This is a genomic window from Ensifer sp. M14 (genome assembly GCF_003355565.1).
Taxonomy (GTDB): domain Bacteria; phylum Pseudomonadota; class Alphaproteobacteria; order Rhizobiales; family Rhizobiaceae; genus Ensifer.
This window is the reverse complement of record NZ_QJNR01000004.1, coordinates 3,281,316-3,334,387: the sequence shown is the minus strand read 5'-3', so window position 1 is coordinate 3,334,387 and position 53,072 is coordinate 3,281,316. Positions and strand designations below refer to the sequence as shown.

Below are 53,072 nucleotides of genomic sequence, written 5' to 3'. Positions count from 1 at the left end.
ATCGGCGTGAAGCCAAGCGGGCAGGCGAGGCGGACCGTTCCGGTCGGCTCGGCTTTGACCGCGGCGATCTCCGCTTCGGCCACGGCGACGCCATCGAGCAAACCCTGGCAATGTTCGTAGAAGACCTGCCCAATCTCGGTGACGCGCAGCTTGCGCGTCGAGCGCTCGAGCAGCCGGACGCCGAGCTGGTCTTCGAGGCGCGCCACGTGTTTGCTGAGCTTGGATTTCGGGATGTTCAGATCGCGCGCCGCAGCGCTGAAACCGTTGTTGCGCACGACGGCTGCAAAGAGGGCGAGGTCGTTCAGGTCTTGCATCTGTTATCGTCTCCCATCGCCGGATCGCCAGGCTCACTGTTTCCATCCGGAAACAGTATGTCAAATAACCACTGACTTATCGCGCGATTGTTTTCCAATCATATGTGATGCACCGCAACGCCAACACAAAGGTGCTTCACATGAACGTCCTTCACATCGATTCCGGTATCCTCGGTGATCACTCCGTTTCCCGTCGCCTGACCGCGGCGATCAGCGCACAGATCAAGGCTGACCGCCCGGACGCCAAGGTTACCTATCGTGACCTTGCAAGCAGCCAGATCCCGCATCTGACCGGTGCCCAGATCATGGCGCCGGCCGATCTCGCAGGTGTTGATGCCGGCCTGGCCGCCGAAGTCAAGATCGGCCGCGAGATGCTCGAGGAGTTCCTCGCTGCCGACACCATCGTCGTCGGCGCGCCGATGTACAACTTCTCCATTCCGAGCCAGCTCAAGGCCTGGATCGACCGTCTCGCCGTCAACGGCAAGACTTTCCGCTACACCGAATCTGGCCCGGAAGGCCTCGCCAAGGGCAAGAAGGTGATTGTCGCCTCAACCCGCGGCGGCCATTATTCCGCAGGCCCTGCCTCGGCCATGGACCACCAGGAAGCCTACCTGAAGACGGTCTTCGGTTTCTTCGGTATCACCGACGTTGAATTCGTGCGTGCGGAAGGCCTGAACCTCAGCGCCGACTCGAAGCAGTTCGCGATCGCCGAAGCCGAAAAGACCATTGCCGAGGGAACCGTCCTTCGTCTGGCAAGCTAAATCAAGAGTTCAGCGGATCACGTCAGTGGTCCGGTGAAGGGGCGTTGGCCCCCATTGCGGACGGTGCCGGTTGCCATGCAGCCGGCATTGTCCGTTTCCGCGTCGATAATTCTGTATTATAATGTGCTCATGAGAGACTGGCGGAGAAGGCCCTTGGCTGTCATCGCTGCGGTGGTCGCGCTTACGACCGCCGGTACGGCATATGCGTCTCCGCCCGATACTGACTGCACGTGTCGCAATCGCGACGGCTCCAAGTATGAACTCGGCCAGACAGCCTGTCTGCGTGTGGACGGGACTTCCTATCTCGCGCGCTGCGAGATGAACCTCAACGTCACCACCTGGAGAAAGCTGCGTGAGGGGTGCCCGACCGCGAGCAATCAGAGCCGATGGGCTTCGTACTGGTGAAGACGCAATGACGAAGACGCAGTGATGCGGTTTCGACGGCAGCAAGAAAGGCGCTGAGGCTGTGTATCGGCGCTTGATGTCGCCGCGTTGTGCACCCGGTCGAATCGATCGGTCGCGCCCATCAGAAATTATGCTCGGTGGGAAAATCCCCCGGCTCTTCGCTTCCGGAGGATTCTGCAAGCGTTTGGCGGCCTTCAAAGGCCGAATTGCTCACTTACTCAGGAACTGACGGGCCGCATACATGGCGATCGCCGCCGCATTCGAGACGTTCAGCGACTTGATTGCGCCGGGCATGTCGAGCCGGGCGAGCGCCTTGACGGTCGAGCGGGTCTTTTGCCTGAGACCCTTGCCCTCCGAACCGAGCACGAGCGCGACCTTGCCTCCGGCAAACGTGCCCTCGAGCGGCTCCGGTCCTTCCGAATCAAGGCCGATCGTGTGGAAGCCGAGGCGGTGCAGTTCCTCGATCGTGTCGGAAAGATTGGTGATCTGGATATAGGGGATCATTTCCAGGGCGCCGGACGCCGACTTTGCCAGAACGCCTGATTCGGTCGGGCTGTGGCGAATGGTGGTGATCAGGGCGCCGGCATCGAATGCGACGGCCGAGCGCATGATCGCACCGACATTGTGCGGATCGGTCACTTGGTCGAGCACGAGAATGAGTTGGCATTCGCTGAGCGCTTCGAGCTTGCGCAGCGGCAGCGGCTTGGTTTCGAGCATCACGCCCTGGTGGATGGCATCAGGACCGAGGATCTTGTCGAGATCCTGTGGCGCCACGGTCTCGACCGGGAAGGGGAGTTCTGACAATTCGCCGAGTTCCAGCCGTGCGGCTGCGTTCTGTGTCACGCACAGGCGAACGATCTTGCGCGACGGGTTGTCGAGTGCTGCACGCACCGTATGAAGGCCATAGAGCAGCACCTGTTCGGGTGCGAGCGCTGGCGGCTTCCAGTCGCCGGGCTGTTTGCGCCAGCGATCCTGCTTGGGTGTCGGGATTTCCCCGCGCTCGCGCTTGGCGTCGCGGTGGGCGCGCCTGAGAGTGGCGTAATGGGTGTTCTTGGCGCTCTTGTCGCCGATGTCATCTTTGCTCATGCCTGCCTTATAGAGCGCTTCGCCTGACCTGGGAACGGAATTCGATAGCGGTGGATAAAGCGGGGCTGTGGAGAATTTCACAAATTTTCCGTTTTGGCGTGTTGACAGGAGCAAGGCGGGCCGTCATATACCCCCCGCAGAACGAGAGGCGGCAACGACAAATCGCTGGATGTCTCACGATCTCAAATGCTTGGTCGACTTGATCCCGACAGAATAATGGAGGGATGCCCGAGTGGTTAAAGGGGACGGACTGTAAATCCGTTGGCTTCGCCTACGTTGGTTCAAATCCAACTCCCTCCACCATTCTGCTTCTGGATCGAAGACCCGCGGGTATAGCTCAATGGTAGAGCAGCAGCCTTCCAAGCTGAATACGCGGGTTCGATTCCCGCTACCCGCTCCAGCAGCGCTGACCTTTTCCATTTCCTTAAAGTGACGCTTCAGCTGCTCCTCATAAGCCGTTGTTTGTTCTTTGGCCGAGCCGCAAAGTGATTCCAAAATCGGTACAACTTGCGTCGTCGATGCGCCGTTCTTATATGATGGCAGGAGATGGCTGCCGTGGCCGGTCCGGGCGCACGCAATTAAGTCTTGCGCAAATCCCTTGAAACCCTTAAACGGCTCCACAAACCGGCCCAGCCGGCTGATCAATCATACTTGACCACAGGAAACGTACCCATGGCAAAGAGCAAATTTGAGCGCAACAAGCCGCACGTTAACATTGGCACGATTGGCCACGTTGACCATGGCAAGACGTCGCTGACCGCAGCGATCACGAAGTACTTCGGCGAGTACAAGGCGTACGACCAGATCGACGCTGCTCCGGAAGAAAAGGCCCGTGGTATCACGATTTCGACGGCTCACGTTGAGTATGAGACGCCGAACCGTCACTACGCGCACGTCGACTGCCCCGGCCACGCCGACTACGTCAAGAACATGATCACCGGTGCAGCGCAGATGGACGGCGCGATCCTGGTTTGCTCGGCCGCTGACGGCCCGATGCCGCAGACCCGCGAGCACATCCTGCTTGCTCGCCAGGTTGGCGTTCCGGCAATCGTCGTGTTCCTGAACAAGGTTGACCAGGTTGACGACGCCGAGCTTCTCGAGCTCGTCGAGCTTGAAGTTCGCGAACTTCTGTCGTCCTACGAATTCCCGGGCGACGACATTCCGATCATCAAGGGTTCGGCGCTTGCTGCTCTTGAAGATTCCGACAAGAAGATCGGCGAAGACGCGATCCGCGAGCTGATGGCGGCTGTTGACGCCTACATCCCGACGCCTGAGCGTCCGATCGACCTGCCGTTCCTGATGCCGATCGAAGACGTGTTCTCGATCTCGGGCCGTGGTACGGTTGTGACCGGTCGCGTTGAGCGTGGCATTGTCAAGGTTGGCGAAGAAGTTGAAATCGTCGGCATCCGCGACACGTCGAAGACGACGGTTACGGGCGTTGAAATGTTCCGCAAGCTGCTCGACCAGGGCCAGGCCGGCGACAACATCGGCGCGCTGATCCGTGGTGTTAACCGTGACGGCGTTGAGCGTGGTCAGATCCTGTGCAAGCCGGGTTCGGTCAAGCCGCACAAGAAGTTCATGGCAGAAGCCTACATCCTGACGAAGGAAGAAGGCGGCCGTCATACGCCGTTCTTCACGAACTACCGTCCGCAGTTCTACTTCCGCACGACGGACGTGACGGGCATCGTGACACTTCCGGAAGGCACGGAAATGGTTATGCCTGGCGACAACGTCACCGTTGCCGTTGAGCTGATCGTTCCGATCGCGATGGAAGAAAAGCTGCGCTTCGCTATCCGCGAAGGCGGCCGTACCGTCGGCGCCGGCATCGTCGCTTCGATCGTCGAGTAATCTCCGGATTATTTCGGTTCAGAAGGCCCCGCTGGAAACGGCGGGGCTTTCTTCGTTTTGATTAAGACGCTTGGGCGGTCCGCCTATCCTTGCGGGAATTCCGTGGAAGGGCAGGCGTAAGGAAGGCGTTCTGAGGCATCTGGCTGCGCGTTCCGGCCCCAAGCTCGTGCGACGCTTCCATCGCCATTGCGACCGGCGGCTCTGTCAATGCGTCGTAATGCAGCCGTTGAGCCGGCCGCGACTGCCGCTTCAATGGCGCGCGCATTGCGCGCAACGGACGGCGCGGCGCGGGGTGGAAAGGCACATCACGCGCTGTTGCAGTTTTTGCCACAAGAATTTGAATCTTTTCCGTCAAAGACGCTTGTCATCGTCCGATAAACTGAATAATAAGCCGCTGACTTGATGCGCTGACCGGTTCGAGAATGACCGGCCGGAGCGACTAGGGGTATAGCTCAGTTGGTAGAGCGGCGGTCTCCAAAACCGCAGGTCGTCGGTTCAAGCCCGGCTGCCCCTGCCATTGCCTTCGTCTTTGCAAACGGCTCAAAGCCGAGTAGGGCGGGAGGAGGTCGGATAGGCCGACCATCGAAATTCACAGAAAAGACCGAATGCCTCTTGTGATTTATGGAATCGGTCTTTATGTAGGGTCCAAACAGACACGCGGTGTGTGGGGCTGAATCATCGGCTTTACGCGCCGTAATGGCGTGAGCATTACATGGCATCCAAAACGAATCCGTTTACGTTTCTGCAGCAGGTTCGCTCAGAGGCGTCGAAAGTAACTTGGCCATCCAGGCGCGAGACGATGATCTCGACGCTGATGGTATTTGTGATGGTCTTTTTTGCCGCTGCCTTCTTCTTTGCTGCGGACCAGTTGATGGGTTGGCTGATTGGCCTAGTCCTCAACGCTGGCGCTTGATTGGGTGGAGGGTAGTATGGCTGCACGCTGGTATATTGTTCACGCCTATTCGAATTTCGAAAAGAAGGTGGCTGAATCGATCGAGGAAAAGGCCAAGCAAAAGGGCCTTTCGCACCTGTTCGAGAAGATCCTCGTTCCGACCGAAAAGGTTGTCGAGGTTCGTCGCGGTCGTAAGGTTGATGCCGAGCGCAAGTTTTTCCCGGGCTACGTCCTGGTGCGCGCCAACCTGACGGATGAGGCTTACCACCTCATCAAGAACACGCCGAAGGTCACCGGTTTCCTGGGTACCGACAGCAAGCCGGTTCCGATTCCGGACCATGAAGCCGATCGTATCCTTGGTCAGGTCCAGGATGGTGTCGAGCGTCCGAAGCCATCCGTCTCCTTCGAGATCGGCGAGCAGGTTCGCGTCTCGGATGGTCCGTTCGCCTCGTTCAACGGCATCGTTCAGGATGTCGACGAGGAGCGGTCGCGCCTGAAGGTCGAAGTGTCGATCTTCGGCCGTGCGACCCCGGTCGAACTGGAATACGGCCAGGTCGAGAAGGTCTGAGAAGATCAAGAGAGATTGGGCAAGTCGTTTAGGCCTGCCCTGGCGGAGAAATCCGCATGCGCGTGGAAGGACGTCGGCCTTAGCCGGGACGAAGGGTCCGCACCACGCAACCGCAGCCGCCGATCCCTGATCGGCAGAATGCCGGGAAACCGGCGTAACAGTTCCTCGTTTCGATCCGTCGCGACGAGGCAGTGAGAGGCAGAGAGAAATGGCTAAGAAAGTTGCAGGCCAACTCAAGCTGCAGGTGAAGGCAGGGTCGGCCAATCCGTCCCCGCCGATCGGTCCTGCACTTGGTCAGCGTGGCATTAACATCATGGAATTCTGCAAGGCGTTCAATGCCGCCACGCAGGAAATGGAAAAGGGTATGCCGATCCCGGTCGTCATCACCTACTACCAGGACAAGTCGTTCACCTTCGTCATGAAGCAGCCGCCGGTCAGCTACTTCCTGAAGAAGGAATCGAAGATCACGTCCGGTTCGAAGACCCCAGGTAAGGCCAAGGCTGGTTCGATCACCAAGGCTCAGATCCGCACGATCGCAGAGGCCAAGATGAAGGACCTCAACGCGGCCGATATCGAAGGCGCAATGGCAATGGTCGAGGGCTCTGCCCGCTCCATGGGCCTGGAAGTGGCGGGCTAAGACCATGGCGAAGATTGCAAAGCGTGTACAGAAGTCCCGCGAGGGCATCGACCCGACGAAGATCTACGGCCTCACTGAAGCCGTTTCGCTGGTCAAGGAACGTGCAACTGCCAAGTTCGACGAGACTGTTGAAGTCGCGATGAACCTCGGCGTTGACCCGCGCCACGCCGACCAGATGGTCCGCGGCGTCGTCAACCTGCCGAACGGCACGGGCCGCACGGTTCGCGTTGCCGTGTTCGCACGTGGTGCCAAGGCTGACGAAGCCAAGGCTGCGGGTGCAGACATCGTCGGTGCTGAAGAGCTCGTCGAAATCGTTCAGGGCGGCAAGATCGACTTCGATCGTTGCATCGCGACCCCGGACATGATGCCGCTCGTCGGCCGCCTCGGTAAGGTTCTCGGCCCGCGCGGCATGATGCCGAACCCGAAGGTCGGAACGGTCACCATGGACGTTGCCGGTGCCGTCAAGGCATCCAAGGGCGGCGCTGTCGAGTTCCGCGTCGAGAAGGCTGGTATCATCCACGCCGGTATCGGCAAGGCTTCGTTCGACGCCAAGGCTCTGGAAGAAAACATCCGCGCTTTCGCTGACGCAGTCGTCAAGGCGAAGCCGGCTGGCGCCAAGGGCAACTACGTCAAGCGCGTAGCGATTTCGTCGACCATGGGCCCGGGCCTGAAGATCGACCCGGCAACGCTCAGCGTCGCCTAAAGAATTTCGGGCTTTGGCCCGGGAAAGAATTTCCGGCTCTTCGGGGCCGGAAATCCGGATTTCGATCCGGAACTCCTGTCCGAGATTGCGGGTGGTTTTACCTTAATCACTTCGGCCTGCATGAGACGGGTAAGATCTGAATTTCGCAATGACGCCGGAGGCGTCGAAATTCGGTTCGAGCCTCGCTTGCCTTGTGTCAGACCCGGCTTTCCGGGAACGCCAAGGGACAGGATCCTCAAGCGTTACTTGGGATCTTCTTTTGATGATCCCTGGTGACAAAGGCAAACCCGGCAGGGGCTGCAGTTCATGCAACCCTGTCAACTGGAGACAGACAGTGGAAAGAGCGGAAAAACGCGAATTCGTCACGGAGCTGAACGAAGTCTTCAAGGCTTCCGGTTCGGTTGTCGTGGCCCACTATGCTGGTGTCACAGTTGCGCAGATGAACGACTTCCGTTCGAAGATGCGCGCTGCTGGCGGCACCGTCAAAGTCGCGAAAAACCGCCTGGCCAAGATCGCTCTTCAGGGCACCGAGTCGGAAGGGATCACAGATCTCTTCAAGGGTCAGACGCTGATCGCATTCAGCCAAGACCCGATCACGGCTCCTAAGGTCGTCATGGATTTCGCCAAGACCAACGACAAGCTCGTTGTTCTCGGTGGCTCCATGGGAACAACCACGCTTACCGCCGAAGCAGTCAAGTCGCTTGCGACCCTGCCTTCGCTGGACGAGCTGCGCGCGAAGCTGCTGGGCCTTCTCAATGCCCCGGCAACCCGCATCGCTACGGTTGTTGCAGCACCGGCAAGCCAGCTTGCCCGCGTGTTCGCCGCCTATGCCAAGAAGGACGAAGCCGCCTAAGGCGGATTTTCGCTGTTGTATTTAAAACCAGTTCGAACCGAACAAAAGGAAAAGTAAAATGGCTGATCTCGCAAAGATCGTTGAAGACCTCTCCTCGCTGACCGTCCTGGAAGCTGCTGAGCTTTCCAAGCTGCTCGAAGAGAAGTGGGGCGTTTCTGCAGCTGCTCCCGTAGCTGTTGCTGCTGCTGGCGGCGGTGCTGCTGCTCCGGTCGAAGAAGAAAAGACCGAGTTTGACGTTATCCTCGTTGACGCTGGCGCCAACAAGATCAACGTCATCAAGGAAGTCCGCGCCATCACCGGTCTCGGCCTCAAGGAAGCCAAGGACCTGGTCGAAGGCGCTCCGAAGGCAGTCAAGGAAGCCGTTTCGAAGGCTGAAGCTGCTGACCTCAAGAAGAAGCTCGAAGACGCTGGCGCCAAGGTTGACGTCAAGTAATTCGGCCTTTTGCAAGGGGAGGTGGCCATTTCGGCCGCCTCTCTTTGACCGTTTTTAGAACATATTACCCAAAAGCCTGTCGCAAAACGGCTTTTGGGTAATGGGTTCTTCAAGAGGATGGTCTCGAACGGAAATCGGCACAGCAATCCGCGCTGGGTGTTTTCCGCAAGTTAGACGAGATTGAACTACTCATTGATTGACGGGGTCGACTGGCCATCGGTTCCCGTCCGTTGCAGGCCCGGATGCAAGATTGACAAGGAGCGACGATGGCTCAGACCCTTTCGTTTAACGGTCGCAGGCGCGTACGCAAGTTTTTTGGTAAAATTCCAGAAGTCGCGGAGATGCCGAACCTCATTGAGGTTCAGAAGGCATCCTACGACCAGTTTCTTATGGTTGAAGAGCCCAAGGGCGGACGCCCTGATGAGGGCCTTCAAGCCGTTTTCAAATCGGTTTTTCCAATCAAGGATTTCTCCGGCGCTTCGATGCTCGAGTTCGTTTCCTACGAATTCGAACAGCCGAAGTTTGACGTCGAAGAATGCCGTCAGCGCGATCTGACCTACGCGGCACCCCTCAAGGTGACCCTGCGCCTGATCGTGTTCGATATTGATGAGGATACCGGCGCGAAGTCGATCAAGGACATCAAGGAACAGAACGTCTACATGGGCGACATGCCGCTCATGACGGACAACGGTACCTTCATCGTCAATGGCACCGAGCGCGTTATCGTTTCGCAGATGCACCGCTCTCCGGGCGTGTTCTTCGACCACGACAAGGGCAAGAGCCATTCTTCCGGCAAGCTGCTCTTCGCTGCCCGCGTGATCCCGTATCGCGGTTCCTGGCTCGACATCGAGTTCGACGCCAAGGATATCGTCCACGCCCGTATCGACCGTCGCCGCAAGATCCCTGTGTCTTCGCTGCTGATGGCGCTTGGCATGGACGGCGAGGAAATCCTCGACACCTTCTACACGAAGTCGCTTTACCAGCGCGACGGCGCAGGCTGGCGCGTGCCGTTCCAGCCGGAAACGCTGAAGGGCCAGAAGGCGATCACCGAAATGGTCGACGCCGACACCGGCGAAGTGGTTGTCGAAGCCGGCAAGAAGCTGACGCCGCGCCTGCTCCGCCAGTTGCAGGACAAGGGCCTGAAGGCTCTCAAGGCGACCGATGACGATCTCTATGGCAACTACCTTGCCGAAGACATCGTCAACTTCGCGAACGGTGAAATCTACCTCGAAGCAGGCGACGAGATCGACGAGAAGACGCTTCCCGTCATCCTGTCGGCAGGGTTCGACGAAATCCCGGTTCTCGACATCGACCATATCAATGTCGGCGCCTACATCCGCAACACGCTGACCGTAGACAAGAACGAGAACCGTCAGGACGCTCTGTTCGATATCTACCGCGTGATGCGTCCGGGCGAACCGCCGACCATGGATTCCGCGGAAGCCATGTTCAACACGCTGTTCTTCGATGCTGAGCGCTACGATCTCTCGGCCGTTGGCCGCGTGAAGATGAACATGCGCCTCGACCTCGAAGTGGCCGACACCGTGCGCATCCTGCGCAAGGAAGACATCCTGGCTGTCGTCAAGATGCTGGTCGAACTGCGTGACGGCAAGGGCGAGATCGACGACATCGACAACCTCGGCAACCGCCGTGTTCGTTCTGTCGGCGAATTGATGGAAAACCAGTACCGCCTCGGTCTGCTCCGCATGGAGCGCGCGATCAAGGAACGCATGTCGTCGATCGAAATCGATACCGTCATGCCGCAGGACCTGATCAACGCCAAGCCGGCTGCCGCCGCCGTTCGCGAATTCTTCGGCTCCTCGCAGCTGTCGCAGTTCATGGACCAGGTGAACCCGCTTTCGGAAATCACCCACAAGCGCCGTCTTTCGGCACTTGGCCCGGGCGGTCTGACCCGCGAGCGCGCAGGCTTCGAAGTTCGCGACGTTCACCCGACGCACTACGGTCGTATCTGCCCGATTGAAACGCCGGAAGGCCCGAACATCGGTCTGATCAACTCGCTTGCAACCTTTGCCCGCGTCAACAAGTACGGCTTCATCGAAAGCCCGTACCGTAAGATCGTTGACGGCAAGGTGACGAACGACGTCGTCTATCTCTCGGCGATGGAAGAAGCGAAGTACCACGTCGCCCAGGCAAACTCGGTTCTCGAGAGCGATGGTTCGTTCTCCGAAGAATTCGTCGTTTGCCGCCATTCCGGCGAAGTTATGCTGGCACCGCGCGACAACATTAACCTGATGGACGTTTCGCCGAAGCAGCTCGTTTCGGTCGCAGCGGCGCTCATCCCGTTCCTCGAGAACGACGACGCCAACCGCGCACTGATGGGCTCGAACATGCAGCGTCAGGCTGTGCCTCTGCTGCGCGCCGAAGCTCCGTTCGTCGGTACCGGCATGGAACCGGTCGTTGCCCGCGACTCCGGCGCTGCTATTGCAGCCCGCCGTGGCGGTGTCGTCGACCAGGTCGATGCGACCCGTATCGTTATCCGCGCCACCGAAGACCTCGATCCGTCGAAGTCTGGCGTCGATATCTATCGCCTGCAGAAGTTCCAGCGTTCCAACCAGAACACCTGCGTCAACCAGCGCCCGCTGGTCACCGTCGGTGACGTCCTGAACAAGGGCGACATCATCGCTGACGGTCCGTCGACCGATCTCGGCGATCTGGCGCTCGGCCGCAACGCGCTCGTCGCGTTCATGCCTTGGAACGGCTACAACTACGAAGACTCGATCCTGCTCTCCGAGCGTATCGTGCGCGACGACGTGTTCACCTCCATCCACATCGAAGAATTCGAAGTGATGGCGCGTGACACCAAGCTCGGCCCGGAAGAAATTACCCGCGACATTCCGAACGTTTCGGAAGAAGCGCTGCGTAATCTCGACGAAGCCGGCATCGTCTACATCGGTGCTGAAGTTCAGCCGGGTGACATCTTGGTCGGCAAGATCACGCCGAAGGGCGAAAGCCCGATGACGCCGGAAGAAAAGCTTCTGCGTGCCATCTTCGGCGAAAAGGCTTCCGACGTCCGCGACACGTCCATGCGCATGCCCCCGGGCACGTTCGGCACCGTCGTCGAAGTTCGCGTCTTCAATCGCCACGGCGTTGAGAAGGACGAGCGCGCGATGGCGATCGAGCGCGAGGAAATCGAACGCCTGGCCAAGGACCGCGACGACGAACAGGCGATCCTCGATCGCAACGTCTACGCACGTCTCGTCGACATGCTGCGCGGTCACACCGCGGTTGCAGGTCCGAAGGGCTTCAAGAAGGGCACTGAGCTGTCCAACCTCGTCGTCAGCGAATATCCCCGCTCGCAGTGGTGGATGTTTGCCATCGAAGACGAAAAGGCTCAGGGCGAGATCGAAGCGCTTCGCGCCCAGTACGACGAATCCAAGTCGCGCCTTGAACAGCGCTTCATGGACAAGGTCGAAAAGGTCCAGCGCGGCGACGAAATGCCTCCGGGCGTCATGAAGATGGTCAAGGTCTTCGTCGCTGTTAAGCGCAAGATCCAGCCGGGCGACAAGATGGCCGGCCGTCACGGCAACAAGGGTGTCGTGTCGCGCATCGTGCCGATCGAAGACATGCCGTTCCTGGAAGACGGTACGCACGTCGACGTCGTTCTGAACCCGCTCGGCGTGCCTTCGCGCATGAACGTCGGCCAGATCCTCGAAACCCATCTCGGCTGGGCTTGCGCCGGCATGGGCAAGAAGATCGGTGCGATGCTCGACGCCTACAAGGCAGGTGCCGATATCCAGCCGCTGCGCGATACCATCGACAGCGTCATCGGGTCAGGCCCGAAGGGTGAGCCGATCAAACAGTACGACGACGCGTCGATCGTACGGCTTGCCGAGCAGACCCGTCGCGGCGTTTCGATCGCAACGCCGGTCTTCGACGGTGCTGTCGAAGCCGACGTCAACGAGATGCTGGAGCAGGCGGGCCTCAAGGTCAGCGGCCAGTCAACGCTGTATGATGGCCGTACCGGCGATCAGTTCGACCGCCAAGTGACCGTTGGCTACATCTACATGCTGAAGCTGAACCACCTTGTCGACGACAAGATCCACGCCCGTTCGATCGGTCCTTACTCGCTCGTTACCCAGCAGCCGCTGGGCGGCAAGGCGCAGTTCGGCGGTCAGCGCTTCGGGGAAATGGAAGTCTGGGCGCTCGAAGCCTACGGCGCCGCCTACACCCTGCAGGAAATGCTGACGGTGAAGTCGGACGACGTGGCCGGTCGTACGAAGGTCTACGAAGCGATCGTCCGTGGCGACGACACCTTCGAAGCGGGTATTCCTGAGAGCTTCAACGTTCTCGTCAAGGAAATGCGCTCGCTTGGCCTCTCGGTCGAACTCGAGAACACCAAGATCGACGAACTCGGTGCAGGTCAGCTGCCTGACGCAGCCGAATAAGAAACATCAAGGTGCGTGCCGCGTCGCGGCGCGCACCGCTTCCTCCGCAAGGCTTCATTGGCAAGCGAGAGGAACGGGGCCGCATCAGATGCGGTTTTAGCTGTTTATGGGGTAGGGGCCGGCGCCCGGGATTTGTCGGCACCCCGCCAAGCTCAGGGCGTTAAGCCCGTAAAGGAGACAGGCATGAACCAAGAGGTCATGAATCTTTTCAATCCGCAGGTGCCTGCACAGACTTTCGATTCCATCCGGATTTCGATCGCCTCGCCGGAGAAGATTCTTTCCTGGTCTTACGGTGAGATCAAGAAGCCGGAGACGATCAACTACCGCACGTTCAAGCCGGAACGCGATGGTCTCTTCTGCGCACGTATCTTCGGTCCGATCAAGGATTACGAATGCCTGTGCGGCAAGTACAAGCGCATGAAGTACAAGGGCATCATCTGCGAAAAGTGCGGCGTCGAAGTAACGCTGTCGCGCGTTCGCCGTGAGCGCATGGGTCACATCGAGCTCGCGGCTCCCGTTGCCCACATCTGGTTCCTGAAGTCGCTGCCGAGCCGTATTTCGACGCTGCTCGACATGACGTTGAAGGATGTTGAGCGCGTTCTGTACTTCGAAAACTACATCGTGACCGAGCCTGGTCTGACGTCGCTGAAGGAAAACCAGCTCCTCAGCGAAGAAGACTACATGCTCGCCGTCGATGAGTTCGGCGAAGATCAGTTCACCGCGATGATCGGTGCTGAAGCGATCTATGAGATGCTCGCTTCGATGAACCTCGAAAGGATCGCTGGCGATCTGCGTTCGGACTTGGCCGAGACCACCTCGGATCTGAAGCAGAAAAAGCTGATGAAGCGTCTGAAGATCGTTGAGAACTTCATGGATTCCGGCAACCGTCCGGAGTGGATGATCATGAAGGTCGTCCCGGTGATCCCGCCGGACCTGCGTCCGCTCGTGCCGCTCGATGGTGGCCGTTTCGCGACGTCGGATCTGAACGATCTCTATCGCCGCGTGATCAACCGTAACAACCGTCTGAAGCGTCTGATCGAGCTTCGCGCGCCGGGCATCATCATCCGCAACGAAAAGCGCATGCTGCAGGAATCTGTGGACGCGCTGTTCGACAACGGTCGCCGCGGTCGTGTCATCACCGGCGCCAACAAGCGTCCGCTGAAGTCGCTGTCCGACATGCTCAAGGGCAAGCAGGGCCGCTTCCGTCAGAACCTGCTCGGCAAGCGCGTCGACTATTCCGGCCGTTCGGTCATCGTGACCGGCCCGGAACTGAAGCTGCACCAGTGCGGTCTTCCGAAGAAGATGGCGCTCGAGCTGTTCAAGCCGTTCATCTATGCCCGCCTCGACGCCAAGGGTTACTCCTCGACCGTCAAGCAGGCCAAGAAGCTCGTTGAAAAAGAAAAGCCGGAAGTGTGGGATATCCTCGACGAGGTTATCCGCGAGCATCCGGTTCTCCTGAACCGCGCGCCGACGCTGCACCGCCTGGGCATCCAGGCCTTCGAACCGACCCTGGTCGAAGGCAAGGCGATCCAGCTGCACCCGCTCGTCTGCACGGCCTTCAACGCCGACTTCGACGGTGACCAGATGGCGGTTCACGTGCCGCTGTCGCTCGAAGCGCAGCTTGAAGCCCGCGTCCTGATGATGTCGACGAACAACATCCTGCACCCGGCCAACGGTGCTCCGATCATCGTTCCGTCGCAGGACATGGTTCTCGGTCTCTACTACCTGTCGATCCTGAACCAGAACGAGCCGGGCGAAGGCATGGCGTTCTCGGACATGGGCGAGTTGCATCACGCGCTCGAAACCAAGGCCGTGACGCTGCACGCCAAGATCCGTGGCCGCTTCAAGACCGTCGATGCCGAGGGCAACCCGGTTTCGAAGATCTACGAAACGACGCCTGGCCGCATGATCATCGGCGAACTGTTGCCGCGCAACGTCAACGTGCCGTTCGAGACCTGCAACCAGGAAATGACCAAGAAGAACATCTCCAAGATGATCGACACGGTCTACCGTCACTGCGGTCAGAAAGACACGGTCATCTTCTGCGACCGCATCATGCAGCTCGGCTTTGCCCATGCTTGCCGCGCCGGCATTTCGTTCGGCAAGGACGACATGGTCATTCCGGACACCAAGGTGAAGATCGTCGGCGATACTGAAGCGCTCGTGAAGGAATACGAGCAGCAGTACAATGACGGCCTCATCACCCAGGGCGAAAAGTACAACAAGGTTGTCGACGCCTGGGGCAAGGCGACCGAGAAGGTCGCCGACGAAATGATGGCCCGCATTAAGGCTGTCGAGTTCGACGATAACGGCCGTCAGAAGCCGATGAACTCGATCTACATGATGTCGCACTCCGGCGCCCGTGGTTCTCCGAACCAGATGCGTCAGCTGGGCGGCATGCGTGGCCTGATGGCCAAGCCGTCGGGTGAAATCATCGAGACGCCGATCATCTCGAACTTCAAGGAAGGCCTCACCGTTAACGAGTACTTCAACTCGACCCACGGTGCCCGTAAGGGTCTGGCCGACACCGCCTTGAAGACCGCGAACTCGGGGTACCTGACCCGTCGTCTCGTCGACGTGGCGCAGGATTGCATCGTCAACTCTGTCGATTGCGGCACCCAGAACGGCCTCACCATGACGGCGATCGTCGATGCCGGTCAGGTCGTGGCTTCGATTGGCGCTCGTATTCTCGGCCGTACGGCTCTTGACGACATCGATCACCCGGTCACGGGCGTTCGCATCGTCGACGCAGGCCGGATGATCCTTGAACCCGACGTCATCGAGATCGAAAAGGCTGGTATCCAGTCGATCCGCATCCGTTCGGCGCTGACCTGCGAAATCCAGACCGGCGTCTGCGGCGTCTGCTACGGCCGAGACCTGGCACGTGGTACGCCTGTCAACATGGGCGAAGCGGTTGGCGTTATCGCTGCACAGTCGATCGGTGAACCGGGCACCCAGCTCACCATGCGTACCTTCCACTTGGGCGGTACGGCGACCGTGGTCGACCAGTCGTTCCTGGAAGCGTCCTACGAAGGCACGGTTCAGATCAAGAACCGCAACATGCTGCGCAACTCTGACGGCATTCTGGTCGCCATGGGTCGTAACATGGCCGTGCAGATCCTCGACGAACGTGGTGTCGAACGCTCCTCGCAGCGCGTCGCCTACGGTTCGAAGATCTTCGTCGACGATGGTGACAAGGTGAAGCGCGGCCAGCGTCTCGCAGAGTGGGACCCCTACACCCGTCCGATGATGACGGAAGTGGAAGGTACCGTTCACTTCGAAGACGTTGTCGACGGCATCTCCGTACTTGAAGCGACCGACGAGTCCACCGGCATCACCAAGCGTCAGGTTATCGATTGGCGTTCGACGCCGCGCGGTATCGACCTGAAGCCGGCGATCGTCATCAAGGACAAGAACGGCGCCGTTCTGAAGCTGTCGCGTGGTGGTGACGCCCGCTTCATGCTTTCGGTCGATGCCATTCTTTCGGTCGAACCGGGTACGAAGGTTTCCCAGGGTGACGTGCTTGCTCGTTCGCCGCTGGAAAGCGCCAAGACCAAGGACATCACCGGCGGTCTGCCGCGCGTTGCCGAACTGTTCGAAGCTCGTCGTCCGAAGGATCACGCCGTCATCGCTGAGATCGATGGTACGATCCGGTTCGGCCGCGACTACAAGAACAAGCGTCGCGTGCTGATCGAGCCTGCTGAAGACGGTGTCGAGCCGGTCGAATACCTGATCCCGAAGGGCAAGCCCTTCCATCTTCAGGATGGCGACTACATCGAAAAGGGTGACTACATCCTCGACGGCAACCCGGCGCCGCACGACATCCTGGCGATCAAGGGCGTGGAAGCACTCGCTTCCTACCTGGTCAACGAAATCCAGGAAGTCTACCGACTGCAGGGCGTTGTGATCAACGACAAGCACATCGAAGTCATCGTTCGTCAGATGCTGCAGAAGGTGGAAATCACCGATGCAGGCGACTCGACCTACATCGTCGGTGACAATGTCGATCGCATCGAGCTCGAAGACGTCAACGACGGCCTGATCGAACAGGGCAAGAAGCCGGCCTACGGCGATCCGGTCCTGCTCGGCATCACCAAGGCCTCGCTGCAGACACCGTCGTTCATCTCGGCGGCGTCGTTCCAGGAAACCACCAAGGTCCTGACCGAAGCGGCGATCGCCGGCAAGGTCGACGGCCTGCAGGGTCTGAAGGAAAACGTCATCGTCGGTCGTCTGATCCCGGCCGGTACCGGCGGAACGATGACCCAGATCCGTCGCATCGCGACGGCGCGCGACGAGATGATCCTCGAAGAGCGTCGCAAGGGCACGGGCGCAGATGTTGCAACCCCGATGCTCGCCGATCTCGCGAAGGAGAACGCTGCGGCAGAATAAAGGCAGGAGGGCGGTCTCCGCCCTCGTGCTCCAAGATAAAAAAAGCCGCCCGGAGCGATCCGGGCGGCTTTTTCATTGGGGAAGGCTGGAAGGTGGCGACGCTCATGCGCCAGCGGCTTCAGGCGAAACGGATGATCGCAACTTCGCCTTCAAGGGCACCCTGGTAGGCCGAGGCATGCGGCTCCTCGTTCGGCACGTCGGTCAGGGTGCCGATCTGGTCGAGGTCGGCCTCCAGGAAGCCTTCCTCGGCGAGCGCGTTCAGCGCCTCGCGTACGGCCGTATCGTCGTCGGGTGCGCGCAACATCACGTGAATGTCGACGCCTTCTTCGTCTCCGTCGGTCTCGTAGGCCTTGCCGATGATGATGAAGACCATCGGCTCGTCCGGTGCATTGTCGTTGTCAGGCGTGACGCTCATTGAATATCCTTTCGAGTGCGTGGCTGACTTTAGCGCCCTTTTCAGTGCAGTGCGAAAGAAATAGATCGGAGGCCACAGGCTTTGCTGGCGCGGTAGAATCGTTGCGGTGGAAAACCGTCACAAACTGGTTGCCGATTCCTTAAGCCTGTCGGAAGCTGCCTTCGTTCAAGTGCATTCCGGGTCGCGGCGGCCTGTCCCGATCCGTGCCAAACCCTTGTTTTCCGGGCATGTCAGGCCTGTATGCCGGAGAATATTTGTTAATTGCCCTTGACTGTCGGCCTTGAAATCAGTACACCCCGCCGCATCGGAGCCCATGTGAGGCTGGCTGGTTCGGAACGTCGCGTTCTGGAGTTCGCCTCAAACAAGGTTCAAAACGCACGCTGACTACAAAAAATGCTGCACGCATGACGCGCGAAATTGTGTGTCCTCTGCTTTTTGTAGGGCCATCCGCGATAAAGCGGATCGGTCCTCGTTTGCGCATTTTACAGGCGTTCGTATCGCCGGCGACGGCAACGATCCGCCCGCAAGGGTAACGAGACAAGATTTTGCAAGGGATGGTTACATGCCTACCGTAAACCAGCTGATCCGCAAGCCGCGTCAGGCACAGGTAAAGCGCAACAAGGTTCCTGCTCTGCAGGAAAACCCGCAGAAGCGCGGCGTTTGCACGCGCGTCTACACGACGACCCCGAAGAAGCCGAACTCGGCTCTGCGTAAGGTTGCCAAGATTCGCCTGACCAACGGCTTCGAAGTCATCGGCTATATTCCGGGTGAAGGTCACAACCTTCAGGAACACTCGGTTGTCATGATCCGCGGCGGCCGCGTAAAGGACCTTCCGGGTGTCCGTTACCACATCATCCGTGGCGTTCTCGATACGCAGGGTGTCAAGAACCGCAAGCAGCGCCGCTCCAAGTACGGTGCGAAGCGTCCGAAGTAATTTCGGGTTTCACGAATTCGGCGCTGCGCGAGGTTCTCCGCGTGTTAAGGCGCCAGTCAACAGTTGAGAGACAAAACGTATGTCACGTCGTCACAGTGCAGAAAAGCGCGAGATCAATCCGGACCCGAAGTTCGGCGATCTGGTTGTCACCAAGTTCATGAACGCCATCATGCTTCATGGCAAGAAGTCGGTTGCTGAAAGCATCGTTTACGGTGCCTTTGATGCCGTTCAGGGCAAGCTGAAGCAGGAGCCGGTTGCCGTGTTCCATTCGGCGCTCGACAACATCGCTCCGCACGTCGAAGTCCGTTCGCGTCGCGTTGGTGGTGCAACGTACCAGGTTCCCGTCGACGTTCGTCCGGAACGCCGTCAGGCGCTCGCCATCCGCTGGCTGATTGCTGCTGCCCGCAAGCGCAACGAAACGACCATGGTTGATCGCCTCTGCGGCGAACTCATGGACGCTGCGAACAACCGCGGCAGCGCCGTCAAGAAGCGCGAAGACACGCACAAGATGGCCGACGCCAACCGTGCATTCTCGCACTACCGCTGGTAATCGACGACAAATTTCGAAAGGGAGTCCCTATGGCTCGCGAATACAAAATCGAAGACTACCGCAATTTCGGCATCATGGCGCACATCGACGCCGGCAAGACGACGACGACCGAACGTATTCTCTACTACACCGGCAAGTCCCATAAGATCGGCGAAGTCCACGACGGCGCCGCTACCATGGACTGGATGGAGCAGGAGCAGGAACGCGGCATCACCATCACGTCTGCTGCGACCACGACCTTCTGGAAGGGCCGTGACGGCAAGGCTCGCCGCTTCAACATCATCGACACCCCCGGCCACGTTGACTTCACCATCGAAGTCGAGCGTTCGCTGCGCGTTCTCGACGGTGCCATCGCTCTGCTCGACGCCAACGCCGGTGTTGAGCCGCAGACGGAAACCGTCTGGCGTCAGGCTGAGAAGTACAATGTCCCGCGGATGATCTTCTGCAACAAGATGGACAAGACCGGTGCTGACTTCTACCGCTCTGTCTCGATGATCAAGTCGCGCCTTGGCGCGATCCCGGTCGTCATGCAACTGCCGATCGGCGCTGAGACCGAGTTCAAGGGCGTCATCGACCTGATCGAGATGAACGCTCTCATCTGGCGCGACGAATCGCTCGGCGCTCAGTGGGACGTCGTCGAAATTCCGGATGACATGAAGGCAGAAGCGCAGAAGTACCGCGAACTTCTGATCGAGACTGTCGTCGATATCGACGAAGCCGCGACCGAAGCGTACCTGGAAGGCAACCTGCCTGACAACGACCAGATCCGCGCGCTCGTTCGCCGTGGCACGATCGACGTGAAGTTCCACCCGATGTTCTGCGGTACCGCGTTCAAGAACAAGGGCGTTCAGCCGCTGCTCGACGCCGTTGTCGATTACCTGCCGTCGCCGCTGGATATCCCGGCGATCAAGGGCATCGACGTCAAGACCGAAGCCGAGACCGAGCGTCACGCTGATGACAGCGAGCCGCTTTCGATGCTCGCTTTTAAGATCATGAACGACCCCTTCGTCGGTTCGCTCACCTTCGCCCGCATCTACTCCGGCAAGCTCGAAAAGGGCACGTCGGTCATGAACACGGTCAAGGAAAAGCGCGAGCGCGTCGGCCGCATGCTGCAGATGCATTCCAACAGCCGTGAAGACATCGAAGAAGCCTTCGCAGGCGACATCGTTGCTCTGGCTGGCCTCAAGGAAACCACCACTGGCGATACGCTTTGCGACCCGCTGAAGCCGGTTATCCTCGAGCGCATGGAATTCCCGGAGCCGGTCATCCAGATCGCGATCGAGCCGAAGACCAAGGGCGACCAGGAAAAGATGGGCCTCGCGCTCAACCGCCTGGCTGCAGAAGATCCGTCGTTCCGCGTCAAGACCGACGAAGAGTCCGGCCAGACGATCATCGCAGGCATGGGTGAACTTCACCTCGACATCCTGGTTGACCGCATGCGTCGCGAATTCAAGGTCGAAGCAACCGTCGGCGCGCCGCAGGTTGCCTACCGCGAAACCATCACGCGTCAGCACGAAGAAGACTACACGCACAAGAAGCAGTCCGGTGGTACCGGCCAGTTCGCGCGCGTCAAGATCGTCTTCGAACCGAACCCGGATGGCGAAGACTTCAAGTTCGAGTCCAAGATCGTTGGTGGTGCTGTTCCGAAGGAATACATCCCGGGCGTTCAGAAGGGCATCGAAAGCGTTCTGTCTTCGGGTCCGTTGGCTGGCTTCCCGATGCTGGGCGTCAAGGCGACGCTCATCGACGGTGCCTTCCACGATGTCGACTCGTCGGTTCTGGCGTTCGAAATCGCTTCGCGTGCTTGCTTCCGTGAAGCAGCCAAGAAGGCCGGCGCTCAGCTCCTCGAGCCGATGATGAAGGTCGAAGTCGTAACGCCGGAAGATTACGTCGGTGACGTTATCGGCGACCTCAACTCGCGTCGTGGCCAGATCCAGGGCCAGGAAGCGCGCGGTGTTGCCGTTGTCATCAACGCGAACGTCCCGCTGGCAAACATGTTCAAGTACGTGGACAACCTGCGCTCGATGTCTCAGGGCCGCGCCCAGTACACGATGACCTTCGATCACTATTCGCCGGTCCCGTCGAACGTCGCACAGGAAATCCAGGCAAAGTATTCCGGTCAGAAGTGACCGGAATACCCTTTCGCTGAAATAGATAGATAAGATTTCCCCGATAGGGGACAGGAAACGGAGAGCCGAAAATGGCAAAGAGCAAATTTGAGCGCAACAAGCCGCACGTTAACATTGGCACGATTGGCCACGTTGACCATGGCAAGACGTCGCTGACCGCAGCGATCACGAAGTACTTCGGCGAGTACAAGGCGTACGACCAGATCGACGCTGCTCCGGAAGAAAAGGCCCGTGGTATCACGATTTCGACGGCTCACGTTGAGTATGAGACGCCGAACCGTCACTACGCGCACGTCGACTGCCCCGGCCACGCCGACTACGTCAAGAACATGATCACCGGTGCAGCGCAGATGGACGGCGCGATCCTGGTTTGCTCGGCCGCTGACGGCCCGATGCCGCAGACCCGCGAGCACATCCTGCTTGCTCGCCAGGTTGGCGTTCCGGCAATCGTCGTGTTCCTGAACAAGGTTGACCAGGTTGACGACGCCGAGCTTCTCGAGCTCGTCGAGCTTGAAGTTCGCGAACTTCTGTCGTCCTACGAATTCCCGGGCGACGACATTCCGATCATCAAGGGTTCGGCGCTTGCTGCTCTTGAAGATTCCGACAAGAAGATCGGCGAAGACGCGATCCGCGAGCTGATGGCGGCTGTTGACGCCTACATCCCGACGCCTGAGCGTCCGATCGACCTGCCGTTCCTGATGCCGATCGAAGACGTGTTCTCGATCTCGGGCCGTGGTACGGTTGTGACCGGTCGCGTTGAGCGTGGCATTGTCAAGGTTGGCGAAGAAGTTGAAATCGTCGGCATCCGCGACACGTCGAAGACGACGGTTACGGGCGTTGAAATGTTCCGCAAGCTGCTCGACCAGGGCCAGGCCGGCGACAACATCGGCGCGCTGATCCGTGGTGTTAACCGTGACGGCGTTGAGCGTGGTCAGATCCTGTGCAAGCCGGGTTCGGTCAAGCCGCACAAGAAGTTCATGGCAGAAGCCTACATCCTGACGAAGGAAGAAGGCGGCCGTCATACGCCGTTCTTCACGAACTACCGTCCGCAGTTCTACTTCCGCACGACGGACGTGACGGGCATCGTGACACTTCCGGAAGGCACGGAAATGGTTATGCCTGGCGACAACGTCACCGTTGCCGTTGAGCTGATCGTTCCGATCGCGATGGAAGAAAAGCTGCGCTTCGCTATCCGCGAAGGCGGCCGTACCGTCGGCGCCGGCATCGTCGCTTCGATCGTCGAGTAATCGGCGAAAGGGCGGTAGTGGGCGAGGCGCATTGTTATGCGCCTCGGACATAGCCGCCCAGCATGATTTAATTGGTCGCACGGCTTGCCGACGACGCCGAAATAGTGCAAATGGCGCGCAAGCGTGATTTGCACGGTGCGTCGGCATAGTGCGATTACGAAAGTACAGGCCGGCCACGGCCGCTCAAATAGGAAGGGGCAGGGGAAACCTTGTCCCTCCGATCTTTGAAAAATTAGCGGACTGGCCGAACATTAAACGAAGTTCAATGCGCGTTTCTCCACGGAAACCGCAATTAACATGAACAAGGATAAGTCGTATGAACGGCCAGAACATCCGCATCCGCCTCAAGGCGTTTGATCACCGGATCCTCGATGCCTCGACGCGCGAAATCGTCTCGACGGCGAAGCGCACCGGTGCCAGCGTGCGCGGTCCAGTACCGCTGCCGACGCGCATCGAAAAATTTACGGTCAACCGTTCGCCGCACGTCGACAAGAAGAGCCGCGAACAGTTCGAAATGCGTACCCACAAGCGCCTTCTCGATATCGTAGATCCGACCCCGCAGACCGTTGACGCGCTGATGAAGCTCGACCTCGCTGCCGGTGTCGACGTGGAAATTAAGCTTTAATAACAAGGAAGGTACGTGGGCTTCGGTCCAACGGCTTCCAGAAACGGGCGACCCGACGTTCCGCAAGGAGCAGAGGGAGACCTTAAACAAGAGATGCGGAGGGGTTCGCCCCGACGTTAACTCTCAAGAGGAATGAACCGATGCGTTCAGGTGTGATTGCACAGAAAGTGGGAATGACGCGCGTCTACAACGACGCCGGCGAGCATATCCCGGTAACAGTACTGCGGCTGGAAAACTGCCAGGTGGTAGCCCAGCGCACGGACGACAAGAACGGCTATACCGCTGTCCAGTTGGGCGCCGGCACTGCCAAGGTTAAGAACACGCCGAAGGCGATGCGCGGCCACTTTGCTGCTGCCAACGTCGAACCGAAGGCGAAGCTCGTCGAATTCCGCGTTTCCGCGGACAATCTGATCGACATCGGCTCCGAACTGACCGCCAACCATTTCGTTGCGGGCCAGCTCGTTGACGTAACCGGTACCACGATCGGTAAGGGCTTTGCCGGCGCCATCAAGCGCCACAACTTCGGCGGCCTTCGTGCAACGCACGGCGTTTCCGTATCGCACCGCTCGCATGGTTCGACCGGCTCCAACCAGGATCCGGGTCGCGTCTGGAAGGGCAAGCGTATGGCTGGTCACATGGGCCAGACGCGCGTCACCACGCAGAACCTCGAAGTCGTATCGACCGACGAAGATCGTGGTCTGATCCTGGTCAAGGGCGCAGTCCCCGGCTCCAAGGGTGCCTGGATCGTCGTTCGTGACGCCATCAAGTCGGGCACCCCGGAAGGCGCACCGCGCCCCGCGGCCGTGCGCGCCGAAGCATCCAAGTAAGGGAGCCGAATAATGGATCTCACCGTCAAAACCCTCGAGGGCAAGGACGCGGGAAAGGTTTCCCTTTCGGACGCCATTTTCGGTCTCGAACCCCGTGAAGACATCATTGCCCGCGTCGTTCGCTGGCAGCTCGCCAAGAAGCAGCAGGGCACACACAAGGCCAAGGGCCGCGCGGAAGTTTCGCGCACCGGCGCCAAGATGTACAAGCAGAAGGGTACGGGCCGCGCCCGCCACCATTCCGCTCGCGCCCCGCAGTTCCGTGGTGGTGGTAAGGCTCATGGCCCGGTTGTTCGCAGCCACGCCCATGACCTGCCGAAGAAGGTCCGTGCGCTCGGTCTTCGCCACGCTCTGTCTGCCAAGCTGAAGGCTGAAAACATCATCGTTCTCGACGATCTCGTTGCCGCAGAAGCAAAGACCAAGACCCTGGCTGGCGTTTTCGCCTCGCTCGGTCTGACCAATGCTCTGATTATCGGCGGCGCCGAAATCGAGAACAACTTCAAGCTCGCCGCTCAGAACATTCCGAATGTGGACGTTCTGCCGGTTCAGGGCATCAACGTTTACGACATTCTGCGCCGTGGCAAGCTCGTGCTTTCCAAGGCTGCCGTGGAAGCTCTGGAGGAGCGGTTCAAATGACGGATCTTCGCCACTACGACGTGATCGTGTCTCCCTCGATCACTGAAAAGTCGACGCTGGTTTCCGAACAGAACCAGATCGTCTTCAACGTCGCCAAGGGTGCTTCGAAGCCTGAAATCAAGGCTGCTGTCGAAGCGCTGTTCGGCGTCAAGGTTACAGCCGTGAACACGCTCGTCCGCAAGGGCAAGACCAAGCGCTTCCGCGGCTTTACCGGGAAGCAGAAGGACGTGAAGAAGGCGATCATCACGCTCGCCGACGGTCAGTCCATCGACGTCTCCACCGGTCTCTAACGGATAGGCCCATTAGGGTAAAAACCCAAAAGGGAACAATAAAATGGCATTGAAAAGTTTCAATCCGACGACCCCGAGCCAGCGCCAGCTGGTCATCGTTGACCGGTCCGGCCTCTACAAGGGCAAGCCGGTAAAGGCGCTGACCGAAGGTCTGCACTCCAAGGGCGGTCGCAACAACCTCGGTCGTATCACCGTTCGCTTTCAGGGCGGCGGTCACAAGCGGACCTACCGTCTGGTCGACTTCAAGCGTCGCAAGTTCGACATTGAAGGCACCGTCGAGCGTCTGGAATATGACCCGAACCGCACCGCTTTCATCGCGCTGGTAACCTACGCCGATGGCGAACAGGCCTACATCCTCGCTCCGCAGCGTCTCGCTGCCGGCGACAAGGTCATCGCTTCGGCAAAGGCAGCTGTCGACGTAAAGCCCGGCAACACCATGCCGCTGCAGTTCATCCCGGTCGGCTCCATCATCCACAACGTGGAAATGAAGCCGGGCAAGGGTGGTCAGCTCGCTCGCTCTGCCGGTACCTACGCTCAGCTCGTTGGTCGTGACCAGGGCATGGCGATCCTTCGCCTGAACTCTGGCGAACAGCGCCTCGTGCACGGCTCTTGCCTTGCATCCATCGGTGCTGTATCGAACCCCGATCACGGCAACATCAATGACGGTAAGGCTGGTCGTTCGCGCTGGCGCGGTAAGAAGCCGCACGTTCGCGGCGTCGTCATGAACCCGGTTGACCACCCGCACGGCGGTGGTGAAGGCCGTACGTCCGGTGGTCGCCACCCGGTTACCCCTTGGGGCAAGCCGACGAAGGGCAAGCGGACGCGCTCCAACAAGTCGACCGACAAGTTCATCATGCGGTCGCGTCACCAGCGCAAGAAGTAAGAGAGGAAGTCTCAAGTGGCTCGTTCAGTATGGAAAGGTCCGTTTGTTGACGGCTATCTTCTCAAGAAGGCTGAGAAGGTTCGTGACGGCGGTCGTAACGAAGTGATCAAGATGTGGAGCCGTCGCTCCACGATCCTTCCGCAGTTCGTGGGTCTCACCTTCGGCGTCTACAACGGCAACAAGCATGTTCCCGTTTCGGTGTCAGAAGAAATGGTCGGACACAAGTTCGGTGAATTCTCTCCGACCCGGACCTATTACGGTCATGGTGCGGACAAGAAGGCAAAGAGGAAGTAACAATGGGCAAGGCAAAAGCCGAACGCCGGCTGAAGGATAATGAAGCGCAGGCAATTGCGCGCACGATCCGCGTCAGCCCCCAGAAGCTCAACCTGGTTGCCGCGATGATCCGCGGCAAGAAGGTCGAGCGCGCTCTGGCCGAACTCGAGTTCTCGCGCAAGCGGATCTCCGAGACGGTCAAGAAGACGCTTGAATCCGCGATCGCAAACGCTGAAAACAACCACGACCTCGACGTTGATTCGCTCATCGTTGCCGAGGCGTATGTTGGCAAGTCGATTGTGATGAAGCGCTTCCACGCTCGTGGTCGCGGCCGTGCATCGCGTGTTGAAAAGCCGTTCTCTCACTTGACGATCGTCGTTCGTGAAGTGGAAGCCAAAGGGGAGGCTGCATAATGGGCCAGAAGATTAATCCGATCGGTTTCCGTCTCGGCATCAACCGGACCTGGGATAGCCGTTGGTTCGCTGATAACGCGGAATACGGTCAGCTTCTTCATGAAGACCTGAAGATCCGCGCCTACCTGATGGAAGAGCTCAAGGCCGCTGGCATTGCCAAGGTCGTGATCGAGCGTCCGCACAAGAAGTGCCGCGTCACGATCCACTCGGCTCGTCCGGGTCTGATCATCGGCAAGAAGGGCGCAGACATCGAAAAGCTCCGCAAGAAGCTTTCCGAGATGACCAACTCCGAAACCCATCTCAACATCGTTGAAGTGCGTAAGCCGGAAGTTGACGCAACCCTCGTTGCTCAGTCGATCGCTCAGCAGCTCGAGCGCCGCGTGGCTTTCCGCCGTGCGATGAAGCGCGCTGTTCAGTCGGCCATGCGTCTTGGCGCCGAAGGCATCAAGATCACCTGCGCCGGTCGTCTTGGTGGTGCCGAAATCGCTCGTACGGAATGGTACCGCGAAGGTCGCGTTCCGCTGCACACCCTGCGTGCGGACATCGACTACGGTACGTCTGAAGCTCAAACCGCTTTCGGTATCTGCGGCATCAAGGTCTGGATCTTCAAGGGCGAAATCCTTGAGCACGATCCGATGGCTTCCGAGCGTCGCGCGATCGAGAGTGACAACCAGGGCGGCAGCAGCAGAGAGCGTCGTCGCGAAAACGCGTAACATGCGCGCGTGGCAGCCAATATCGGAGAATTAAAAAAATGTTGCAGCCAAAGCGTACGAAGTATCGCAAGCAATTCAAGGGCCGCATCAAGGGCGTAGCCAAGGGCGGATCTGATCTTTCCTTTGGTGAATTCGGCCTGAAGGCTCAAGAACCAAACCGCGTCAATGCGCGCGAGATCGAAGCGGCCCGCCGTGCGATCACCCGCCATATGAAGCGCGCCGGCCGCGTCTGGATCCGTGTGTTCCCTGACGTTCCGGTCACCGCCAAGCCTACCGAAGTCCGTATGGGTAAGGGTAAGGGCTCGGTTGAATACTGGGCGTGCAAGGTCAAGCCTGGTCGTATGATGTTCGAGATCGATGGTGTCAGCGAAGAACTCGCCCGTGAGGCACTTCGTCTTGGTGCTGCCAAGCTCTCTGTCAAGACGCGCTTCGTGCAGCGTATCGCAGAGTAAGGAGTGAATCTCATGAAAGCCGCAGATGTTCGCGCTCTGAGCGCCGATCAACTCAACGAAGAGCTTGCCAAGCTGAAGAAAGAGCAGTTCAATCTGCGTTTCCAGAAGGCAACCGGCCAGCTCGAAAAGTCGTCGCGTATCGACGAAGTCCGTAAGGACATCGCACGCGTCAAAACAATTGCCCGCCAGAAGGCGGCAGAAGCCAAGGCCTAAGGACCACAAAATATGCCGAAACGCATTCTGCAGGGCACAGTCGTCAGCGACAAGAACGACAAGACCGTCGTCGTCAGAGTCGAGCGCCGCTTTGCGCACCCGATTCTCCAGAAGACCGTTCGCCGTTCGAAGAAGTACAAGGCGCACGACGAAAGCAACCAGTACAAGGTTGGTGACGTTGTTTCCATCGAGGAATGCGCGCCGATCTCCAAGGATAAGCGCTGGACGGTGATTGCCGCCCAGGCTTGATTTCTGCGGGTTTTGACCGCGAGACCCTTGCGTCTTGGGCAAATACCTGTATGAAGCACGCAATTGAAGTAGAGGAACGCTCGAGTCCGGGCGTTCTTTTGCTTTGAGATAGGCACAATAAGCCGGGCGAGGGGGTCTAGACCCAACCGGCCCGGTAACAACAAGAAGGCGACCTGACATGATTCAGATGCAAACAAACCTCGACGTGGCGGATAATTCCGGCGCACGTCGTGTCATGTGCATCAAGGTGCTGGGCGGCTCCAAGCGTAAGTACGCGTCGATCGGCGACATCATCGTCGTTTCGATCAAGGAAGCCATTCCGCGCGGCCGCGTGAAGAAGGGTGATGTCATGAAGGCTGTTGTCGTTCGCACTGCGAAAGACATCCGCCGTGCGGATGGCAGCGTCATTCGTTTTGACACAAACGCAGCCGTTCTTATCGATAACAAGAAAGAGCCGATCGGCACCCGTATCTTCGGACCGGTTCCGCGCGAACTTCGCGCCAAGAACCACATGAAGATCATCTCGCTGGCTCCGGAAGTACTCTAAGGGAGCGTTGAGAGATGCAAAAGATTCGTAAAGGCGACAAGGTCGTCGTTCTCACCGGTAAGGACAAGGGTCGTACCGGCGAAGTCGTACAGGTAATGCCGAAGGAAGATCGGGCTGTAGTGCGTGGCGTAAACATGGTGAAGCGTCACCAGCGCCAGACCCAGAGCCAGGAAGCCGGCATTATCAACAAGGAAGCCTCGATCCATCTTTCGAACATCGCGATTGCCGATCCGAAGGACGGCAAGCCGACCCGCGTCGGCTTCAAGATCGATGGCGACAAGAAGGTCCGCGTGGCCAAGCGTTCGGGAGTAGTGATCGATGGCTAAGTCCGCTTACGAGCCCCGGCTCAAGAAGGAATATGTCGAGCGTATTCGTGCGGCTATGCAGGAGAAGTTCTCCTACGCCAACGAAATGCAGATCCCGCGCCTCGACAAGATCGTCATCAACATGGGTGTTGGCGAAGCGACCGGCGACAGCAAGAAGCCGACCGTTGCAGCTGCCGACCTTGCTGCGATTGCTGGTCAGAAGCCGGTAATCACCCGCGCTCGCAACTCCATCGCTGGCTTCAAGCTTCGCGAAGACATGCCGATTGGTGCCAAGGTTACCCTGCGCGGCGTTCGGATGTATGAGTTCCTGGATCGTCTCGTGAACATTGCTCTTCCGCGCGTTCGCGACTTCCGTGGCCTCAACCCGAAGTCCTTCGATGGCCGTGGCAACTTCGCCATGGGCGTCAAGGAGCACATTGTGTTCCCTGAGATCAACTACGACAAGGTTGATCAGATGTGGGGCATGGACATCATCGTTTGCACGACGGCTACTAACGACGACGAAGCACGCGCTCTGCTCACAGAGTTCAACTTCCCGTTCCGTCAGTAATCCGTAACGACAAGCGTAAAGAAGGATAACTGTTATGGCGAAAACGAGCGCAGTTGAAAAGAACAAGCGCCGCCGCAAACTGGTTGCCGGGCAAGCCTCTAAGCGCGCCACCCTGAAGGCAATCATCATGAACCAGTCTCTGCCGATCGAAGAGCGGTTCAAGGCAACCATCAAGCTGGCTGAACTGCCGCGTGATGGATCCAAGACCCGCATCCGCAACCGTTGTGAAGTTACGGGCCGTCCGCGCGCCTACTATCGTAAACTTCGCATGTCGCGTATTGCGCTTCGCGAACTGGGCAATTCCGGCCGCGTGCCGGGTATTGTCAAGTCGAGCTGGTAAGGAGACGGGCACATGGCAATGACTGATCCGCTGGGCGATATGCTCACCCGTATCCGTAACGGCGCGGCACGCCGCAAGTCGAGCGTCTCCACGCCGGCTTCGAAGCTCCGCGCACGTGTTCTGGATGTCCTTCAGGCTGAAGGCTACATCCGTGGATACTCTGAAGTCGTATTTGGCAACGGCAAGGCCGAGCTGAACATCGAACTGAAGTACTACGAAGGCGCTTCCGTAATCCGTGAGATCGGACGCGTTTCCAAGCCGGGCCGCCGAGTTTATGTCTCGGTTAAGTCCATTCCGCAGGTCGCGAACGGCCTCGGCATCACCATCCTTTCGACTCCGAAGGGCGTGATGGCCGATCATCAGGCACGCGAACAGAATGTTGGTGGCGAGATTCTTTGCTCCGTCTTCTAAGACGTAACATGATCTCCATAGCGAACAGACAGGTATAAAAATGTCTCGTATCGGTAAGAAGCCCGTTCAAGTTCCTGCAGGCGTCACGGCAAGCGTGGATGGCCAGAAGGTAACGGCGAAGGGCCCTAAGGGCGAACTGTTCTTTGTTGCAAACGACGAAGTATCGGTAGCTCTCGAAGAAAACGCGGTTGTTGTACAGCCGCTCAACCAGAGCAAGGATGCTCGTTCGAAGTGGGGCATGTCCCGCACGATGATCGAGAACATCCTGAAGGGTGTTAAGGACGGTTACGAGCGCAAGCTCGAAATCAACGGCGTTGGTTACCGCGCGTCGCTGCAGGGCAAGAACCTGCAGCTGGCACTCGGCTTTAGCCACGACGTTGTCTACCAGACACCGGAAGGCATCACGATCGCTGTACCGAAGCCGACGGAAATCATCGTCTCCGGCATCAACAAGCAGCAGGTCGGCCAGGTTGCAGCGGAAATCCGCGAATACCGCGGCCCCGAGCCCTACAAGGGCAAGGGCGTCAAGTATGCCGGCGAGCGGATTGTCCGCAAAGAAGGCAAGAAGAAGTAAGGATCACGCGAAATGGCTAGCAGGAAAGATACTCTTGTGCGTCGCGCCAACCGCGTGCGCCGTCAAATCAAGGCGGTCGCGAATGGCCGTCCGCGCCTGTCGGTTCATCGCTCGTCGAAGAACATCTACGTACAGGTTATCGACGACGTGGCCGGCAAGACGCTTGCGTCTGCCTCCACGCTCGACACCGATCTGCGTTCGTCTTTGAAGACGGGCGCTGACGCGGCAGCTGCTGCTGCCGTCGGCAAGCTCATCGCTGAGCGTGCCGTAAAGGCTGGCGTCAAGGACGTTGTCTTTGATCGTGGCGCCTTCATCTATCACGGCCGCATCAAGGCTTTGGCCGAAGCTGCACGTGAAGGTGGTTTGAACTTCTGATCGGCTGCCGGGCGGGCCCTGTGCCCGCCTGAAGCCCTCACAAGTTTCCGGTCGCTTCCGATCCATGTGACGGGGGCGACTTTTGTCAATCTGCCGATTGCACCCGGAAAAGAAAAAGGAAAAGGACAATGGCACAGGAAAGAAGGGGTTCTCGCGAAGATCGCCAGAACCGCGAAGAGCGCGACAGCGAATTTGTCGACAAGCTCGTAGCAATTAACCGCGTCGCCAAGGTGGTGAAGGGCGGTCGTCGTTTCGGTTTCGCAGCTCTCGTCGTCGTTGGCGACCAGAAGGGCCGCGTTGGCTTCGGTCATGGCAAGGCGCGCGAAGTGCCGGAAGCCATCCGCAAGGCAACGGAAGCCGCCAAGCGCGACCTGATCTTCGTCCCGCTGCGTGGTGGTCGTACCCTGCATCACGACGTTCACGGCCGTCATGGCGCCGGCAAGGTGCTGCTGCGTTCGGCCAAGGCTGGTACCGGTATCATCGCTGGTGGCCCGATGCGCGCCGTCTTCGAAACGCTCGGCGTTCATGACGTCGTCGCTAAGTCGACCGGTTCGTCGAACCCGTACAACATGGTTCGTGCAACGTTCGACGCCCTCAAGAACCAGATGCACCCGAAGGACATCGCAGCTCAGCGCGGCATGAAGTACGCCACGCTCCAGGCTCGTCGTGTTTCCTCCGGCGCTGCTTCCGAAGAATAAGGGAGCTGACAGATGGCTAAGAAAGAAAACGCTGCGAAGACGGTTACCGTCGAGCAGATCGGTAGCCCCATTCGCCGTCCGGCCGTACAGCGTCAGACGCTCATCGGCCTGGGCCTCAACAAGATGCACCGGGTTCGCACGCTGGAAGATACCCCAGCTGTTCGCGGCATGATCCGGTCGGTCCAGCACCTCGTTCGCGTCGTCGACGAGAAGTGAGGGGGATAAGCTCATGAAACTGAATGAAATCAAGGACAACGAAGGCTCGACCAAGAACCGTAAGCGTCTTGGCCGCGGCATCGGTTCCGGCTCCGGCAAGACTGCCGGTCGCGGTGTGAAGGGTCAGAAGGCTCGTTCGGGCGTTGCCATCAACGGCTTCGAAGGCGGCCAGATGCCAATCTACCGTCGTCTGCCGAAGCGCGGCTTCAACAACATCTTCGCTTCGGAGTTTGTTGTCGTGTCGCTCGGCCGCATCCAGACGGCAATCGACGCCAAGAAGCTTGACGCTTCGAAGTCGGTCGATGCCGCAGCTCTCAAGGCTGCCGGCGTGATCCGTCGCGAAAAGGACGGCGTACGCGTTCTCGCCGACGGAGAACTGAAGGCGAAGATCTCGCTCGAAGTTGCAGGCGCTTCCAAGTCGGCGATCGAAAAGATCGAAAAGGCCGGCGGTTCCATCAAGCTGCTTTCGGCTGCTGCCGAATAATATTACTGATCAACCGCCCGGGGTGCTTCACTCCGGGCGGTTTTGCTCCCATATGTGAGCCTCACGTCCGAGATGGCGAATCGCTCGCCTCGGCGGACATAGCGGAAACCACGGTGAGGCATCCGATTGCAGACACAATCGCCTCGCGTCCGGTTTTCAAGACGAAAAGTTAGTCCTTCCGGAACGGACAGGGTACTCCCGCTGATTCCGAGATTTGGTACGCGGAGAATTGCATGGCTTCTGCAGCGGAACAGCTCGCCTCGAACCTGAATTTCTCGACTTTCGCCAAGGCGGAAGATCTGAAGAAACGACTGTGGTTCACGCTTGGTGCGCTTTTGGTCTACCGTCTTGGCACCTATATCCCGCTGCCCGGCCTGAACCCGGACGCGTTTGCGCAGGCCTTCCAGGGCCAGAGCGGCGGTATTCTCGGTCTCTTCAACATGTTTTCGGGCGGTGCAGTGGAGCGCATGGCGATCTTCGCGCTCGGCATCATGCCCTATATCTCTGCCTCGATCATCGTTCAGCTGATGACCTCCGTCGTTCCGGCGCTGGAACAGCTGAAGAAGGAAGGCGAGCAGGGTCGCAAGATCATCAACCAGTACACGCGCTACGGCACGGTGCTTCTCGGCGTCATGCAGGCCTATGGCATTGCAGTCGGCCTTGAGAGCGGCAACGGTCTCGTGAACGATCCGGGCTGGTTCTTCCGCATTTCCACTGTCATCTCGCTGCTTGGCGGCACGATGTTCCTGATGTGGCTTGGCGAGCAGATCACGTCGCGCGGTATCGGCAACGGCATCTCGCTGATCATCTTCGCCGGCATTGTCGCTCACCTGCCCACGGCTCTTGCCGGAACGCTCGAACTCGGCCGCACCGGCGCGCTTTCGACCCCGCTGATCCTGGCGATCATCGTCATGATCGTTGCGGTCATCGCGCTCATTGTCTTCGTGGAGCGCGCTCAGCGCCGGCTTTTGATCCAGTATCCGAAGCGTCAGGTTGGCAACCGGATGTTCCAGGGCGACACCTCGCACCTGCCGCTGAAGCTCAACACCGCAGGTGTTATCCCGGCGATCTTCGCGTCGTCGCTGCTCTTGCTGCCGGCAACGCTTGCAGGCTTCGCCAACACCGCGACGCTGCCCGGCTGGGCGACATCGATCGTTAGCGCGCTCGGCCACGGCCAGCCGCTCTACATGGTGCTCTACGGCGGCATGATCGCGTTCTTCGCCTTCTTCTACACAGCCATCGTCTTCAATCCGAAGGACACGGCCGACAATCTGAAGAAGCATGGCGGCTTCATTCCGGGCATCCGTCCGGGCGAGCGTACCGCTGAATACATCGATTACGTCCTGACGCGCATCACCGTGCTTGGCGCGATCTACCTGATCTTCGTCTGCATTCTGCCTGAAATCCTTATCGCGCAGACTGGCGTGCCGTTCTACCTTGGTGGTACGTCGCTTTTGATTGTTGTCAGCGTTACCCTTGATACGGTAGCACAGATCCAGGGTCACCTCATTGCTCAGCAATATGAGGGGCTGATCAAGAAGTCGAAGCTGCGCGGAGGGAAGAGGGGACGATGAGACTGATTTTTTTGGGACCGCCCGGAGCTGGCAAGGGGACGCAAGCCAAGCTTCTGACGGAGAGGTACGGTATTCCGCAGCTTTCCACAGGTGACATGTTGCGCGCGGCCGTCGCCCAGGCGACAGACGTCGGCAAGCGGGCCAAGGCTGTCATGGACGCCGGCCAACTCGTCTCTGATGCGATCGTCAACGAGATCGTGTCGGACCGGATCGATGCTCCGGATTGTGCCAACGGCTTTATCCTCGACGGATATCCGCGCACGGTTCCGCAGGCGGTCGCTCTCGGCCAGATGCTCAAGGGCAAGGGCTTGAAGCTCGACGCCGTGATCGAGCTCAAGGTCGACGAGACGGCGCTTGTAAAGCGTATGGAGAATCGCGTAGCGGAAACCATCGCTGCGGGCGGCTCGGTCAGATCGGACGACAATCCGGAAGCCTTCAAGCGCCGGCTGACGGAATATCGCGAAAAGACCGCGCCTTTGTCGGAACACTATGCCGGCACCGGTGAGCTGAAGACTGTCGATGGTATGGCTGATGTGGACGCCGTGACAGCACAGATCGAGAAGATTCTGGCTTAGACCTAAGGTCTTTGCCGAAAAGGAACCGCCGGGGAGTTGACTTTTCCGGCTGATTCCGCCAAAGACAGCGCCAACTCGCGACATGGGAGCGATCGGCGCGGTCTTCAACGAAACGAAGTCCGGGTACGGTCGTTTTTGACGTGTCTCGAACCTCAATCAACGTGCGGCTCTTGAGGTCGCGTAACGAAGCACCTATTGCCGGATGGCAACTGGAACGCAAGGAGAATAGACGTGGCACGTATCGCTGGCGTCAACATCCCGACGGCAAAGCGCGTTGTTATCGCGCTGACCTACATTCACGGGATCGGACCGAAATTCGCACAGGAAATCGTCGAGAAGGTCGGTATTCCGGCTGATCGCCGCGTGCATCAGTTGACGGATGCTGAAGTTCTTCAGATCCGCGAAACGATCGACCGCGATTACCAGGTTGAAGGTGACCTGCGTCGCGACACGTCGATGAACATCAAGCGTCTGATGGACCTGGGCTGCTACCGCGGCCTGCGTCATCGTCGCAGCCTGCCGGTGCGCGGTCAGCGTACCCACACCAATGCTCGCACCCGCAAGGGTCCGGCAAAGGCGATCGCCGGTAAGAAGAAGTAATTTCCCGAATAGGGAGATTGGGAGGCTGGCGCACGCGCCGGCCTCCTTTTGCAGTTTGGGAAGGGCGGTGCCCGACCGTCGCGGAGCCGGACCGGTTGCGTGAAATGCCTGCAGGGCCGGTTCCTCCGGTCCTGGATGAAACTGAAGAAGCAGGGCAGGGGACGAAATTTCCTTTCCCGGTGGAGCCGCTGGAATTACGGCGGTGCAGAGATCTAAGAAAGGGATCCTATGGCCAAGGAAGCCACCCGCGTTCGCCGTCGCGAACGCAAGAACATCACGTCTGGCGTTGCGCACGTCAATTCGTCGTTCAACAACACCATGATCACCATCACCGACGCACAGGGCAACGCAATTGCCTGGTCGTCTGCCGGTGCCAAGGGTTTCAAGGGCTCGCGTAAGTCGACCCCGTTTGCCGCTCAGATCGCCGCTGAAGACTGCGCCAAGAAGGCCCAGGAACACGGCATGAAGTCGCTTGAAGTCGAAGTTTGCGGTCCGGGTTCCGGCCGTGAATCCGCTCTTCGCGCACTGCAGGCAGCGGGCTTCATGATCACCTCGATCCGCGATGTTACCCCGATCCCGCACAACGGTTGCCGCCCGCGCAAGAAGCGCCGCGTCTGAATCATTTGCGTTCAAAATGCCGGTGAGGGCGTTTCGGCGCGCTCCCGGGCTTCGGGGCTCGGTTGTCACGATTGGATGGTGACAACGAACGGAAGGCAGAAAATATGATCCAGAAAAATTGGCAGGAACTGATCAAGCCCAACAAGGTGGAGTTCATCTCCTCGGGCCGCACCAAGGCAACGTTGGTCGCGGAACCGCTTGAACGCGGCTTTGGTCTGACGCTCGGCAACGCGCTTCGCCGCGTGCTGCTGTCGTCGCTTCGCGGTGCTGCTGTCACTGCGGTGCAGATTGACGGCGTCCTGCACGAGTTCTCCTCTATCCCGGGCGTCCGGGAAGACGTGACGGACATCGTGCTCAACATCAAGGAAATCGCCATCAAGATGGATGGCGACGACGCAAAGCGCATGGTCGTGCGCAAGCAGGGTCCGGGCGTTGTAACCGCCGGTGACATCCAGACGGTTGGCGACATCGAAATCCTCAACCCGAACCATGTGATCTGCACCCTCGACGAGGGCGCTGAGATCCGCATGGAGTTCACCGTCAACAACGGCAAGGGCTACGTTCCGGCTGACCGCAACCGTTCGGAAGATGCTCCGATCGGCCTCATCCCGGTCGACAGCCTGTACTCGCCGGTCAAGAAGGTCTCGTACAAGGTGGAAAACACCCGCGAAGGCCAGGTTCTTGATTATGACAAGCTGACCATGTCCATCGAGACGGACGGCTCCGTCACCGGTGAAGATGCGATCGCGTTTGCGGCCCGCATCCTTCAGGACCAGCTGTCGGTTTTCGTCAACTTCGACGAGCCGCAGAAGGAAGCAGAGGAAGAAGCAGTCACCGAACTGGCTTTCAACCCGGCGCTTCTCAAGAAGGTCGACGAACTGGAACTTTCCGTCCGTTCGGCCAACTGCCTGAAGAACGACAACATCGTCTACATCGGCGACCTCATTCAGAAGACCGAAGCAGAAATGCTCCGCACGCCGAATTTTGGTCGCAAGTCGCTGAACGAAATCAAGGAGGTTCTCGCTTCCATGGGCCTGCACCTCGGCATGGAAGTGCCGTCCTGGCCGCCTGAGAACATCGAAGATCTCGCCAAGCGTTACGAAGACCAATACTAACCATTAGACTGCGGGCAGATGCCTGCAAGTGAAGGAGAATAGCAATGCGCCACGGTAAAGCCGGCCGCAAGCTGAATAGAACCGCCAGCCACCGCAAGGCGATGTTTGCCAACATGGCAGCTTCGCTAATCGAGCACGAGCAGATCGTTACGACCCTGCCGAAGGCTAAGGAAATCCGCCCGATCGTTGAAAAGCTCGTCACCCTCGGCAAGCGCGGCGACCTGCATGCTCGTCGTCAGGCGATCTCGCAGATCCGCGACGCTGTTGTCGTTGCCAAGCTGTTCGACACGATCGCTTCGCGTTACGCCACCCGCAACGGCGGCTACCTGCGCATCATGAAGGCTGGCTTCCGCCAGGGCGACAACGCCGCTCTCGCTGTCATCGAATTCGTTGACCGCGACACCGATGCAAAGGGTGCGAAGGATCGCGCTCGCGTGGCAGCTGAAGCTGACGCCGCAGAAGCAGCCTGATCCTTTCAGGTAAGCTGAGCTGAATTGAAAGCGGCCGGGTGTTCGTCACCCGGCCGCTTTCTTTTTGCCGTGCTGCTCGGATTGGCGGGCGCAATTGCATATTCCTCAAATCCGATCCGATTTAAGGCCCGAATTGCTCGGCGACTTAGAGCGCTCCATCTTTAAACGGAAGCAATTCTGTTGGCTGAAAGCGGCCGTTCCACACGAAGGATGGCGCAGGGCGATGCCCGATCCGTCGGGCAAGCCATCCGACACAGTGTGCGGCTGTTTTCAGCCAACCCGAAGGGCCGGATGAATTTCGGCCATTACCCGCGGCGGCCGTCTCGACCGCAGCTTCTGCTGCGCTCTTCGCCAGCCACCTTGGTCCTGGCCGAAATTCCTTCCGGCAGAATGCTTCTGTTTAAAGATGAAGCGCTCTAAAGTGCTACAGCATTCTTTGCGCGTCCCCGCGGCGCTGCCGCCTGGCGTTTGCGCTTCAGATAGGGCTTGCGCACGAGCCGCCAGGACAAAAGCAGGGTGACCAGGGCAAGATAGGTCATCTGCTCGAGGCCGATCACCTTGACCGACATGGCAAAATGCAACGCGCCCGCCGCGGCAATGATGTAAGCGAGCTTGTGCAATTGGTTCCAACGGCTGCCGAGACGGCGGATCGACCAGTTGTTCGATGTCAGTGCCAGCGGGATGAGCATCACCAGGCCGGCCATCCCGATGGTGATGAACGGGCGCCGGGCGATGTCGGCGATGATGGCGGGGATGTTCAAGACCTGATCGAGCAGGAAGTAGGCCAGGAAATGCATCGCGACATAGTAGAATGCGAGCAGTCCGAGGGCACGTCGATAGCGCAGCCAGTTGACGCCTAGGAGGTCGCGGATCGGGGTGATCGCCAGCGTGGCGACCAGAAAGCGCAGCGCCCAGATACCCAGCAGATGCTCGAATTCCTTGACGGGGTTGCCCGGAAGCTGCCCGGTGGCGCCGAGGTAGAAGGCGACAAGCGCCGGACAGAGACCGAGGCCGTAGAGTGCCCAGACGGACGCGGTGTGGAAGCGTTTCGGGAGGGCGGGCAGTTTGGCCATGCTCAGAAATTCGCTTTCAGGTCCATGCCGGCATAAAGCCCGGCGACCTCGTCCGCATAGCCGTTGAAGGGCAGGGTGTCGCGCCGGTTGGCGCCGAAGAAGCCGCCGCCGCCGATCCGGTTTTCTGTTGCCTGGCTCCAGCGCGGATGGTCGACGGCCGGGTTCACATTGGCATAGAAACCGTATTCGGTGGGTGCCGAGAGGTTCCACGTCGATGGCGGCGGTGTTTCCGTGAGCGAGATCCGCACGATCGACTTGATGCCTTTGAAGCCGTATTTCCAGGGCGTGACAAGCCGGATCGGTGCACCGTTCTGATTGGGCAGGGTCTTGCCGTAGACGCCAACCGAGAGAATAGTCAGCGGATGGCGCGCCTCGTCGAGGCGCAGGCCTTCGCGGTAGGGCCACGGCAAAGGTTGGAAGAAACCGGATTGCCCAGGCATCTGCTCCGGGCGAACCACGGTTTCAAACGAGACATATTTGGCATTGCCGAGTGGCTCGACCTTGTCGAGCAGGGCTGCGAGCGGAAACCCGGTCCAGGGAATGACCATCGACCAGGCTTCGACGCAGCGCATTCGATAGACTCGCTCCTCGAGTGGAAGTGTCAGAAGCTCTTCCAGGCCGAACGCCTTCGGCTTGGCGACAAGGCCGTCGACTTTCACGGTCCATGGCGTCGGTTTGAAGGCAGCCGAATTGGCCGCAGGGTCAGCCTTGCCGGTCCCGAACTCATAAAAGTTGTTGTAGCCCGTAACGTCCGCTTCCGGTGTCAGATCCTCGTCCACCGTGTATTTGCCCCTGGGTGCTGCAAGCGCCGCCGCCTGGACAGCACCGACGCCGGCGCCCGCGACCAGCAGACCTCCGGCCGTCGTCGCCAGAAATGCGCGGCGGGAGAGAAAGCAGCTCTCCAGCGTGATTTCGGACGGTGCGATTCTCGGTGGACGATAGGCCGGCATGATCTTTTCCGCTTTCAACGTGTGGGTCTTGTCTGCTCAAACTGACCAGAGTTTCGATCACTGAGAAAGAGGCGGATAACCACGTTTTCGTGCGTTGGACGTGATGCCACCTGATTTGCGTATGTCTTGGCGACGTTTGCCTTTTTTCCTGCGAAATCCTATCTGAACGTAGCCGCGACGAATAGGAGAATGCTTCATATGACCTTTGGTTCAAGAGCGCTTGCAACGCTCGTTCTTGCTGTCTCACTGTCTTGTCCGGCAATCGCCCAGGACACCAAAACCGTGCCGCAATCGCGCACGGAGATGCAGCTTTCCTTCTCGCCGCTCGTTAAGCAGACGGCGAATGCAGTGGTCAATGTCTATGCCGAGCGCGTGGTCGAGCGCCGATCGATCTTCTCTGGCGATCCCTTCTTCGAGGAGTTCTTCGGGCAGCGCATGCCGAACCGCAGCGAGAAGCAGTCGTCGCTCGGCTCCGGGGTGATCGTCGGCAAGAACGGCATCGTCGTCACCAACAATCACGTCATCGAAGGTGCCGACGACATCAAGGTGGCGCTGGCGGACGGCCGCGAATATCCGTGCAAGATCGTGCTCAAGGATGATCGCCTCGATCTCGCGGTGCTGAAGATCCAGTCCGATGGGCCGTTCGACGTCATTCCGATTGGCGATTCCGATGCGGTTGAGGTCGGCGACATCGTGCTGGCGATCGGCAATCCCTTCGGCGTCGGCCAGACCGTAACCAGCGGCATCGTTTCGGCGCTTGCCCGCAATCAGGTGTCGTCGGGCGACTTCGGTTTCTTCATCCAGACGGACGCCGCCATCAACCCCGGCAATTCCGGCGGCGGCCTGATCGACATGAACGGCGCGTTGATCGGCATCAATACCGCAATTTTCTCGAAGGGCGGCGGTTCGAACGGCGTCGGCTTTGCCATTCCGGCCAATCTGGTGAAGGTTTTCGTCGCATCCGCCGAGGGTGGCAACGGCTCGTTCGTGCGTCCGTTCATCGGCGCGTCTTTCGAGCCTGTGACATCGGAGGTCGCAGAAGCGCTCGGGCTCCATCGTGCGCGTGGTGCGCTCGTGACCGCCGTTGTCACTGGTGGACCGGCGGCCTCGGCCGGGATCAAGCCGGGGCAGGTGATCACCGCCGTCAATGGTATCGCCGTCGAACATCCCGATGCTCTTGGCTATCGCTTGACCACCGTCGGCATCGGCCATGAGGCGCGGGTCACGGTTTCGGAAAACGGCAAGCCGCACGATGTCAGCCTGAAGCTCGACCGCGCGCCCGAGACGTCGCCTCGCGATGAGCGTCTGATCGAAGGCCGCAATCCGTTTGCCGGTGCGGTCGTTGCCAATCTGTCGCCGCGACTGGCCGAGGAACTGCGCCTGTCGACCTCGTTGCAGGGTGTCGTCGTTACCGAGATCAACCGCGGCTCGCCCGCCGCACGCATCGGCCTGGCGCCGAAGGATATCATCCGGTCCGTCAACGGGGCTGCGATAGACAGTTCGAAGACGCTGGAAAGCGTGATGGCTGACGGTGCCTCCTTCTGGCGTGTTGAAATTGAGCGTGACGGCCAGATCATTCGTCAGTTCTTCCGATGAGTGACCTCTTCTCCTCCTCGGAACCGCCGGAAATGACCTCGGCAAGGCCGCTTGCCGATCGTCTGCGTCCACGCACGCTGTCCGAAGTCACCGGCCAGGAGCATCTGACGGGTGAGGACGGCGTGCTGACGCGCATGATCGCATCGGGTTCGCTCGGATCGATGATCTTCTGGGGGCCTCCCGGTACCGGCAAGACGACGGTCGCGCGATTGCTGTCAGGCGAGGCAGGTCTGGCTTTCGAACAGATCTCGGCAATCTTTTCCGGTGTCGCCGACCTCAAGAAGGTTTTCGAGTCGGCGCGGGCACGGCGGATGTCGGGCCGGCAGACCTTGCTTTTCGTCGACGAGATCCATCGTTTCAACCGTGCCCAGCAGGATAGCTTCCTGCCTGTCATGGAAGACGGCACGGTCATCCTGGTGGGAGCGACGACGGAAAATCCATCCTTCGAGCTCAACGCCGCTCTCCTGTCGCGCGCCCGCGTGCTGACCTTCAAGCCGCATGGTGAAGAGAGCCTGCAGGAGTTGCTGAAGCGCGCGGAGGAAACGGAAGGCAAGCCGCTTCCGCTCGACGCGGACGCCCGTGCAAGCCTGATCCGTATGGCTGATGGCGACGGTAGGGCATCGCTGACATTGGCCGAAGAAGTCTGGCGCGCCGCGCGCCGCGACGAAATCTTCGACGTCGAAGCGCTGCAGCGGATCGTGCAGCGGCGAGCGCCCGTCTACGACAAGGGCCAGGACGGCCACTACAATCTGATCTCGGCTCTGCACAAATCGGTGCGCGGCTCCGACCCGGACGCAGCACTCTATTATCTCTGCCGGATGTTCGATGCCGGCGAGGACCCGCTATATCTTGGAAGGCGCCTCGTTCGCATGGCGGTGGAGGATATCGGCCTTGCAGATCCCCAGGCGCTGGCGATCTGCAATGCCGCCAAGGACGCGTACGACTATCTTGGCTCGCCGGAAGGGGAGCTGGCGCTGGCTCAGGCCTGTGTCTATCTCGCGACAGCGCCGAAATCGAATGGCGTTTACATGGCCTATAAGGCCGCCATGCGGGCGGCCAAGGAAAACGGTTCTCTGCTGCCACCGAAGCATATTCTCAACGCGCCGACCAAGCTGATGAAGGGCGAGGGTTACGGCGACGGTTACCGCTACGACCACGACGAGCCGGATGCCTTCTCTGGGCAGGACTATTTCCCGGAAAAGATGGGGCGCAGGACCTTCTACGATCCGCCCGAGCGCGGCTTCGAGCGCGAGATCCGCAAACGATTGGAATGGTGGGCAAAGCTGCGTCGGGAGCGAAGCTAACAGACAACGGCGACCCGGTCTAAGACGGAATCCTGGAAGCGTTCCATCTCCGTTCCCAAGTATCTCTAGGCCGAAAACCGCTTCAACTTTGGAAATACCCAAGCATTGCCGGTCGTGCAGGGCTGGTTTGCCGCGGCATATCTTGCCGTCGGCCGCGAACCGTGAGATAGAAACCGCGTTGCAGACGGCTGCACGGTATTGGATACCGAACATCCGCGGGGACGGCCTCGCTCCACTCTCAAGGAGTTTGAAATGGCCTGGTTAATCCTCTTTCTTGCCGGCATCCTCGAAATCGGCTGGGCAATCGGTCTCAAATACACTGAAGGCTTTACGCGGTTGGTGCCGACGGTCCTGACCGCCGGTTCGATGGTCGTCAGCATCACCTTGCTTGGCCTTGCTGTCAGAACCCTGCCGCTCGGCACGGCCTATGCGGTCTGGACCGGTATCGGCACCGTCGGTACCGTCATCCTCGGCATCGTTCTTTTTGCCGAACCGGCAACGTTCGTCCGCCTCGGCTGCATCGCGCTGATCGTTACCGGTATTGCCGGCCTGAAGCTTGCCGCCTAACGCCTAACGCCTAACGCTACGTTAGGTATCTGTCGTAACCGCAACGATGCTTTTGTATTCCGACGCGCTGCTATCGCAGCGCGTCGAGAACGGCTGCCGCCGCCTGCATCTCCTGCCAGCGCAGTTCGCGGCGCTTGAACGCTTCCTCGTCCGTGCCCCAATGCTCGATCTGCCAATCCTCGTCGACATGGGCAGCCGTCCAGGCCTGTTCGGCCGTCAGACGGCCGGATGCGAACGCGACTGCGAGCAGGGCGGAGCCGGTCAATGTCGTGATCGTGTGCACGCAAGTCAGGCCCAGCGGCGTTGCAAAGGCACGCAGGCCCTCGGCATAGGCGGTGATCGCCTCTTCAGGCTGTTCCTGGTGGATGACACCCTCGGCCAGAATGAAGCGAGCGCCAAGCGACTGGGCGGCCCATTCGAGCACCGGATTCCAGACGACGTTCTGCCGTTCGACGAGCCCTTCCGGACTGGACGCGCGGTAGCAGATCAGGTCGGTTCCGGCAAACCGCAAGATGTCCTCGAAAACCGAGCGCTGGTCCTTCGCCACGCCGTCGAGCGCCGTGTTGGCGATCCGGGTAACCGGCATCTTGGCGGGGTCGATGACCTCGGCCTGTGCGTCCCATTCGGCCGCCAGCATTGCGGCAAGCTTCAGCGTCGGGACAGCAAGCGGATTCTTCGCAGGCGTGCGCACCGGCCGGCCGTCGAGCAGGACGCTGTGGCCGCCGTCTTCTGCTGCGCCGATGCTGACTTCCTTGTAGAAGCGCTTGGGCAGCGGCTTCAGCATCTGGATCTGCGCGCGCCGGACCGGGTCCTCGTGGCTGAGCGCACCGATGAGTTCATCGCGAATATCAGGCATGATAGTGTTCCATCCACTCAATGATGTCGGCCGGTGTACGGGCAATGTAGTCGGCTCCCGCCTCGACGAGGTCGGGCACGCTGGCATAGCCCCATGCAACGCCGATGGCGGCAGCGCCGGCGGCCTTTGCCATCTGCATATCATAAATAGCGTCGCCGATGACGACGGTATCGCGCGGATCGATCCCGGCTTCAGAGCAGCATTCCGTCACCATGGCCGGATGCGGCTTCGAAGGGCAGTCGTCAGCGGTGCGCGACACGAAGAACATCCTGTCGAAGCCGTGGGTCTCCGCAATATGTGTCAGGCCGCGGCGCGATTTGCCGGTGACCGCACCGATAATCAGCTCGTCACGACCGGAAAGCGTCTGCATCATCTGGGCGATGCCCGGAAACAGAAGCTCCTGAAAGCCGGTTTCGCCGCGCACGCCGGCAAAAATTGCCTTGTAGTGCGCCGTCATTGCCAGCGCCTGGTCGTCCACATGGCCGCGTCCGAGCAGGCGGGCAATGGCGATATCGAGCGTCAGGCCGATGATGCCCTTGGTCGCCGACAGTTCGGGTCGATCGAGACCGAAGGCTTCGAAGGTTCGTGCCATCACTTCATGGATGAGACCGCCGCTGTCGACCAGCGTGCCGTCGCAATCGAAAAGCGCCAGTTTCATCAGTCGTCCTCGCCAGGCTCGTTCTCTTCGAAGCCAAGCAGGTTCCAGCTCTGGACCATGTGCGGGGGCAGCGGCGCGGTCACCCGCAGGCGGCCGCCGTCCGGATGCGGAATGTCGATGTGGCGCGCGTGCAGATGCAGACGGTTCTGCATGCCGCCGGGCAGGCTCCAGTTGATATCGGCGTCGAAATACTTGGGATCGCCGAGGATCGGATGACCGATGTGGAGCGCATGCACGCGCAACTGATGGGTACGGCCGGTATAGGGCTCCATCTCGAGCCAGGCGAGGTTCTGTGCGGCCTGCTCGCGAATGCGGTAGTAGGAAATGGCGTGGTCGGCGCCGTCCTCGCCGTGCTTGGCGATGCGCATGCGGTCGCCATCCGGCGTCTGTTCCTTGACCAGCCAGGTCGAGATGCGGTCTTCCCGCTTGCGCGGCACGCCCTTGACCAGTGCCCAGTAGGTCTTCTTGGTGTCGCGCTCGCGGAAGGCAGCCGTCAGCTTCTGCGCCGCGCCACGTGTACGCGCAATAACGAGTACACCGGACGTGTCGCGGTCGAGGCGGTGCACCAGACGGGGCTTCTCGCCGCGCTGGTTGGTCCAGGCCTCGAGCATCTTGTCGATGTGGCGGTTGACGCCGGATCCACCCTGAACTGCCAGACCGGCCGGCTTGTTCAGCACGATGACCTTGGCGTCCTCATGCAGCACCATGCGCGACAGCAGCTCCCCGTCGGGCGAGTGGCGAAGGTCGCGCCCGGCAATCGGGCCCGTCTTCACTTCTTTCGCATCGACGTTAAGGGGAGGGATGCGGACCGTCTGGCCCGGCTGCAGGCGCGTGTCGGATTTGACGCGGCCGCCATCGACACGGATCTGGCCCGAGCGCAGCAGCTTCTGCAGCGGACCGAAACCCAGCCCGGGAAAATGTACCTTGAACCAGCGATCGAGGCGCATGCCTGCCTCGTCACCGTCCACCTGCTTGTGTTCTATGCCTGCCATCTCAGCGAACCTGCTTCCTGTTCTTTAGAGGCAGCCTTTAGACCATTGCGCGCATCAGGGCCAGCCCGGCAAAGACCGCCAGGATCGAAAGCACGACGCTTGCCGCGATATAGCTGACGGCAAGTGCGGCATCGCCACGTTCAAACAGCGTGATCGTATCCAGCGAGAAGGCGGAAAAGGTAGTGTAGCCGCCGAGCACGCCGGTGATCAGAAACAGCCGCATCTCCGCCGAAGCGCCGAACTTGCGCATGATCAGTTCGGCCAGCAGGCCGATGAGGAAGGAACCTGTGATGTTGACGCCGAGGGTTCCCCAGGGAAAGCCCGGCCCCCAACGGTGAAGCGTCCAGAGGCCAACGAGATAACGCGCCATCGATCCGATGGCGCCGCCGGCGCCGACAAGCAGAAGATTGGACATTGGATGCTCCCGCTGTTCTCTCGGGTTCAGGCCAGCCGCTCGGCGTGCCATTTCAGGTGATCGTCCATGAAGGTCGAGATGAAGTAATAGGAATGATCGTAGCGCTCGTGCATGCGCAGCGTCAGCTCTATACCAGTACCCTTGATCGCCTCTTCAAAAAGCCACGGCCGCAGGCCGTTATCGAGGAAGCTGTCGGCCTTGCCCTGGTCGATGAGGAACTGCGGGAAACGAGCGCCGTCCCTGGCGAGCGCGCAGGCATCGTATTGCCGCCAGGCGGCCTTGTCCTCGCCGAGATACTTTTCGAAGGCGCCAATGGACCAGTCGGCCGTCGACGGTTCGACGATCGGTGCAAATGCCGAGCAACTGCGGAAACGGTCCGGATTCTTGAGCGCAATGGTCATTGCGCCGTGACCGCCCATCGAATGGCCGAAAATGCCCTGCCGGCTCATGTCGATGCGGAAGTGCTGGCTGACGAAGGCCGGCAGTTCCTCGGTGATGTAGCTGTACATCTGATAGTGTTCGGCCCATGGCGTCTGCGTGGCATCGAGATAGAAACCGGCACCCTTGCCCATCTGCCAGTTTGTAAGTTCGTCCGGAACCTCCGTCCCACGCGGGCTGGTGTCGGGGCAAACGACGATCAGGCCCAGTTCGGCCGCCATGCGGCGGTATTCGCCCTTTTCCATAACGTTGGCATGAGTGCACGTAAGGCCGGAGAGATACCAGACCACCGGCCGCGGCTCCTTGATCGCCTGCGGCGGCACGAAGACGGCGAACGTCATCTCGCCCTTGCAGGCCTCGGACTCGTGCGAGAAGACGCCTTGCATGCCGCCAAACGCGGTGTTTTGGGAGAGAACTTTCATCAAATGCTCCTGGGATATCGTGAGGTCAGCTTGCGAGCTGCACGGCCGCGTTGACCGCGGCGGCAACAAGTACGGTGTTGAAGAAGAAGGAAACGATGGCGTGCATCAGGTTGATGCACCGCATCGCCGTGGTGGTGATGGCGACATCCGACGTCTGGGCGGTCATGCCGATCACGAAGGAAAAATATAGGAAATCATAACCGCCGGGTTCCGGCGTCTCGGGAAAATCGAGCCCGCGCTGCGGGGCAGGGGTTTGCCCGCTGTCGTCGGGGACCCAGTAGACATGGGCATAGTGCATCGCCGCCATCACGTGGATGGTTGCCCAGCCCAAAACGACGGAGGCAAAGGCCAGCCCCAATTCGAGCGTCGGCCCCGTGCCTTCTCCGTTGAGCGCGAAGAACAGGGCGGCAAGCGAGGTCGCGGCCGCCCCGAAGGTAACCATGAAAATCACCGCTTCAGGCTCGTCGGTGTTTCGCGCATGCGTCTTGAGATGTTTGCCCGTCATCATCCGCAGCCGTCGGGCGCTCATGATGAGGTAGACGCAGAAGAAGGTGACGGCTGAGACTTCGAGACTGTAGCGCGGCGCGGCGAACCACATGATCCCTAGGCTGACAAGGGCACATGGAAGCGCGGTGTAGAACGGCCAGTGCCTGAGCCTTGTCGTCGCTGTCATCGGAATGCCCCTGCGATCGGGCGCAAATTGGCGCCGCGCTTCACTTTTTCGTCTGGCGCGCGAGTCGGTCAAGTGTCTCGAGGAAGGTCGAACGGTCGCGTTGCGTGAAGGCCGCGTTGTAACCCTTGCTTTCGCCGGTCTCACGCAGGTGCTGACCGAGGTCGCGCATGGCGGAGGCCATGCCGATATTGCTCTTGTCGAAGACGCGTCCGGACGGGCCGGTGACAAAGGCGCCGGCGGCGACGCAACGAACGGCGAGCGGCACGTCGGCTGTCACGACGATATCGCCCTCATGCGCCCTTTCGGCGATCCAGTCGTCGGCAGCGTCGAAGCTCGCCGAAACGATGACGTTGTGGACCATCGGGTCGCGCGACGGACGCAGGCCCGAATTGGCGACGAAGGTCACCTCGAAGCCGTGGCGCTCGGCCACCTTCAGCACTTCCGCCTTCACCGGGCAGGCATCGGCATCGACATAGATCATCTTGAATCAACTTCTCAACGGGATTGAAAAAGCGCCGGAATACAATCGATTCCGGCGCCTTCCTGAATCGGATTACTAAGCAATTCCAGGAAAAGTGCGAAACGGTTTTCCGTCCGGAATTGCTCAGTTGGCGCTTAGTAGAGAACGACTGAGCGGATGCTTTCGCCGGAATGCATCAGCTCAAAACCCTTGTTGATGTCTTCGAGCGGCATGGTGTGGGTGATCATCGGATCGATCTCGATCTTGCCCTCCATGTACCAGTCGACGATCTTCGGCACATCGGTGCGGCCGCGTGCGCCACCAAAGGCGGTGCCCATCCAACTGCGGCCGGTGACGAGCTGGAACGGACGGGTGGAGATTTCCTGGCCGGCGCCGGCAACGCCGATGACGACCGACTTGCCCCAGCCGCGATGCGACGCCTCGAGCGCCTGACGCATCACCTTGGTGTTGCCCGTGCAATCGAACGTATAGTCGGCGCCGCCGATCTGGTCGGCACCACGCTTCGTCATGTTGACGAGGTAAGGCACGATGTCGTCGCCCACTTCCTTCGGGTTGACGAAATGGGTCATGCCGAAGCGCTCGCCCCAGGCCTTCTTGTCGTTGTTGAGATCGACGCCGATGATCATGTCGGCACCGGCAAGACGCAGGCCCTGGATGACGTTGAGGCCGATGCCTCCGAGACCGAAGACGATCGCGGTCGCGCCCATCTCGACCTTGGCGGTGTTGATCACGGCGCCGATGCCGGTGGTCACACCACAGCCGATGTAGCAGATCTTGTCGAACGGCGCGTCTGGGTTGACCTTGGCGACCGCGATCTCCGGCAGCACGGTGTAATTGGCGAAGGTGGAGCAGCCCATATAGTGATGGATCTTGTCCTTGCCGATCGAGAAGCGCGAGGTGCCATCCGGCATCAGGCCCTGGCCCTGGGTCGAACGGATCGCGGTGCAGAGGTTGGTCTTGCGCGACAGACACGACGGGCAGGAGCGGCATTCCGGCGTATAGAGCGGAATGACGTGATCGCCCTTCTTCACCGAAGTGACGCCCGGGCCGACATCGACGACGATGCCGGCACCCTCGTGGCCGAGGATTGCCGGGAACAGACCTTCGGGATCCGCGCCGGAAAGCGTGAAATCGTCGGTGTGGCAGATACCGGTGGCCTTGACTTCGATCAGCACTTCTCCGGCCCGCGGGCCTTCGAGTTGAACGGTCATCACTTCCAGCGGCTTGCCTGCCTGAACGGCGACGGCGGCGCGTACATCCATCTATTTTCTCCCTTGGATTAACAATGACTTCGGGCGGCATCGGCGCAGCGGCCAATGTCGCCCGTTGGAATCGGCAATGTACTAACGAACAGTCTGTTGGACGCGATTGAGTTCCATCTCAAGAGCGGCAATCGCCTTGCCGGTCTGTTCGTGCAATTTCTTGACGAGCGCAAGCTGCTCGCGAAGGCTTTCGCCAGAAGCGGTCTTCGTCTCGTCATCAGGCGCGCGACCCATGCCGGCGATCAGCCAGGCGGGCGTGACGCCAAGCACACCAGCCAGCATGAACAGACGGTTGGTGCGTGGCTCCGCGCGGTCGCGCTCCCAGGCGGCGACTGTTTCCACCCGGACGCCGAGCTGATCGGCGAGATCCTTGGTCGAAAGATTGGCTGCGTCACGTGCGCGCCAGATGCGTCCGCCCAGCGTATCTCCGTCGCCGGGGTCGCGCAGGCGGGCAATCATCGTTTCGGTGGACAAGCGCATGGATATCTCCTTTGCCACGGTCGCGTTCAAAGGTCCCGGTTTCTGATCGGAGAAGTGAGAGAGCTTCTCCTCCGGGGCGGAAGATGAAGTGAGGTTATAGGCATTCGGCCCGCAGGCGACCACCCCGGAGCGGCAAAAACACGGTCAAAAGCGGCTCGGGCGACGAAATACGCTCTTTCGTGTCGTACTCGCACGCGTTGAAAAGTGCAGCGAACGTTCTAAGGTGCCGCATCCATATTGGAACAAGCCCATGACCGCGCCTGCATCGACAACCACCATTCCTCAAAACACGGTGATGCAGGGCGTCGCCATCATGCTTTTTGCCATGGTGATCCTGCCGGGCATGGATGTGATCGCCAAGTACATGGCTGTCGTCGAAGGCATGTCACCGGCGCAGGTCACGTTCTATCGATTCTTCTTCCAGCTTGTCGCGACGCTGCCCTTGCTCATTGCGCTTCGCGGCGTGCGGGCGCTGCGTCCGAAGCGGCTCTGGCTCAATCTGTTGCGTGGCGTGCTGCTGGCGGCCGCTGCACTGTTCTTTTTCATCTCGGTGAAATACATGCCACTCGCGGACGTATTCGCGATCTATTTCGTCGAGCCCTTCATTCTGACCTGCCTGTCTGCGCTGATCCTGCGCGAAAAGGTCGACTGGCGCCGTTGGCTCGCGATCGCCATCGGTTTTGCCGGCGCGATGATCGTCATACAGCCGAGTTTCGCGGCCTTCGGCGCGACATCGCTGCTGCCGGTCGCCTGCGCCACAGTCTTTGCGTTCTATCTGCTTTTGAATCGCGCGGTGGGAACGGCCGACAGCCCGCTGACAATGCAGACGATCGCCGGCATCGGCGGAACGCTGTTCATGGTGGGCGTGATTGCTGTCGGTGACGGTTTGGGCGTGGCAGACTTCGAGCCGTCCCTGCCGAAGACATCGCTCGGCTGGGTGCTCGTCATTATCCTCGGCTCGCTCTCGGGCTATGGCCACCTTCTGGTGGTCAAAGCCTTCCAGGCTGCACCCGTTTCCCTGCTGGCGCCCTTTGCTTATTTCGAGATCGTCACCGCGACGGCGCTCGGCTATCTCATTTTCGGCGACTTCCCGTCGCTCTCGAAATGGCTGGGCATCGCGATCATCGTCGTATCAGGGCTGTTCATGATCTGGCGCGAGCGCCAGGCCGGCGGTCGATCCATCGAAGCGACGTGATACGAGCCGCCCTACAGCAAGGCTAGATTCAGGATTCGTCGTTGCGGGTCGGACCGAACACGGTCTCGAACGCCTCGCGCACACGCACGTCCACATCCGGCATCATCACCGGCAGGCCGAGGTCGACCAGGCTGGTCACGCCATAGCCGCGGATGCCGCAGGGCACGATGCCGCCGAAATGATCGAGATCCGGATCGACGTTGAGTGAAAAGCCGTGAAAGCTCACCCAGCGGCGCAGGCGAATGCCGATCGCCGCGATCTTGTCTTCGGCCATCGATCCGTCGGGAAGCGATGGCTTCTCCGGCCGGCGCACCCAGACGCCGACGCGATCTTCGCGGCGCTCGCCCCTCACGTTCATCGAATCGAGCGACGAGATGATGACGCTCTCGAGCGCGGCGACGAAGGCGCGCACGTCCTGCCTGCGGCGCTTGAGATCCAGCATCACGTAGACCACCCGCTGGCCCGGCCCGTGATAGGTGTACTCCCCCCCGCGGCCGGTCGCAAACACCGGGAAGCGGTCGGGCATGACAAGGTCGGCCGCATCGGCGCTGGTGCCTGCAGTATAAAGTGGCGGATGCTCCACCAGCCAGACGAGTTCGTCAGCGGCGCCGGCGGCAATTGCAGCCGCTTCGCGCTCCATTGTCTCGACTGCCTGTGGATAATCGACGAGGTGAGGGGCAATTCGCCAGCGAACCGGGGGTGATTCCGGGGGGGCGAACATGTCCTGGCTCAGATTTTCGCGCTGCATTTCCGTCTGCGTTCCTGTTTTTACGCCCTGTACATGGGACGGCACGCGACAAGAGTCCAGCGTTTGCAGGGTTTCGCGAGGAGGCTGTTGAAATAGTTTCTTTTCCCGTCAAATTTCTGTCGTCATGCCCTTGTGCACCCCAGGGGCTTTTGCTACATGCAGCCCCGCCGGAGCAATTCGGCGCCTACCACGATGCGGTCGTGGCGGAATTGGTAGACGCGCAGCGTTGAGGTCGCTGTGGGGCAACCCGTGGAAGTTCGAGTCTTCTCGACCGCACCAAAGAAAACCTGCTTCGGCAGGTTTTTTTGTTTTTATCCCTATGCTTAGCTTTGTCTGTGTGACGTATCAGTACCCCGTGTGGGATCGGATCTATCCGCTCCAGGGGGCCTTCCGGGGTCAATTCGTCGTGAGTACATGCGCCTGAACGGGTTGCTCCAGGCCTTTCAGTGAAAGCCGCCTGGTCTCGGACGCGCTCAGGAAATCCGGCACCTGCGCAGCCGTCTCGGCTGACACGAGGATCTCACCGGCGGCAGCGTGAGATTCGAGTCTTGCGGCGAGATTGACGGTGCCGCCGATCGCGGTGAAATCGCTGCGGAAGCTTGAAAACTCACCAATCTCGACATCGCCTGTATGTATGCCGACACCAACACCGAGCCGGTGGTCGCTTGATTCCTTCAGATCGGAATTCAGGCCGTAGAGTGCATCGGCGTAATGTCGCTGTATATCCGCCGCCGCCCTGACCGCAGCACGGGCGTGGTCCCTTATCGCGATCGGAAAATTGAAGATCGCCATCAGGCCGTCGCCCATCTGCTTGTTGACGATGCCATCATGCGCCCAGATCGCCTGCGCGCATCGATCATGAAACAGGCTGACAATCTGACTCAGCTCGATCGCCTCTGTTCGCTCGGAAAGGGAGGTGAACCCTCGCATATCGGCAAACAGGATAGTGGCGTGGGCGGTTATGTGGCGCTGCTTCTTGACGTAGCGAAAGGAGCGTTCGCAGATCGTGCAGATATTCGGATTCATCTTGCTTCGGGTGATGCCGAATGCCCGAAAGGGAAGGGCAAACGCCCCGCGGATCGGGATCGGCACGCGCATTTGATCCCAGCAACCCCGGCAGATGCTGCTGCTGTTACGGGTAGGTGGGAGGGAAGAGGCAGTCGTCATATCCTGCGATCTCGCCTGGCCGCGGAGACTTCGGGCGGCACGCGAACAAACATCTAGTATTCAGTCGCTTTTGGCAACTCGAGGTTTGTCTCGGCTGACGATACACGAAATGTCCCGCTATCCGACTGCCAATGCAATGGCTGGCTGACTGCAGCCGATGCCCGCCTTCGCCTTGTTGTTT

General features: G+C 59.8%; 62 protein-coding genes and 4 tRNA genes (1 of these 66 only partly in view). 50 read left to right on the top strand and 16 right to left on the bottom strand.

The features are described from left to right. Positions 1 to 314: the 5' end (the start) of a LysR family transcriptional regulator gene (locus BLJAPNOD_RS16220; protein WP_077498436.1), read on the bottom strand. The gene continues 628 nt to the left of window position 1, outside the view; only the first 314 of its 942 coding nucleotides appear in the window; its start codon is at positions 312 to 314; the stop codon falls past the left edge of the window. A 140-nt stretch (positions 315 to 454) separates the two neighbouring features. Here BLJAPNOD_RS16220 and BLJAPNOD_RS16215 point away from each other — a divergent pair, with 140 nt between their 5' ends. After that, on the top strand, positions 455 to 1,075 hold the full coding sequence (locus BLJAPNOD_RS16215; RefSeq protein ID WP_115421314.1) for an FMN-dependent NADH-azoreductase: 621 nt from the start codon (positions 455 to 457) through the stop codon (positions 1,073 to 1,075). Between the two features lie 129 nt (positions 1,076 to 1,204). After that, positions 1,205 to 1,480, top strand: a complete 276-nt coding sequence (locus tag BLJAPNOD_RS36005) for a hypothetical protein (protein WP_115421313.1) — start codon at positions 1,205 to 1,207, stop codon at positions 1,478 to 1,480. A 210-nt stretch (positions 1,481 to 1,690) separates the two neighbouring features. Here the strand turns inward: BLJAPNOD_RS36005 and BLJAPNOD_RS16205 are convergent, their stop codons facing one another. Further along, positions 1,691 to 2,566, bottom strand: a complete 876-nt coding sequence (locus tag BLJAPNOD_RS16205) for an RNA methyltransferase (RefSeq protein ID WP_115420482.1) — start codon at positions 2,564 to 2,566, stop codon at positions 1,691 to 1,693. A 218-nt stretch (positions 2,567 to 2,784) separates the two neighbouring features. Here BLJAPNOD_RS16205 and BLJAPNOD_RS16200 point away from each other — a divergent pair. The 12 genes from BLJAPNOD_RS16200 (at position 2,785) to rpoC (ending at position 17,295) form a co-directional block, all read left to right on the top strand. Then, a tRNA-Tyr gene (locus BLJAPNOD_RS16200) sits at positions 2,785 to 2,869 on the top strand. A gap of 23 nt (positions 2,870 to 2,892) precedes the next feature. Further along, positions 2,893 to 2,966: transfer RNA gene (locus tag BLJAPNOD_RS16195), tRNA-Gly, on the top strand. A 272-nt stretch (positions 2,967 to 3,238) separates the two neighbouring features. After that, the gene (gene tuf, locus BLJAPNOD_RS16190; protein WP_077498427.1) at positions 3,239 to 4,414 is read left to right on the top strand and encodes an elongation factor Tu; all 1,176 of its coding nucleotides are present in this window, start codon (positions 3,239 to 3,241) and stop codon (positions 4,412 to 4,414) included. 441 nt (positions 4,415 to 4,855) lie between these two features. Further along, positions 4,856 to 4,931: transfer RNA gene (locus BLJAPNOD_RS16185), tRNA-Trp, on the top strand. 195 nt (positions 4,932 to 5,126) lie between these two features. After that, positions 5,127 to 5,327, top strand: a complete 201-nt coding sequence (gene secE / locus BLJAPNOD_RS16180) for a preprotein translocase subunit SecE (RefSeq protein ID WP_025426653.1) — start codon at positions 5,127 to 5,129, stop codon at positions 5,325 to 5,327. A 16-nt stretch (positions 5,328 to 5,343) separates the two neighbouring features. Then, entirely contained in the window at positions 5,344 to 5,874 is a 531-nt protein-coding gene (gene nusG / locus BLJAPNOD_RS16175; protein WP_077498435.1) for a transcription termination/antitermination protein NusG, read from the top strand. A gap of 208 nt (positions 5,875 to 6,082) precedes the next feature. Next, positions 6,083 to 6,511, top strand: a complete 429-nt coding sequence (rplK, locus tag BLJAPNOD_RS16170; RefSeq protein ID WP_053247107.1) for a 50S ribosomal protein L11 — start codon at positions 6,083 to 6,085, stop codon at positions 6,509 to 6,511. Positions 6,512 to 6,515: 4 nt separating this feature from the next. Next, positions 6,516 to 7,214, top strand: coding sequence for a 50S ribosomal protein L1 (rplA, locus tag BLJAPNOD_RS16165; protein ID WP_025426656.1), 699 nt, complete (start codon positions 6,516 to 6,518; stop codon positions 7,212 to 7,214). Between the two features lie 334 nt (positions 7,215 to 7,548). Then, the gene (gene rplJ, locus BLJAPNOD_RS16160; protein WP_077498434.1) at positions 7,549 to 8,067 is read left to right on the top strand and encodes a 50S ribosomal protein L10; all 519 of its coding nucleotides are present in this window, start codon (positions 7,549 to 7,551) and stop codon (positions 8,065 to 8,067) included. Positions 8,068 to 8,125: 58 nt separating this feature from the next. After that, entirely contained in the window at positions 8,126 to 8,500 is a 375-nt protein-coding gene (gene rplL / locus BLJAPNOD_RS16155; RefSeq protein WP_077498433.1) for a 50S ribosomal protein L7/L12, read from the top strand. A gap of 266 nt (positions 8,501 to 8,766) precedes the next feature. After that, positions 8,767 to 12,906: a DNA-directed RNA polymerase subunit beta gene (gene rpoB / locus BLJAPNOD_RS16150; RefSeq protein WP_077498432.1), complete on the top strand. Its 4,140-nt coding sequence runs from the start codon at positions 8,767 to 8,769 to the stop codon at positions 12,904 to 12,906. A 183-nt stretch (positions 12,907 to 13,089) separates the two neighbouring features. Continuing rightward, positions 13,090 to 17,295, top strand: coding sequence for a DNA-directed RNA polymerase subunit beta' (gene rpoC / locus BLJAPNOD_RS16145; protein ID WP_077498431.1), 4,206 nt, complete (start codon positions 13,090 to 13,092; stop codon positions 17,293 to 17,295). 118 nt (positions 17,296 to 17,413) lie between these two features. Here rpoC and BLJAPNOD_RS16140 read toward each other — a convergent pair whose 3' ends face one another. Then, positions 17,414 to 17,710, bottom strand: a complete 297-nt coding sequence (locus tag BLJAPNOD_RS16140; RefSeq protein ID WP_077498430.1) for a transcriptional regulator — start codon at positions 17,708 to 17,710, stop codon at positions 17,414 to 17,416. Positions 17,711 to 18,272: 562 nt separating this feature from the next. Here BLJAPNOD_RS16140 and rpsL point away from each other — a divergent pair. The 31 genes from rpsL (at position 18,273) to rplQ (ending at position 37,614) form a co-directional block, all read left to right on the top strand. After that, positions 18,273 to 18,644, top strand: coding sequence for a 30S ribosomal protein S12 (gene rpsL / locus BLJAPNOD_RS16135; RefSeq protein WP_003507760.1), 372 nt, complete (start codon positions 18,273 to 18,275; stop codon positions 18,642 to 18,644). A 79-nt stretch (positions 18,645 to 18,723) separates the two neighbouring features. After that, complete coding sequence (gene rpsG, locus BLJAPNOD_RS16130; RefSeq protein ID WP_077498429.1) at positions 18,724 to 19,194, top strand: 30S ribosomal protein S7; 471 nt, start codon at positions 18,724 to 18,726, stop codon at positions 19,192 to 19,194. Positions 19,195 to 19,223: 29 nt separating this feature from the next. After that, positions 19,224 to 21,323 carry an elongation factor G gene (fusA, locus tag BLJAPNOD_RS16125; RefSeq protein ID WP_077498428.1) on the top strand — a complete coding sequence of 700 codons (2,100 nt, stop codon included), beginning with the start codon at positions 19,224 to 19,226 and terminating at the stop codon, positions 21,321 to 21,323. A gap of 71 nt (positions 21,324 to 21,394) precedes the next feature. Continuing rightward, complete coding sequence (gene tuf, locus BLJAPNOD_RS16120; protein WP_077498427.1) at positions 21,395 to 22,570, top strand: elongation factor Tu; 1,176 nt, start codon at positions 21,395 to 21,397, stop codon at positions 22,568 to 22,570. A 316-nt stretch (positions 22,571 to 22,886) separates the two neighbouring features. Then, positions 22,887 to 23,195, top strand: coding sequence for a 30S ribosomal protein S10 (gene rpsJ / locus BLJAPNOD_RS16115; protein WP_003507767.1), 309 nt, complete (start codon positions 22,887 to 22,889; stop codon positions 23,193 to 23,195). Positions 23,196 to 23,335: 140 nt separating this feature from the next. Continuing rightward, on the top strand, positions 23,336 to 24,022 hold the full coding sequence (rplC, locus tag BLJAPNOD_RS16110; protein WP_025426664.1) for a 50S ribosomal protein L3: 687 nt from the start codon (positions 23,336 to 23,338) through the stop codon (positions 24,020 to 24,022). A 12-nt stretch (positions 24,023 to 24,034) separates the two neighbouring features. Continuing rightward, entirely contained in the window at positions 24,035 to 24,655 is a 621-nt protein-coding gene (rplD, locus tag BLJAPNOD_RS16105) for a 50S ribosomal protein L4 (RefSeq protein WP_025426665.1), read from the top strand. After that, complete coding sequence (locus BLJAPNOD_RS16100; protein WP_025426666.1) at positions 24,652 to 24,945, top strand: 50S ribosomal protein L23; 294 nt, start codon at positions 24,652 to 24,654, stop codon at positions 24,943 to 24,945. Before rplD ends, BLJAPNOD_RS16100 begins: the two co-directional genes overlap by 4 nt. 43 nt (positions 24,946 to 24,988) lie before the next feature. Beyond that, positions 24,989 to 25,828: a 50S ribosomal protein L2 gene (gene rplB / locus BLJAPNOD_RS16095; protein WP_077498426.1), complete on the top strand. Its 840-nt coding sequence runs from the start codon at positions 24,989 to 24,991 to the stop codon at positions 25,826 to 25,828. Between the two features lie 15 nt (positions 25,829 to 25,843). After that, positions 25,844 to 26,122, top strand: a complete 279-nt coding sequence (gene rpsS / locus BLJAPNOD_RS16090; protein WP_025426668.1) for a 30S ribosomal protein S19 — start codon at positions 25,844 to 25,846, stop codon at positions 26,120 to 26,122. 2 nt (positions 26,123 to 26,124) lie between these two features. Then, the gene (rplV, locus tag BLJAPNOD_RS16085) at positions 26,125 to 26,514 is read left to right on the top strand and encodes a 50S ribosomal protein L22 (protein WP_025426669.1); all 390 of its coding nucleotides are present in this window, start codon (positions 26,125 to 26,127) and stop codon (positions 26,512 to 26,514) included. Then, positions 26,514 to 27,227, top strand: coding sequence for a 30S ribosomal protein S3 (rpsC, locus tag BLJAPNOD_RS16080; protein ID WP_077498425.1), 714 nt, complete (start codon positions 26,514 to 26,516; stop codon positions 27,225 to 27,227). Before rplV ends, rpsC begins: the two co-directional genes overlap by 1 nt. 38 nt (positions 27,228 to 27,265) lie before the next feature. Continuing rightward, entirely contained in the window at positions 27,266 to 27,679 is a 414-nt protein-coding gene (gene rplP, locus BLJAPNOD_RS16075; protein ID WP_025426671.1) for a 50S ribosomal protein L16, read from the top strand. A 12-nt stretch (positions 27,680 to 27,691) separates the two neighbouring features. Next, on the top strand, positions 27,692 to 27,892 hold the full coding sequence (rpmC, locus tag BLJAPNOD_RS16070; RefSeq protein ID WP_025426672.1) for a 50S ribosomal protein L29: 201 nt from the start codon (positions 27,692 to 27,694) through the stop codon (positions 27,890 to 27,892). Between the two features lie 12 nt (positions 27,893 to 27,904). Beyond that, on the top strand, positions 27,905 to 28,141 hold the full coding sequence (rpsQ, locus tag BLJAPNOD_RS16065) for a 30S ribosomal protein S17 (RefSeq protein WP_115420481.1): 237 nt from the start codon (positions 27,905 to 27,907) through the stop codon (positions 28,139 to 28,141). Positions 28,142 to 28,319: 178 nt separating this feature from the next. Continuing rightward, positions 28,320 to 28,688: a 50S ribosomal protein L14 gene (gene rplN / locus BLJAPNOD_RS16060; protein ID WP_003536525.1), complete on the top strand. Its 369-nt coding sequence runs from the start codon at positions 28,320 to 28,322 to the stop codon at positions 28,686 to 28,688. A 14-nt stretch (positions 28,689 to 28,702) separates the two neighbouring features. After that, the gene (rplX, locus tag BLJAPNOD_RS16055) at positions 28,703 to 29,014 is read left to right on the top strand and encodes a 50S ribosomal protein L24 (RefSeq protein ID WP_025426674.1); all 312 of its coding nucleotides are present in this window, start codon (positions 28,703 to 28,705) and stop codon (positions 29,012 to 29,014) included. Next, positions 29,007 to 29,564 (top strand): 50S ribosomal protein L5, encoded by a 558-nt coding sequence (gene rplE, locus BLJAPNOD_RS16050; RefSeq protein ID WP_077498423.1) that lies wholly within the window; start codon positions 29,007 to 29,009, stop codon positions 29,562 to 29,564. The genes rplX and rplE overlap by 8 nt, the downstream gene beginning before the upstream one ends. A 34-nt stretch (positions 29,565 to 29,598) precedes the next feature. Continuing rightward, complete coding sequence (gene rpsN, locus BLJAPNOD_RS16045; RefSeq protein ID WP_077498422.1) at positions 29,599 to 29,904, top strand: 30S ribosomal protein S14; 306 nt, start codon at positions 29,599 to 29,601, stop codon at positions 29,902 to 29,904. A gap of 12 nt (positions 29,905 to 29,916) precedes the next feature. Beyond that, complete coding sequence (rpsH, locus tag BLJAPNOD_RS16040; protein WP_025426677.1) at positions 29,917 to 30,315, top strand: 30S ribosomal protein S8; 399 nt, start codon at positions 29,917 to 29,919, stop codon at positions 30,313 to 30,315. A gap of 40 nt (positions 30,316 to 30,355) precedes the next feature. Next, complete coding sequence (gene rplF, locus BLJAPNOD_RS16035) at positions 30,356 to 30,889, top strand: 50S ribosomal protein L6 (protein ID WP_077498421.1); 534 nt, start codon at positions 30,356 to 30,358, stop codon at positions 30,887 to 30,889. Positions 30,890 to 30,901: 12 nt separating this feature from the next. Next, positions 30,902 to 31,264: a 50S ribosomal protein L18 gene (rplR, locus tag BLJAPNOD_RS16030; protein ID WP_025426679.1), complete on the top strand. Its 363-nt coding sequence runs from the start codon at positions 30,902 to 30,904 to the stop codon at positions 31,262 to 31,264. A gap of 128 nt (positions 31,265 to 31,392) precedes the next feature. Continuing rightward, positions 31,393 to 31,962, top strand: coding sequence for a 30S ribosomal protein S5 (gene rpsE, locus BLJAPNOD_RS16025; protein WP_025426680.1), 570 nt, complete (start codon positions 31,393 to 31,395; stop codon positions 31,960 to 31,962). 12 nt (positions 31,963 to 31,974) lie between these two features. Beyond that, a complete protein-coding gene (rpmD, locus tag BLJAPNOD_RS16020; RefSeq protein WP_025426681.1) occupies positions 31,975 to 32,178 on the top strand; it encodes a 50S ribosomal protein L30 in 204 nt (67 codons plus the stop codon). 13 nt (positions 32,179 to 32,191) lie between these two features. Then, positions 32,192 to 32,662: a 50S ribosomal protein L15 gene (rplO, locus tag BLJAPNOD_RS16015; protein ID WP_115420480.1), complete on the top strand. Its 471-nt coding sequence runs from the start codon at positions 32,192 to 32,194 to the stop codon at positions 32,660 to 32,662. A gap of 233 nt (positions 32,663 to 32,895) precedes the next feature. Then, on the top strand, positions 32,896 to 34,236 hold the full coding sequence (secY, locus tag BLJAPNOD_RS16010; RefSeq protein ID WP_065785913.1) for a preprotein translocase subunit SecY: 1,341 nt from the start codon (positions 32,896 to 32,898) through the stop codon (positions 34,234 to 34,236). Continuing rightward, positions 34,233 to 34,811 (top strand): adenylate kinase, encoded by a 579-nt coding sequence (locus tag BLJAPNOD_RS16005; RefSeq protein WP_025426684.1) that lies wholly within the window; start codon positions 34,233 to 34,235, stop codon positions 34,809 to 34,811. The genes secY and BLJAPNOD_RS16005 overlap by 4 nt, the downstream gene beginning before the upstream one ends. 231 nt (positions 34,812 to 35,042) lie before the next feature. Further along, on the top strand, positions 35,043 to 35,411 hold the full coding sequence (gene rpsM, locus BLJAPNOD_RS16000) for a 30S ribosomal protein S13 (RefSeq protein ID WP_025426685.1): 369 nt from the start codon (positions 35,043 to 35,045) through the stop codon (positions 35,409 to 35,411). A gap of 228 nt (positions 35,412 to 35,639) precedes the next feature. After that, entirely contained in the window at positions 35,640 to 36,029 is a 390-nt protein-coding gene (gene rpsK / locus BLJAPNOD_RS15995; protein ID WP_003536496.1) for a 30S ribosomal protein S11, read from the top strand. Positions 36,030 to 36,133: 104 nt separating this feature from the next. Beyond that, on the top strand, positions 36,134 to 37,144 hold the full coding sequence (locus tag BLJAPNOD_RS15990; protein ID WP_025426686.1) for a DNA-directed RNA polymerase subunit alpha: 1,011 nt from the start codon (positions 36,134 to 36,136) through the stop codon (positions 37,142 to 37,144). A 44-nt stretch (positions 37,145 to 37,188) separates the two neighbouring features. Next, a complete protein-coding gene (gene rplQ, locus BLJAPNOD_RS15985) occupies positions 37,189 to 37,614 on the top strand; it encodes a 50S ribosomal protein L17 (RefSeq protein WP_077498418.1) in 426 nt (141 codons plus the stop codon). 416 nt (positions 37,615 to 38,030) lie between these two features. Here the strand turns inward: rplQ and msrQ are convergent, their stop codons facing one another. Further along, a complete protein-coding gene (msrQ, locus tag BLJAPNOD_RS15975) occupies positions 38,031 to 38,687 on the bottom strand; it encodes a protein-methionine-sulfoxide reductase heme-binding subunit MsrQ (protein WP_115420478.1) in 657 nt (218 codons plus the stop codon). 2 nt (positions 38,688 to 38,689) lie between these two features. Then, on the bottom strand, positions 38,690 to 39,637 hold the full coding sequence (msrP, locus tag BLJAPNOD_RS15970) for a protein-methionine-sulfoxide reductase catalytic subunit MsrP (protein WP_115420477.1): 948 nt from the start codon (positions 39,635 to 39,637) through the stop codon (positions 38,690 to 38,692). Positions 39,638 to 39,835: 198 nt separating this feature from the next. On the opposite strand from msrP, the gene BLJAPNOD_RS15965 reads away from it, so the two are divergent. From BLJAPNOD_RS15965 to sugE, 3 genes are all read left to right on the top strand, one after another. Next, entirely contained in the window at positions 39,836 to 41,233 is a 1,398-nt protein-coding gene (locus BLJAPNOD_RS15965; RefSeq protein WP_115420476.1) for a DegQ family serine endoprotease, read from the top strand. Beyond that, positions 41,230 to 42,537 carry a replication-associated recombination protein A gene (locus tag BLJAPNOD_RS15960; protein ID WP_115420475.1) on the top strand — a complete coding sequence of 436 codons (1,308 nt, stop codon included), beginning with the start codon at positions 41,230 to 41,232 and terminating at the stop codon, positions 42,535 to 42,537. The genes BLJAPNOD_RS15965 and BLJAPNOD_RS15960 overlap by 4 nt, the downstream gene beginning before the upstream one ends. Before the next feature lie 252 nt (positions 42,538 to 42,789). After that, positions 42,790 to 43,104 (top strand): quaternary ammonium compound efflux SMR transporter SugE, encoded by a 315-nt coding sequence (gene sugE, locus BLJAPNOD_RS15955; protein WP_077498413.1) that lies wholly within the window; start codon positions 42,790 to 42,792, stop codon positions 43,102 to 43,104. A gap of 70 nt (positions 43,105 to 43,174) precedes the next feature. Here the strand turns inward: sugE and BLJAPNOD_RS15950 are convergent, their stop codons facing one another. The 9 genes from BLJAPNOD_RS15950 to BLJAPNOD_RS15910 all read right to left on the bottom strand — a co-directional run bounded on the left by BLJAPNOD_RS15950 (position 43,175) and on the right by BLJAPNOD_RS15910 (position 49,781). Then, positions 43,175 to 43,960, bottom strand: coding sequence for an ATP12 family chaperone protein (locus tag BLJAPNOD_RS15950; RefSeq protein WP_077498412.1), 786 nt, complete (start codon positions 43,958 to 43,960; stop codon positions 43,175 to 43,177). Further along, entirely contained in the window at positions 43,953 to 44,618 is a 666-nt protein-coding gene (locus BLJAPNOD_RS15945) for an HAD-IA family hydrolase (RefSeq protein ID WP_115420474.1), read from the bottom strand. The genes BLJAPNOD_RS15950 and BLJAPNOD_RS15945 overlap by 8 nt, the downstream gene beginning before the upstream one ends. Next, entirely contained in the window at positions 44,618 to 45,610 is a 993-nt protein-coding gene (locus BLJAPNOD_RS15940) for an RluA family pseudouridine synthase (protein WP_077498410.1), read from the bottom strand. Before BLJAPNOD_RS15940 ends, BLJAPNOD_RS15945 begins: the two co-directional genes overlap by 1 nt. A gap of 37 nt (positions 45,611 to 45,647) precedes the next feature. Continuing rightward, positions 45,648 to 46,025 (bottom strand): fluoride efflux transporter CrcB, encoded by a 378-nt coding sequence (gene crcB / locus BLJAPNOD_RS15935; protein WP_115420473.1) that lies wholly within the window; start codon positions 46,023 to 46,025, stop codon positions 45,648 to 45,650. A gap of 26 nt (positions 46,026 to 46,051) precedes the next feature. Beyond that, positions 46,052 to 46,885, bottom strand: coding sequence for an S-formylglutathione hydrolase (gene fghA / locus BLJAPNOD_RS15930; protein WP_115420472.1), 834 nt, complete (start codon positions 46,883 to 46,885; stop codon positions 46,052 to 46,054). Between the two features lie 25 nt (positions 46,886 to 46,910). Then, positions 46,911 to 47,558, bottom strand: a complete 648-nt coding sequence (locus BLJAPNOD_RS15925) for a DUF1345 domain-containing protein (protein WP_115420471.1) — start codon at positions 47,556 to 47,558, stop codon at positions 46,911 to 46,913. A 40-nt stretch (positions 47,559 to 47,598) separates the two neighbouring features. Continuing rightward, positions 47,599 to 48,039, bottom strand: a complete 441-nt coding sequence (locus BLJAPNOD_RS15920) for a YaiI/YqxD family protein (RefSeq protein ID WP_077498406.1) — start codon at positions 48,037 to 48,039, stop codon at positions 47,599 to 47,601. A gap of 134 nt (positions 48,040 to 48,173) precedes the next feature. Next, positions 48,174 to 49,301 carry an S-(hydroxymethyl)glutathione dehydrogenase/class III alcohol dehydrogenase gene (locus BLJAPNOD_RS15915; RefSeq protein ID WP_077498405.1) on the bottom strand — a complete coding sequence of 376 codons (1,128 nt, stop codon included), beginning with the start codon at positions 49,299 to 49,301 and terminating at the stop codon, positions 48,174 to 48,176. Between the two features lie 81 nt (positions 49,302 to 49,382). After that, positions 49,383 to 49,781: a helix-turn-helix domain-containing protein gene (locus BLJAPNOD_RS15910; protein ID WP_077498736.1), complete on the bottom strand. Its 399-nt coding sequence runs from the start codon at positions 49,779 to 49,781 to the stop codon at positions 49,383 to 49,385. 250 nt (positions 49,782 to 50,031) lie between these two features. Here BLJAPNOD_RS15910 and BLJAPNOD_RS15905 point away from each other — a divergent pair, with 250 nt between their 5' ends. Next, the gene (locus tag BLJAPNOD_RS15905) at positions 50,032 to 50,976 is read left to right on the top strand and encodes a DMT family transporter (protein WP_244610952.1); all 945 of its coding nucleotides are present in this window, start codon (positions 50,032 to 50,034) and stop codon (positions 50,974 to 50,976) included. Positions 50,977 to 51,004: 28 nt separating this feature from the next. Here the strand turns inward: BLJAPNOD_RS15905 and lipB are convergent, their stop codons facing one another. Beyond that, positions 51,005 to 51,724 (bottom strand): lipoyl(octanoyl) transferase LipB, encoded by a 720-nt coding sequence (lipB, locus tag BLJAPNOD_RS15900; protein WP_115420470.1) that lies wholly within the window; start codon positions 51,722 to 51,724, stop codon positions 51,005 to 51,007. Between the two features lie 194 nt (positions 51,725 to 51,918). Here lipB and BLJAPNOD_RS15895 point away from each other — a divergent pair. Continuing rightward, positions 51,919 to 52,003: transfer RNA gene (locus tag BLJAPNOD_RS15895), tRNA-Leu, on the top strand. Positions 52,004 to 52,120: 117 nt separating this feature from the next. Here the strand turns inward: BLJAPNOD_RS15895 and BLJAPNOD_RS15890 are convergent. After that, a complete protein-coding gene (locus BLJAPNOD_RS15890; RefSeq protein WP_115420469.1) occupies positions 52,121 to 52,891 on the bottom strand; it encodes an adenylate/guanylate cyclase domain-containing protein in 771 nt (256 codons plus the stop codon). Between the last annotated feature and the right edge of the window lie 181 nt (positions 52,892 to 53,072).

What these genes read in the sequence shown, in the direction of transcription:
- rpmC (WP_025426672.1), top strand. Translation starts at nt 27,692, where the DNA reads ATGAAAGCCGCAGATGTTCGCGCTCTGAGCGCCGATCAACTCAACGAA.
- rpsG (WP_077498429.1), top strand. Translation starts at nt 18,724, where the DNA reads ATGTCACGTCGTCACAGTGCAGAAAAGCGCGAGATCAATCCGGACCCG.
- rpmD (WP_025426681.1), top strand. Translation starts at nt 31,975, where the DNA reads ATGGCTAAGAAAGAAAACGCTGCGAAGACGGTTACCGTCGAGCAGATC.
- crcB (WP_115420473.1), bottom strand. Translation starts at nt 46,025, where the DNA reads ATGTCCAATCTTCTGCTTGTCGGCGCCGGCGGCGCCATCGGATCGATG.
- rplR (WP_025426679.1), top strand. Translation starts at nt 30,902, where the DNA reads ATGGCTAGCAGGAAAGATACTCTTGTGCGTCGCGCCAACCGCGTGCGC.
- rplQ (WP_077498418.1), top strand. Translation starts at nt 37,189, where the DNA reads ATGCGCCACGGTAAAGCCGGCCGCAAGCTGAATAGAACCGCCAGCCAC.
- rpsJ (WP_003507767.1), top strand. Translation starts at nt 22,887, where the DNA reads ATGAACGGCCAGAACATCCGCATCCGCCTCAAGGCGTTTGATCACCGG.
- BLJAPNOD_RS15950 (WP_077498412.1), bottom strand. Translation starts at nt 43,960, where the DNA reads ATGCCTGATATTCGCGATGAACTCATCGGTGCGCTCAGCCACGAGGAC.
- tuf (WP_077498427.1), top strand. Translation starts at nt 21,395, where the DNA reads ATGGCAAAGAGCAAATTTGAGCGCAACAAGCCGCACGTTAACATTGGC.
- BLJAPNOD_RS15945 (WP_115420474.1), bottom strand. Translation starts at nt 44,618, where the DNA reads ATGAAACTGGCGCTTTTCGATTGCGACGGCACGCTGGTCGACAGCGGC.
- fghA (WP_115420472.1), bottom strand. Translation starts at nt 46,885, where the DNA reads ATGAAAGTTCTCTCCCAAAACACCGCGTTTGGCGGCATGCAAGGCGTC.
- msrP (WP_115420477.1), bottom strand. Translation starts at nt 39,637, where the DNA reads ATGCCGGCCTATCGTCCACCGAGAATCGCACCGTCCGAAATCACGCTG.
- BLJAPNOD_RS15915 (WP_077498405.1), bottom strand. Translation starts at nt 49,301, where the DNA reads ATGGATGTACGCGCCGCCGTCGCCGTTCAGGCAGGCAAGCCGCTGGAA.
- rpsN (WP_077498422.1), top strand. Translation starts at nt 29,599, where the DNA reads ATGGCGAAAACGAGCGCAGTTGAAAAGAACAAGCGCCGCCGCAAACTG.
- rplC (WP_025426664.1), top strand. Translation starts at nt 23,336, where the DNA reads ATGCGTTCAGGTGTGATTGCACAGAAAGTGGGAATGACGCGCGTCTAC.
- tuf (WP_077498427.1), top strand. Translation starts at nt 3,239, where the DNA reads ATGGCAAAGAGCAAATTTGAGCGCAACAAGCCGCACGTTAACATTGGC.
- BLJAPNOD_RS16205 (WP_115420482.1), bottom strand. Translation starts at nt 2,566, where the DNA reads ATGAGCAAAGATGACATCGGCGACAAGAGCGCCAAGAACACCCATTAC.
- rpsE (WP_025426680.1), top strand. Translation starts at nt 31,393, where the DNA reads ATGGCACAGGAAAGAAGGGGTTCTCGCGAAGATCGCCAGAACCGCGAA.
- BLJAPNOD_RS15890 (WP_115420469.1), bottom strand. Translation starts at nt 52,891, where the DNA reads ATGACGACTGCCTCTTCCCTCCCACCTACCCGTAACAGCAGCAGCATC.
- msrQ (WP_115420478.1), bottom strand. Translation starts at nt 38,687, where the DNA reads ATGGCCAAACTGCCCGCCCTCCCGAAACGCTTCCACACCGCGTCCGTC.
- rpsK (WP_003536496.1), top strand. Translation starts at nt 35,640, where the DNA reads ATGGCCAAGGAAGCCACCCGCGTTCGCCGTCGCGAACGCAAGAACATC.
- rplP (WP_025426671.1), top strand. Translation starts at nt 27,266, where the DNA reads ATGTTGCAGCCAAAGCGTACGAAGTATCGCAAGCAATTCAAGGGCCGC.
- rpoC (WP_077498431.1), top strand. Translation starts at nt 13,090, where the DNA reads ATGAACCAAGAGGTCATGAATCTTTTCAATCCGCAGGTGCCTGCACAG.
- rpsQ (WP_115420481.1), top strand. Translation starts at nt 27,905, where the DNA reads ATGCCGAAACGCATTCTGCAGGGCACAGTCGTCAGCGACAAGAACGAC.
- lipB (WP_115420470.1), bottom strand. Translation starts at nt 51,724, where the DNA reads ATGCAGCGCGAAAATCTGAGCCAGGACATGTTCGCCCCCCCGGAATCA.
- rplV (WP_025426669.1), top strand. Translation starts at nt 26,125, where the DNA reads ATGGGCAAGGCAAAAGCCGAACGCCGGCTGAAGGATAATGAAGCGCAG.
- BLJAPNOD_RS15920 (WP_077498406.1), bottom strand. Translation starts at nt 48,039, where the DNA reads ATGATCTATGTCGATGCCGATGCCTGCCCGGTGAAGGCGGAAGTGCTG.
- rplN (WP_003536525.1), top strand. Translation starts at nt 28,320, where the DNA reads ATGATTCAGATGCAAACAAACCTCGACGTGGCGGATAATTCCGGCGCA.
- secE (WP_025426653.1), top strand. Translation starts at nt 5,127, where the DNA reads ATGGCATCCAAAACGAATCCGTTTACGTTTCTGCAGCAGGTTCGCTCA.
- rpsH (WP_025426677.1), top strand. Translation starts at nt 29,917, where the DNA reads ATGGCAATGACTGATCCGCTGGGCGATATGCTCACCCGTATCCGTAAC.
- BLJAPNOD_RS36005 (WP_115421313.1), top strand. Translation starts at nt 1,205, where the DNA reads ATGAGAGACTGGCGGAGAAGGCCCTTGGCTGTCATCGCTGCGGTGGTC.
- BLJAPNOD_RS16140 (WP_077498430.1), bottom strand. Translation starts at nt 17,710, where the DNA reads ATGAGCGTCACGCCTGACAACGACAATGCACCGGACGAGCCGATGGTC.
- rpsC (WP_077498425.1), top strand. Translation starts at nt 26,514, where the DNA reads ATGGGCCAGAAGATTAATCCGATCGGTTTCCGTCTCGGCATCAACCGG.
- sugE (WP_077498413.1), top strand. Translation starts at nt 42,790, where the DNA reads ATGGCCTGGTTAATCCTCTTTCTTGCCGGCATCCTCGAAATCGGCTGG.
- secY (WP_065785913.1), top strand. Translation starts at nt 32,896, where the DNA reads ATGGCTTCTGCAGCGGAACAGCTCGCCTCGAACCTGAATTTCTCGACT.
- BLJAPNOD_RS16005 (WP_025426684.1), top strand. Translation starts at nt 34,233, where the DNA reads ATGAGACTGATTTTTTTGGGACCGCCCGGAGCTGGCAAGGGGACGCAA.
- rplE (WP_077498423.1), top strand. Translation starts at nt 29,007, where the DNA reads ATGGCTAAGTCCGCTTACGAGCCCCGGCTCAAGAAGGAATATGTCGAG.
- rplF (WP_077498421.1), top strand. Translation starts at nt 30,356, where the DNA reads ATGTCTCGTATCGGTAAGAAGCCCGTTCAAGTTCCTGCAGGCGTCACG.
- BLJAPNOD_RS16100 (WP_025426666.1), top strand. Translation starts at nt 24,652, where the DNA reads ATGACGGATCTTCGCCACTACGACGTGATCGTGTCTCCCTCGATCACT.
- BLJAPNOD_RS15910 (WP_077498736.1), bottom strand. Translation starts at nt 49,781, where the DNA reads ATGCGCTTGTCCACCGAAACGATGATTGCCCGCCTGCGCGACCCCGGC.
- BLJAPNOD_RS15940 (WP_077498410.1), bottom strand. Translation starts at nt 45,610, where the DNA reads ATGGCAGGCATAGAACACAAGCAGGTGGACGGTGACGAGGCAGGCATG.
- BLJAPNOD_RS15960 (WP_115420475.1), top strand. Translation starts at nt 41,230, where the DNA reads ATGAGTGACCTCTTCTCCTCCTCGGAACCGCCGGAAATGACCTCGGCA.
- nusG (WP_077498435.1), top strand. Translation starts at nt 5,344, where the DNA reads ATGGCTGCACGCTGGTATATTGTTCACGCCTATTCGAATTTCGAAAAG.
- rplX (WP_025426674.1), top strand. Translation starts at nt 28,703, where the DNA reads ATGCAAAAGATTCGTAAAGGCGACAAGGTCGTCGTTCTCACCGGTAAG.
- rplD (WP_025426665.1), top strand. Translation starts at nt 24,035, where the DNA reads ATGGATCTCACCGTCAAAACCCTCGAGGGCAAGGACGCGGGAAAGGTT.
- rplL (WP_077498433.1), top strand. Translation starts at nt 8,126, where the DNA reads ATGGCTGATCTCGCAAAGATCGTTGAAGACCTCTCCTCGCTGACCGTC.
- BLJAPNOD_RS15990 (WP_025426686.1), top strand. Translation starts at nt 36,134, where the DNA reads ATGATCCAGAAAAATTGGCAGGAACTGATCAAGCCCAACAAGGTGGAG.
- rplK (WP_053247107.1), top strand. Translation starts at nt 6,083, where the DNA reads ATGGCTAAGAAAGTTGCAGGCCAACTCAAGCTGCAGGTGAAGGCAGGG.
- BLJAPNOD_RS16215 (WP_115421314.1), top strand. Translation starts at nt 455, where the DNA reads ATGAACGTCCTTCACATCGATTCCGGTATCCTCGGTGATCACTCCGTT.
- BLJAPNOD_RS15965 (WP_115420476.1), top strand. Translation starts at nt 39,836, where the DNA reads ATGACCTTTGGTTCAAGAGCGCTTGCAACGCTCGTTCTTGCTGTCTCA.
- BLJAPNOD_RS15905 (WP_244610952.1), top strand. Translation starts at nt 50,032, where the DNA reads ATGACCGCGCCTGCATCGACAACCACCATTCCTCAAAACACGGTGATG.
- rplO (WP_115420480.1), top strand. Translation starts at nt 32,192, where the DNA reads ATGAAACTGAATGAAATCAAGGACAACGAAGGCTCGACCAAGAACCGT.
- fusA (WP_077498428.1), top strand. Translation starts at nt 19,224, where the DNA reads ATGGCTCGCGAATACAAAATCGAAGACTACCGCAATTTCGGCATCATG.
- rpoB (WP_077498432.1), top strand. Translation starts at nt 8,767, where the DNA reads ATGGCTCAGACCCTTTCGTTTAACGGTCGCAGGCGCGTACGCAAGTTT.
- BLJAPNOD_RS15925 (WP_115420471.1), bottom strand. Translation starts at nt 47,558, where the DNA reads ATGACAGCGACGACAAGGCTCAGGCACTGGCCGTTCTACACCGCGCTT.
- rplB (WP_077498426.1), top strand. Translation starts at nt 24,989, where the DNA reads ATGGCATTGAAAAGTTTCAATCCGACGACCCCGAGCCAGCGCCAGCTG.
- rpsL (WP_003507760.1), top strand. Translation starts at nt 18,273, where the DNA reads ATGCCTACCGTAAACCAGCTGATCCGCAAGCCGCGTCAGGCACAGGTA.
- rplA (WP_025426656.1), top strand. Translation starts at nt 6,516, where the DNA reads ATGGCGAAGATTGCAAAGCGTGTACAGAAGTCCCGCGAGGGCATCGAC.